Here is a 42,168-nt window from a genome sequence, read left to right on the forward strand (position 1 = left end):
CGTAAGCGTCGGAATCTTGCACGACTTTCCGAGAGTGCGTTGTCGTTCCATATCGGGTTCCTTGCTGCATTGGAGGATCTCCGGTGGGTACGGAATATTTCAAGAACGAAGCACGTCGTTCCTTTTGGTCGGTACACGTTGAAGCGTGGCGGCGAAGCGGTCTCAGCAAGCGCAAATATTGTCGTCAGCACCGTCTCAGTGGCGGCACGTTCGATCGCTGGCTGCGGCATCTGGTTGACGCTGAGACGTTGCAAATACGTGCGGAATTGCGTCGCGAGGAACGTCGGGAGCGGCTCCGCAAGAAGCGGGCTCCAGTGTCGAAGGACCTCCGCTGCAGAGCTGTGCAAGCGTTCTGGGCGATGCACGTTGAAGCGATGAAGTGGTGCGGTCTGAGCATGCAAGCCTATGCCCGCGCCCATGGCATATCGCAGCACAGCCTGAGGCGATGGCGCGATTTGATCGACGCCAACGACGTTGAAATCGACTGGCGGACGCACCTTCATCCGAGTGCCCGCCCACTGTTAAGCACTAGTGCTAAGACTAGTGCTAAGGATGGCGCAGCTGAATCTCGCTTGACAGCGACGCCGAATGACGATCCTCCGACACCTGAGAAGCAGAGCCGCCGCAGCTTCACCGACGAGGAAAAGCTGGCCATCGTGTTGGAGACTGAACGACCTTGGGAGACCGTATCGTCGGCGGCACGAAGGCACGGTATCGTCACTAGCATGTTGTTCCGCTGGCGAGCGGAGCTTGGGTTTGGTAAGGGCAAGCGCGCCAAGTTGGTGCCGGTCGCGGTGGCCGATGCTGGAGCCGTCGGGTCATCGACGCCGGTTGTTCTGCACGATCTGTTGCAGCCGCCCGACGGCATGACGGTTGTCAAATTGGACGATGGCCGCCGCGTCTTCGCGCCGATCGGCAGCGATCCCGATGCGGTCCGTCGCCAGATCACTGAGCGGGAGACAGCACGATGATGATCGTGCCGGCCGGCGTGAAAGTCCATCTGGCCTTGGGGTATACCGACATGCGCAAGGGCCTGGATGGCCTCGCCGCGCTCGTTCAGGAACACCTCAAGAAGGATCCGTTCTCCGGCCACCTGTTTGCCTTCCGAGGCAAGAAGGCAAGCACGCTGAAGATCCTGTTCTGGGACGGCAACGGGCTTTGCCTGTTCAGCAAGCGGCTCGATCAGGGCGGCTTCATCTGGCCGAGAATGAGCGATCCAGGTGGCACGGTGACGCTGTCCCCGGCGCAGCTTGCCATGCTGATCGAAGGCATCGATTGGCGTACGCCGGAGCGTCGATGGCGCCCGGCCATCACGGGTTGAATCGCAAAAACCCGCATAGAATATAGCGAAGTTGCTTCGTCGAATCAGCGTGTTCGAGTAGAATCGGTCATGCAGCTCGACCTCGACAATCTGCCGTCGGATACTGCGCTTCTGCATCGCCTGGTGCGCGACATTGCCTCGGTCATCGCGCATCGGAACAGCGAGATCCAGCGTCTCCAGGCGATCATCAAACAGCTTCAGCGCGCACAATTTGGGCGTCGTTCCGAGCGTCTCGACGCCGATCAGCTCGCCCTTGGACTCGAAGATTTGGACATCGATTTGTCGGCCGTCGAGGCAGATCAAGCCTCGCTGGAGGCGTTTGCGCCGACGCAGAAACTGCAGCCGAAGCGCAAGCCGCTGCCGGATCATTTGCCCCGCGAACAGGTTGTGCTTAACGTCGATAGCGAGAGATGTGCGTGCTGCGGCGGCGCGCTGCATGCGATCGGTGAGAGCGTCAGCGAGATGCTGGATTGGGTGCCAGCACAGTTGCGCGTGGTACGCGTCTGCCGCCCGAAATATGCCTGCCGCAGTTGCGGAACGATCACCCAGGCTCCGGCGCCCGAACGACCGATCGCCGGCGGCTTGGCCACGCCAGCCATGCTCGCGCATGTGCTGGTCAGCAAATATTGCGACCACACACCGCTCTATCGGCAGGCGCAGATTTTTGCCCGCCATGGCGTCGAACTGGAGCGCTCGACATTGGCCGGATGGGTCGGCGGCGCGTGCTGGTGGTTTGAGGCCCTGCACGATCGGCTGTGCGAGCACATGTTCGCGTCGGATCACCTGTTTGCCGACGACACGCCAATCCCGGTGCTCGATCCGGGCCGCGGGCGCACCAAGACCGGACGGCTGTGGGTGTATGCCCGCGATCAACGGAGCTGGGCTGGGCCTGAGCCGCCAGCTGCGGTTTATGTGTTCGCGCCCGACCGGAAAGCGGAGCGCCCAGCAGCGCATCTGATGCACTTCAAGGGCGTTCTGCACGTCGACGGTTACGCCGGATTCGAGCGGCTGACCGGCGCCGGAAACATCACTCTCGCCGCATGTTGGGCGCACACCAGGCGCAAGTTCTACGAGGTTGCGCAAGCCGAGGACACGCCCATCGCGCACGAGGCCTTGCGTCGTATTGCCAGCCTCTATGCCGTCGAAGCGCAGGTGCGTGGTCAATCGCCGGCGCATCGGCTGGCTACGCGGCGCGCACTCGCCAAGCCGATCGTTGACAGCCTTCGCCTGTGGCTCGAGGTGCAACTCGCTCAATTGCCCGGGCGCGGCAATCTCGCCGAAGCGATCCGGTATGCGCTGTCGCGCTGGGATGGATTGACCCGCTTCCTCCGTGACGGCCGCATCGAACTTGACACGAACCCCGTCGAGCGGGCGATCCGACCTGTGGCGCTCGGCCGCAAGAACCATCTCTTCGCCGGTAGCGATGGCGGTGGGGAACGATGGGCAATCCTCTGTTCGCTGATCGAAACGTGCAAGCTCAATAACGTCGAGCCTTACGCATACCTGCGTGACGTGCTCACGCGCATGGTCGACGGACATCCGATCAACCGTCTCGACGAACTGCTGCCGTGGGCCTGGAAACCGACGGATCATGTCAATACCTGACCGACGTGCGAGAGCCAGACGCTAACTGTCGAGCCTCCCCACCGCGCTCGCCTTGTCGCCCATTCTTCTCCAGGCCGCGCTAATCCATGCGAGCTTGCGCATCCGCTCATCGCGAGCCTCCAGCATCAGATTTCGGGACGAACAACCCTGTTGTCTGTGGCGCAATGGCCGAAATGTCGTTGACGGAGACGGCCGTTGGAGCTCGGTTCGTCGGGCGCCCAGACTGCAGCCGGGCTGCCGTCGTTGAACTTCCAGACCGCACAACGAAGAGCGCTCCTCCCGATGGCCGCAGACTCGCAACTCCACCGTAACCTACAATGTCGCCACCGATGAACGGCACAAGCTTCTGCAGGTAGGCGTGGGTTTCAGCGGGCAATGGACGGCCAGAAAGATGCTCTTCGTAGCGAGTAGGTCCTGCGTTGTAGGCCGCTAGGAAGCCCGGTGAACCGTACCGGTCGTGCAGCTCGCGAAGGTACGCTGTCCCCGCAAGAATGTTGTCATGGGGATCGTAGGCATCGTCGCCGAGGTTGTACCGCAGACGAAGCTCTGCCCATGTCTCTGGCATGATCTGCATCAGCCCCATGGCACCTTTCGGTGACCTGGCACGCACGTCTTGGGCGCTTTCGACGTCCAGGACTGCGCGTATCCAGCGCACCGGCATGCCGAAGCGGCGCGACGCCTGCTCGACAAACTCCGCAAACGGATCGCCAGTTCGATGACTCGCTGAAGGCTCCGCCGGTCGCGTCTCGGCGACAGCAGCGGCGTTACTCACGGTCAGCGCAATGAACAACGGCACGACAGCGCGCAGGCTCCGCTCGAACAAACGCAAGCGTGCCGCCGTGCTCGCGCCCGTCCAGGGTAAAGCCGCTTCGCGCCGGCCGTTCGGCCGCCCTGGACCGCCGCTGCGCGCGACGGCCGCCGCGCAATCGTTGGTCGGGACGGAGGAATGGTGCAGCACTTGGCCGAACAGAGGAATAGCTGTTCGGAAACTCAATACGGGCACCATCAATCCTCCCAGGTCCACACCGGCCGCGCGCGGCCAATGACAGCCGATGCGGGCAAGAGCCCGAAATAGCGGCCATCCAGCGAGCTGATGGACTGCCAGTTCATGACAAAGAGTTCGCCGTCACCCACGACACGGCAGCCCGCCCATTTCGGGAGGGGACGGCCACGGCCGTCGCGATCTCGGGCTTCGCCCATTTCGATGGCGTCAACCGAAATGGTGAGCCCGCTTCGGCAAACGGTCTGCCCGGGAAGCGCCAGCACGCGTTTGAGCATCGGCAATCCGGCTGGCAGATAGCCGTTCAGGTCGAGGAAGGTCGCGAGCGGCTCGGGTGGTTGAACGGCGAGGAGTTCCGTAACGAATAGTTTGCCCGCCGGCTGCACACGGTAGAGCCCTATCGGTACGCTCTCGGATGCATTCCAGATGTAGGCCGGCGTAATCTCCAAAACGATTGGCGCGATAAGTGCAACGGCTCCGCCGAGCATCGTGGTCAACGTCTTGGGCCGCGGTGTCATCGCATGGCCCTCTGCCGGTGAAGCCATGCCTGGTGGCGGGCCTTCGTATACGGACGCGGGCTTTCGTTGACGGACAGACGATTATGAACGTGATGCCAATGATCAGGCGCGACATCGGCGGGATCGATGCCGAGCGCCTCAACGGCATCGATCATCTGCAGCACGCGCTCGACCTTCGGCCAACCTGACAGGCGCAGCAGAATCTCACCGCCGGGTGTCACATACGGTACAGTCGAACAGCGCTGTCCCGGTGCGACCGCGCGCAAGATGTCGATGCGCGAAATGATCGTACCGAAGTCGTTAGAGGTCCAACGGACGAAGGCAAAGATGCCGCCGGGCGCAAATGAGAGGACACGCCGGTGACGATCAATCTTCCGTTCCTCAACAATGCGACCGAACCGAATGCGGTTTTCGATGCGCTTCTCGAGCCACAACACTTCCACTTCGGTGAGATCGCTCATGCCGCCGCTCTCCAAAGCTTGAACTGGGAGCCGTGCGCTTTGGGGCGGTGGAGTGCGTGTGCGGCTTGCGAAGGCCAGCAGGACGGGCGGCCCGGCGTTGCCGGTCACCTCCCATACAAGTTGCGGTCTGGTCCGTTAGAAGAAATCCGAAGGATTTCTGGTTAGTAAAGTTAGAGGGGCTGGAAAGCGCGGAGAAACAAGCTCTTAAGTCCGATTCCGGTCCCCGATAGCACGAGGATCGGGTCACCGATAGCACGAGGGTTGCGGTCCCCGATAGCACGAGCTGATTCACAGGTTGTCCTCCGAATTTGGAACGAGACCGCGCCGGCGCAAGCGTGCCGTTAAGGGATCGACAGGCGTAGGCGCGAAGTTCAGCCGCTCGGTGCCATCAGGATCGCGCGTGAGCACGAGCTGATAGCCGGGCAATGTCTGGCGCTGGACGATCTGACGTACGTCGTAAGCAAAGTGCTTGAGCGGCGAGAGGATGCCGGACTTGGCGTGGAGGTGCACCAGATCAAAACTCCAGCCGCCGTCCTGGTGCCCACCGTGCTTGCGCACAAGACGGTAAAGCCACCGCTCAAGTCCGCCCGTCAAATCGAAATAGGCGCGATCAATCGGCAGCACGAGCGCGTCATCGATGACGCCGGCATAGAACCAATCAGGGAGAATCAGCTCGAGCCCAAATGGACGGCCATTTGCATCGGCCGTCTCCTTCCACTCATTGATCCAGGAGAAGCGATGCCGTCGCCGTTCTGTCGGCTGACGGATCGACGTCATCACCGTCGTTGACTGAAGTCTGTCGAGACCTGCCTTCAGCCGGTCATAATCGCGCGCGCTGGTGCCGCGGCCGACAAACGTTAGAATCTCGTAAGGCGTCGCAGCCATCAGGCGCGACGTCTTCAAACCGGCGTCGCGTGCTTCGACGATCTGAGACGCAGCCCAGATCAGAACGTCTGCATCCCAGATGGTAGCCATGCCGTGCTCCGGCACGGCTTCGACACGAATTGCGATCGCACCGGCACGGAAATCGATCGGCACAATCCGCTTCGTTTTTGCGAGCGAGAAGAACGGATAAGCCATCAGATCCTGCGCGTCGCGGGGCGCGAGATCCCCGGGCAGCGCCCTAAAAAGCTCAAGCTGATCGCGCTCAGAACGGTCTCTGCGCCGCATGATCACTGTCCTTCCGCGGTGATCAGCGACGTTCCTGGCCCGCATAAGGGCGCAGCGTCGGGTGCCTTTTGGCCGGCAGCACCGTCCCCTTCCCGGCGTCGGACGTCGACGTCTTGGCGCCGAGGTCGGCCCATGCTTTCAGGTCATCTACGGCGTAGACGACACGTCCGCCAATCTTCCGATACGTCGGTCCAGTACCGTATGTGCGGTGCTTCTCCAGCGTGCGCCCCGAGAGGCCGAGATAACGCGCAGCCTCCGGTGTACGCAGGAAGCGCGGGGGTAGACCGGCCATCGGGTCGGGCATTTGACAACTCCAGGATGAAAGCGCACCGCGGATGGCGGCGTCGGCGTGTGTGCGGTCATCATGGAGAAGCAAGTTCTCGGAGGGGGATGCCGAATATTGGGGGGTCGATTTTCGGCACCCCTTGGGAGGGCGCTACTTGTCCCTGCGCCCGGGCCGCAGAAGTTTGCGATAGCCTCCGCGCACCAGCGCGAGGCCGCTTCGCACGAGGCGGATGATTCTGCTGCGCAGATCGTGTGTTTTCCAGGCGCGATCTGGTATGCGCTTTTCCCCGAACAGAGCCTCTGCGATGCTCCGATAAGTCGCGCCGGCGAAATACCCGGCGACCGCGCGAAGGGCTGCGCATAATCGTTCGCGCCGCCGTTTGGGCAAGCGATGAAAGGCAGGTCCTGGCGCGCGCCCGTTCATCGCGCGCCACAGCCGGGCGGCAGCGTGGGCACGCGCTTCGAAATCGCGATCAAGCGGCAACTCGGCTGCATAGTGTGCGCCTGCGGTCAGCGGTTGTTTCGACCAAATGCGATGCTCCACCGAGCCGATGTGCAGCACCGCGTGCCAACCGTCGGCGGCGCGGCACACCTGTCCGGCAGTAAAGTCGAGCAGTAGCTGAGACGCTGATTCGTGAGAAACAGCCGGCGCGGTTGTCACGGGGACAACGGATGCTAGAACCTCAGGTGTCCAAAAGATCGCCTGTTCTTTGGCGGACTTTTGCGGGTCATGGGCGAAAGCAGATACCCCACCTCCTCCTGAATTCCTCGGTCACTTCGCCATTGGGGCTGTTCGCAATCATTGTTTCGTAATCGCGTCGATAGTCCACGTTCATACGCAGGCCTTCCCAGGCGATGTGGGTGATCTCGGCAGTTTCTAGGCTCTTGAACGAGTCCGGCGACCGCCAGTCGAATTCAGGCATTGTTTCCGCCCCATTGCACGCAGCTAACAAGGATTGCGGCGCAATAGTTATGAACGAGGCGGTTGTAGGAAGCCCCTAGTTTGGCACCACGTGGTGCATGAGAATGACCACCGGTTGGCGGGGGAAAATCGTTTCGTCTGCAAACTTATCGTCGGCGATTTTCTTCTATTTGGAGCCGGCGCCGCGCAAGAGGCGCCCCTGCTGGGTCACCCATTTGGCGCGCGCAAGATGACTCTGATATGCGGTCCGCGCACGATCCGGCTCTCGCTCCGGATCAATGTGCAAGACGATTCGAGCGACTTCCCTCCAGTCTGCCTGACCTTCCGCCTGCAGAAGGCGAATGTACGTGACGACATGCTGTTCGTCATAGGCCGTCAGCGCCGGTTCATTCGGCGCGACATCCGCGACGTCAGGGTCTAGCTGCGGTTTTGTCATGACCGTCCCAACAAACAGCGAATGATTCTAATCTCCCTGGAAGGCCGAGATTGTCCCGACGTCTCATTTTAGCCCCATTGTGACCTAGCCGACCAGCGACCCGCACTGAATACATACTATAGGAGATAAACCTCATAGTATGTAAAGACGCAACTTGCGCCGATGGACATGCGCAAGTTGGTCGGTCGGAATTTCGCAAGACTGCGGAAGCAGAAGCGCTTCACGCAGGAGAAATTCGCCGAAGCGTCCGGCTTCACGCAGCAATATGTCAGTGACCTGGAACGTGGCCGCCGCAATCCCACTGTCGTAACCTTGTTTGAACTCGCCAGCACGTTGGGCGTCAGCCACGTCGATCTCGTTCTTCCAGATGAAGAGGCGCAAACTGAACGATCAAAACCCGCTAAGCGGAAGTGATCGGGTCGTAAGAAATCCATTTTCAATAATCGTAGAGCCTGACTTTCGCGAGCCGGGCCGGAGGCCCGGCGAGCGCCGGACGCGGATTCGCGTCGCCGCCGCCGATCCGGCTTGTCGGATCGGCGGCAGCGCATCAGGCCTCGACCGAAGCCGCGCAACCGTTCCCGGTTGCGCGGCTCACAGTGTCAGATTGCACGCTCCATCAAGCGCTTGGCTTTGCCTTCCAATTCAAGCCTCGTATCTTGGTGAGCCTTGCCGCGAGCAAACGCGGTGATGCCCTGCACGAAATCAAAGATGCTTTCCGGCTTGCGGTTTTCCTCGCCCAAGACGGTTTCAATGATTTTCGAAGTCTCTGATTTGGAAAACCCGCTCTTGCGGAGGAAGCTCTCTCGGTCCTCGTCCGTGCGGGCAACAATCCGTCCCCGAGCCGCCTTGATGCCGGCGACGAATGGCGCCGGTGAGGAGTTGGCAAAGCTCGTCAGCGCGGGGCCGGCTTCATGCGCGAACCGCTGCGCGGCGAATTTCGAATGGCGGATTGTGATCTCCTCGAAATTCTCCACGCCCCAAAGATTGCGGTTCATGCAGACGGCGCGAAGATAGAAACTCGCGATTCCAAGCGTCTTGCTACCTACTTCGCTGTTCCAGCAGTAAAATCCCCGGAAATACAAGTCCGGCGATCCATCTGCCAGACGCCCCGCTTCGATCGGGTTGGTGTCGTCGACCAGAAACAGGAACACGTCGCGGTCACTGGCGTAGAGCGTGGTGGTGTCCTTGGTCACGTCCACAAAAGGATTGTGGGTCATCGTCGCCCAGTCCATCACGCCCGGGACTTTCCACCGCGTGTCACCCGTGCCGTTGCCCGCGATCTTCATGACGGCCGCGACCAACTCATGATCCCAGATACGGCCATAGTCCGGCCCGGTGACAGCACGGAGCTCAACGCGTCCGCTATCGGTCTCCAATGTTTTCACGAGCTCGGCACGATGCGAGAGCAAGCCGTGTTGCAGGTTGATGGCGGATAGGGCTGCGGGAAGCTGCCGCAGATAGGATGTCGGCGCACCGACCAGCGTACACAACTGGCCAAAGCTCCAATGGGTCGGCGCCACCGGCTCGTCGCGTCCCGGCATTGTCAGGGCCAGCCGCTCGGAATTTTCCCGGCTCGCCTCCACCTGGATGGCTCGGCTTTCCACGGTCCGCGCCTGCGCGCGCTCGGCCCGGCCTCGCACCGATTGATAGAGTTCCGACAGGTTCAGATACCGCTCGTCATCCGGTCGCGCAAACCACTCGGACGACACGCGGCCAATCCGCTGGCCGCGCGATACATCCACGCGGAAGCCGCCGGACGCAGGCTGTTGGCCTTGGGACAAAGTCATCATGTTCATGGTCATTCTCCTATGGGCTGAGGTTGAAGCGCAGCGCTGCGCTGCAACCCTGCCCGTCGGCGAGACCTGGGGTAGCAAGGGCAAGGGCGGCTGGGGCGGAGGGGGATCACCCGCCTGGCAAGGGCGCGCCAACAGCGCGCGTCTGCACGCGCCTGACGACGACGTCGTCATGAAGATCCTTTGCGCGGAAGACCGGGGATACCGCTCCGGCCGGCACGGCGAGCCGTGCTTCACCCTTGCCCGCGCGAGGGCGGAGCCCTTAGCAATCTCTTCAAAGAAAAGTGCTCTTCCTCCTGCAAAGCGGCGCAAGAAAAGCAAAAAGCCCCGCCTCCGAAGAGGCGGGGCCGATGATCCCGAAGGATCAGTCGCCGTTGCGGCGGGACCAGATGAGGGTGAAGCCCTCGTCGCCTTCGACCTTCACCAGCGAGGCGTAGATCGGGGCCGGGAAGCTCGGGTCGTCGAGCTTGACCGAGAGGTATTCGCGATCGCTGTCGCGGGCGGTCTTCTTCCAGGCGGCGCCGAACTCGGTCACACCGTTGAAGATGCGGTAGTCGGGCGCCTTGTCGTTGTCCTTCTCGGATGCGGCGAACCTCGCCTTGATGTTCAGCGTCAGCGTCTTGATCGAGCCGATGTAGCCGTTGTCCGAAGCGGTGAAGGTGCCGATGGTAGCCATGGTGGTCTCCGTTTGTTGCTCGGGCCGCGCCTATCGCAGCCTCGATGGCGATCCTTGGCCCGGGGAGCGATCGGCCCGCAGCCTTCAGGCCCGCAGCGCAGCGGAGGACGGCGATAAGCCTGCTTTTTTGTCTTCCGCGAGGAATGCCGCCACTTCGCGGCAGGGGAAAAAAGCAGGCGCAGCCGTTGCGGGAAGGCGATCGAGGCTCTTGCCGTCCCTCGGGCCTGATCAGCCCATTCGAGGTTGCGTTGGACGCGCGATGAACGAACTGACCGAGACCACCATGGCGGCCGAGACAGACGCAACACAAGGACGCTGCTGAAGCGATCGGACACATGCTGACGTCGGCGCATCAACGGCGAGGAAAACGCACTCCTGCCAACGCGAGCGCCTTCCGTCGCATTCGCGCGTGCCACGACGAAGGTGCCGCTGGCGTGATCCGCTAGGCATCGAATACAATGCGTCGGTCATCACACGATCAATCTCGTCCGCGCTCTTCGCTCGCTGTCGATCGGCCAGCACGAGACAACGATCCCTTAACCCACCGCAGCGGCGTAGATCAGAGTGATCGAGGTCTCGATCATGGCGGGGGCTTCCGTGCACTGGTCGCCGCTGTGCGCAAACGAAGCGGCCGCGCGCCGGTCTGGCGCGCGGCCGAAATTTTGGAACTTGCCGGGGCCGCTGGCGCGGCCCCGGTTCAATCCTCATTCTGCGGCCTGCGAATACGCGTCACTGCTCTGCGTCTCGTCTTGCGCGTCTGACTGATCCTTGGACTTGGCCGTCCTCAGCAAAGACGGCAGCCAGTCGGTGGCTGCCAGCAACTGCTCGGCGGCTTCCGCCATGTCGACCTTCTTCATATCCACCATTCGCTCGGCGACCTCGCCGCTCACGCCTTCGCAAACCGCCTCCAGAATACGCGCCTTGGTGACGCGACCCAGATAGCTGCGCACCGTCGGCCGCCAGTATCCGGTCATGTCGAGAGACACGGCTTCCGCCAGCCGGTCGGCCGTTGCCAACGCCCGCGGCCGCCGCTCCCACGGCAATCTGACCGCATTGACTGTCAATGCGGTGCAATGCGCAAACAGGGCCATGCGGCTATCGTGGTCGAGTTCGGCCACGAAAGTCCAAAGACCAGTGACGTCCCGGGGCATCTGCCTTGCCCAGTTGGCGTGACGATCTGCCCAAGCCTTGCCGGCCGGCGTATCCTCGATGCCGTCCGCGTGTCCAGCCAAGTCCGTCTTGATCGGCTGGATGCCAACCACATGCGCATCCGCACCGAGATAAAAGATTTGCGCCGCAAGCGCATGCGTCACTACCACGATCGCGGTTTCGGGCTGTTCGCTCAGATTGAGGCGCAGTCCCAAGGTGCGATGTGCGGTGAGGTCCCGAACGAGAATGTCAGATAAAGGCCGGTCCTCGTCCTCCTCCTCAGTAGCGCCCTCATCTTCTTCACCAACGTGCACCGCTTGGCTGTCTGCACCGTCCTCCCCGTTCGGCGCCTGCGCGTCAGTTCCCTCCTCGGTATCGGCTTGGGGCTTCTCGTCTGCCGGGCGGATGAACCCGCGTTCGATCCGGATGGTGCCGTCGTGATTGAGGATCACGAAAGCGCCACCGCGCGCGATGTCGTCAGGATCATAGGCCTGCCGCTTCGCTTCCAACCGCTGGATTTCGGCCTCAAGCTCACCAAACCGAGCGTCCACGTCGTCAGCAAGTTCCTCGGCCGCCTGATGCTCTTCCGTCAACCGATCGAATGCAGTTTGTGCTGTTGTAAGAGCGGCCCGATCTTCCGCCGAAAGCTCGACCGGATGCGGGTAGGTTCGCCGCATGCCGTGCGCGTGCGGGAAATCAAGATGAGCTTCCGTCCATTTCCAGCCCTCGGCTGCCCGCACGGCATCGGCCTCTCGGCCAAGCTTTGCGGTCACCAGCAGATCGAGCAGCGCCACGTCTTCAAGATATCCGCCACGATCTTCGGTGAAGAGGTCGCGAAGGATCGAGCCGCCCGCTTCCATGTAGGCCTCAATCCCGACAAAGCGCGCGCGGCGGTCCGTAGCAGGCACATGCGTTTCGGTGAGCAGGCGACGGATGATACTGGCGTCGCGGTTATAAGACAGCCGCTCATACACGCCTTCCTGCCGGCCATGATCATCGATGATGGCAAAGGCCATCAACTGTTCAATGGTCAAATCGCCATCGCGATAAACCTGCATCAGTTTCGGGGAGACTGCGCCGAGCCGCAGGCGCTGACGGACAACATGCGGCGTCACACCGAAGCGGGCGGCGATTTCCTCTGCGCCGAAACCGCGCTCTTCCGCCAGCTTTTTGAAGGCCTCGAACTGGTCGGCGGGATGCATGTTTTCCCGGGTGACGTTCTCGTCAAGGCTGATTTCGTGCGGATCGTTCGCAGTGTCAATGATACAGCGGATCGGCTCGGTCTTCTTGATCTCCTTCCGCTTTACCCGCAGAAGCTGGGCCAGCCGCCTGCCCTCGCCGATGGTCACGAAATAGAACCCCGTGGCCGCACCTTCTCCGTCCAACTCCGGTTCGACCACCAGATTTTGCAGGATACCCTTGGCGGCGATGCTCGCCGCATACGCCTCGATCGCAGCTTCACTGTGCGGCGTCTTGCGGGCGTTCTGCGGGGACTTCTTGAGCTTGTTGAGCGGAATGAAAATCTCCGTCCCGCTCGCGGGGATGGTTTCAACATGCTTGGCCGACATGATCAATCTCCCTTTGCTTTCATGGGTGCAGGGCGCACTCCGCGCCTGCGCCCCTGCCCGTCGGCGAGACCGGGGGTAGCAAGTGCCAGGGCGACCCGAGCGGAGGGGGATCACCCGCCCGAAAGGGCCGCTCGTAAGAGCGGGTCTGCACGGGCGCATGCCAATCGTTCGGAAGAATGAGGGAGCAGAGAAAGCGCGGAAGACCGGGGAGACCGCTCGGGGCGGCGCCGGCGCCAGCCGGCGCTTTACCCTGGCGCGCGCGAGGGGCAGCGCCCCTTAGATCTGAACCGTGAGAATGCCGGGCAGCCCGGCAGAGGTGAAAAAGGAGGCAAGAGTGAGAGAATCAAAAGAGGCACCCGCAGGAGGGTCAGCATAGCGCCGACGCGCAGCGGCGGGACCCGGGACCGAGTGCAGTCGCGAGACCGGTTAAGAAGGCACCCGAACGCGGGACAGTGATAGCGACGCCGTCATGCAATGACGGCGGGGCCCGCGAGCGAGTGCCTCCGGCGAGCGACACATTATAATACTGCGCGAGAGATCGAAGCCGGACGGACGAGACGCCGCGCGGCTCGGTTCACGAGAGCTCGTTGCGGCGGCAACCCCACGCGCACAAATGAATCAGGTTGGCGGAAGATGAATCTCGTCGCGGGCTTTCGTCGGAGCCTCATCCGAACATACGTTGCTCGTCGAGGATTCCTTCAGGGATGCGCATTTGCATCATCCGAACAGGCGGACGGCTTTCCATTCGCGCGCATGCAGCCGCGATAGAGCCACGGTTCGACATAGCTGCCCTTCCAGATACCTCGACCGGCGTGCTCGGCATCGCGCTGAGCCCCGCTGTATCTGCCCTTCGAGTATTGAGGCCAATCCAGAGCAAGACCATTACGCACGAGCCAATCACTGAGATCGATGCCGCTGACGGAACAAGTCGCAACCGTGCGGCCATAGGGATCAAGGCTAAATGGGACACAGTTGACCGGACGCCGGGCGATGAAGATGTCGAGGTCATTCGCTGCCTGGGCGCCACAGCGATATTGAGAGCTGTCCTCGCCACGGCAGAGCTGGCTGCTCTCCGGCGAGTCGATGCCCCAGAGTCGGATGCGCGTTCCATGAATTTCCAGAGTGTCGCCGTCAATGACGCTGGCCTGACCGACAAAATTGTCGGCCAGAGCCGCGCTCGATAACAGCAGGAGCATCAAGACCGCAGCTCGACGACTTCTCATGACTTTGGCTACCAGCGATTAGCGCAGATTGCGCGGATTGGATTTCGGCCAGTTCTCAAGCGGCTTCAGGGACGGCAGATTCTCCGGCCGCTCGGGATAGTGAAACTCCGTGCCACGCAGCCAGCGACCCTCGAATCGCTCCCAGAACAGGATCGCATCCATCTGCCAGGTAAACTCATAGACTCGCCAAACGCCGTCGCTCTCAATGACTTCGCCAGTTGCGTTGAAGGGCAGGCTGTTGAGCTTGCAGAGAGCGTAGATCTCATCCCAGTGCTCGCGGATGTAACGGTCTTCCAGGGCCACATGATACGGCCGATCGGCGCGCCAGCGGGGCCCGCCCCCACGCGGATAGAAGCCTTGGCGTGGCATCAGGAACTCGGGAATGCGCGCGATTGCCTTGCCGATCCGGCGAGCCTCATCCGAGGAGAGCTTGCTAACGCCGAAGCTGTAGCGCTGCGCATCGTCGCGGCAATAAAGCCATGCCAGCGTTACGCCGTTGGCATCCCTGACGACGTAGCACTCGGAATTTTCCCGGACCAACGTCCAGGGCGGCTTGAAACGGCGGCTTGACTCCATGAGAACAAAATAAGAACATACTCCATGTACGGTCAACCTGGAACAACGCCATGTCGTCGGTCTCGAAGCCGAGCGAACGCGACGAGGGGCTGGACGCGGCCGTCGAGCAGGCGATCGCCGTCTGTGACGGCGATATGCGCGCAGCTGTTCGCGCGTTGATCGTCGCGAACAATTTCCTCGAATTGAGATCTCGGAGTTGAAGAAGGCTGTCTCGCACGCCTACACGCGCGGACGCTTTCGGACCTACACGGGATAGTTGGCGCGCGTGAGGCGGCGATGAACGATCCGGACTGGTATTCCTTCGTGAAGGGATCAGGCGACGACATGGGCGACTGAATTGATGCATGACCAAGAGCGAAGGCTGAATGTGCAATCTCTATTCGATCACGACTAATCAGGCCGCGATCGCCGGTCTGTTCAGGCGCATGAACCGCTATGTCGGCAATCTGGCGCCCATGCCCGGTGTGTTTCCGGACTATCCGGCACCGGTGATCCGCAATGTCGCCGACGCTGAAGAGATGGTGCTGATGCGCTGGGGCATGCCGCCCCCACCCAAGACCGGCGGGCCGCCGGTCACGAACATCCGCAATACGTCCTCGCCGCATTGGCGCGGCTGGCTGAAGCCGGAGAGCCGCTGCCTCGTGCCGGCGAACAGTTTCGCCGAGTACGCCCCCGAGCCAAATCCGGAGACGAAGAAGAAGGACGTCGTTTGGTTTGCGCTCGAGAAAAGCCGGCCGCTGTTCTGCTTCGCCGGCATCTGGACCGAGTTCAGGGGGGACCGCGGCACCAAGTCGAAGCCGATCCCGGGCCCTCACCTGGTCTACGGGTTCCTCACGACATCGCCGAACGCCGTCGTCGAGCCGATCCACTCGAAGGCCATGCCGGTGATCCTGACCACCGAGGAAGAACGTAACGTCTGGATGCACGCTCCCTGGGATGAGGCCAAGGCGCTGCAGCGCCCTTTGCCCGATCATGCGCTGAAGATCGTCATGCGTGGGGAAGACAAAGAAGACAAGATCGCCGCGTAGGCGGCTTTTGCACAGGGGCGGCGGAACACGTGGAAAAGCACCCACTCGGACGATTTGGAATCCCTGCCCTGTGTTAGCAGCCGGAACGACTCGAGGGCCGCAAGGATTCGCCCCTCGCGGAGGAGCGATCTCGATGCTGATGACCAAGGAGAAACGGACGGCGATCCGCACGGTGCGCGGATGGGCCATAGCGGTACTGCAGGAGGCAGGCGCGATTCGCGAGTGCGAGTACCACGGCTGGATGCAAGACCGCGCGGATCCGCACGCCCGGGAGCGGGCGTTCGAAATCGCCCGCCACGAGTTGCCACTTGACCTTTCGCGCGAGGCGGCCGCCCTCGCTGTTACCGAGGTCCTGGATTCGATAGGCGACACCTGCCCCGAATGCCCGCCCGAGGTCTAGGGGGCGCGCTGGACAATCGATGCCAGTGAAGATGACAGCGCCCGGCGACGCGCTTCAACTGTTTTCGGTCCGCCGTAACGCTGACGACCCGGCCTGGAGACCGGCGTTGTAGATACATGCCCGAAGAGCGCTGGCGTTCGGCCCCGTGATACCAACAGCTTTCCTTCATGGCAGCGGCAGGGCAATCGAGGGGACGACCAACATATTGTGCGTTAGCGCCTGTCGCATCGGTCACCGCTTCACCGAAGCGACGAGCGAGACCTCTACCAAGGCCCCGCCTGGCAATGAGGAAACCCCGATCGCGACTCGGCTAGGAAGCGAACCGCCGATGGATCTCTCAATGTGCCGAGAGGCGAAGTCGGCAATCTGAGAGTGATGCGTGTAACCTGGCGGCGCGTTCACGTACACCGTCAGGTTAATAGCTCCGGCGAGCTGCTCATCTGGTTCCAGTTGAGTCTGCGCAGCATCCAATGCGTTCTGGGCAGCAAGCTCCGTCGCGGCGCGAAAGTCCTCGCCCGGCCCTTCCAGCGCCACTTGACCTCTGTAGAGAAGTTTGCCGTTCTTCCTCGGCGTCATGCCCGAGACGAAAATCAGATCGCCATGGCGTTTGGCTGGAACGTAGTGTCCCTGCGCGGGTGGAACGGCCGCTCGACTTCGCATCAACTGTCACCTGCGATAACGGTTGACCATCTCTACGAGACGGCGCGCAGCAGCGACAGCCGCGACATGGTCCTGAGAGAAATTCAGCCGAATGCTGTCGGGGTGCGTCCGAACTCGGAGCCGGGCGTGACGATGACCTTCGCCTGATGTCGCAGCAGCCGTATGAAATCGTGCTGACCAAGGGCGAGTTCGGGCAATCTTGGAAAGAGATAGCTTCCTGCCTGCGCCGTTCGTGTCGGCAACGCGGCTTCGCGAAAGACGCCGAGCAGTTCGTCACGTATTGCCTGGTGCAGCCGGATACGATCCTCCATCCATCCGACCGGTTCGCTGAACCACGTGCGAAGGACAGCTTGGTTGTAGCCGGCAGCGCGCAGCGAGGCGATAGCCTGCAGCTTCTCCATTCGCTCGACGATGGGAGCAGAACCGAATGCGACCCCGAGCCTATAGCCGCTCAGCGACTCCGTCTTCGACGGCCCCATGATGGTGATGACGCGCTCCTCCGGCAGGCGGGCACGAATATGCGTATAGATCTCACCCTCATAGAGCAGTCGTGAGTAGAGCTGGTCGGCGATGATCGTGACGTGGAACGCGGCCGCCAATTCGGCGATCGCGGCAATCTCTCGTTCGGAATAGATGGCACCGGTCGGATTGTTGGGATTTGAGAACAGGAACAGCCTCGCTCCCGCCTCAAAAGCCGCCCGAAGCTGGTCGAGATCGAGACCGGCTTCCGCCGTGCGGGCCATGTAGTTCATGGCTACAGGCACTACCTCGCCTCCGAAGAACTGCACAAGCTTGCGATTGGCGAAATAGTCAGGCTGGACGATGGCCACCTTGTCGCCCTGGTCAACCAAGGATGCAACCGCAAGGAATAACGCGCCCTGCGTCCCCGGCGTTAAGATCGTCCCCTGCTCGGCGGACACCGGAGCGCCCGTGAAAGCGGCGAGCTTAATGGCAAGCTCGGCGCGGATGTCGGCCGAGCCGCGGTATTCCGTGTAAGCCTGTCGTGCGCCGGCGTCCACGGCTTCAGCAAAACGTTCGAAGCTGCCCGGAGCAGGCGAAAAGGCGTCGACGTCCCCATGCGAGAAGTCCACCAATCGGCCCGGGAGCACCTCGCCCCGCATCATGTTGCCGACATCGCCGGCGGCCTGACGCACCTCCTGGCCTGGAGCATTGTCGGTCGCCAGCGCGGCAAACCGGTCGTTCTTGGTCAGCATCATCGCTTCTTTCTTCTTGTCCTCTGGCAAATTGCTAGGCGGCGCATCCGGCAGATCCGAGACCTGTCTCGAGGTCCAGGGCCTGCTTGAATATGGCGGGATCAATATTGCCGCCGGACACAACGACGAGGGTGCCTCTACCCCGGAAGAATTCCGGATTGCGCATCAGAGCCGCTAGCGCGATGACACCTCCCGGCTCCGTGACCAGCCGCAGCTCGTCGTAGGCAAACCGGATTGCCCACAGCACGTCCTGATCCGAGACGGCCAGAACCCGAGAAAGGCGCTTGCGGTTGATCGAGAACGGCAGCTCGGCCGGAGTCGGTGCGAGCAGCGCATCGCAGAGCGAACCGGATAAGCCTGCATTGACCTCTCTGTGTCTGCTCGCAAGCGAACGCCGCGTATCGTCGAACGCCTCGGGCTCCACGGCCCAAACCTCAGCCGTCGAACGCATCGCTTCAGTGGCAAGGCACGTTCCGGCAGCAAGTCCGCCGCCGCCGCAGGGCACGAGAACCGTCGCCACCTCGCCGACGCCGATCTCCTCGAGACTTTCGGCGACCGCCGTCCCCTGGCCTGCGATGACGAAAGGATTGTCGCCGGGTGGGATTACCGCCACAGGCGAGTGCGCGGCGATCTGCGCCGCAATCTCCTCGCGCGATTGGCGAGTGCGATCGTAGAGCACGATCTCTGCGCAGTTCTCCCGAGCCTTCGCGATCTTCACGGCCGGTGCATCACTCCGGCATCACGATGGTGGCGGGCAGGTTCAGCATCCTGCCCACGGTCGCGATTGCCTGGCCATGATTACCGGTGGAGTACGCGACGACGCCGCCCGGATACGCCTGTCGATCGAGGCGCGACAGGCAATTGTAAGCGCCCCTGAATTTGAAGGCGCCGGTCCGCTGCAGGTTCTCGCATTTGATATAGACGGAAGCTCCGGTCAGCCGGTCCAGCCGTTCGGAGCGCAGGACCGGCGTCTTGACGGCAACACCCGCAAGGATACGGCGAGCATCGAGAACGTCTTCCGGAGAAGGAATAGGCAAAGAGATCATGTCAGTGGGCCAGGATACGTGAGAGGAAAAGCCTTGCGCGTTCGGAGTTCGGAGCTTCGAAGAAGCGCTTGGTCTCGCCGATTTCGATGATCGAGCCCTTGTCCATGAACACCATGCGGTCGGCGGCCGCCTTGGCGAAGCCCATCTCGTGCGTCACGACGATCATCGTCATGCCCTCGCGGGCGAGCTCGAGCATGACGGCGAGAACCTCCCCGATCATTTCGGGATCCAGGGCCGAGGTTGGCTCGTCGAACAGCATGGCGACCGGATCCATGGCGAGCGCGCGCACGATCGCGATCCGCTGCTGCTGGCCACCGGAGAGTTGGGCCGGATAGACGCTCTCCTTGTCGGCCAGCCCGACCCTGTTCAAGAGCTTTCGCGCCCTGGCCTCGGCTTCGTCCCGAGTTCGCTTCAGAACATGGATCGGCGCCAGACAGATGTTTTCAAGGACTGTGAGATGCGGATAGAGCTCGAAGTGCTGAAACACCATGCCGATCCGCGCGCGCATCTTGGCGGCTTCGCGGCCGCGAAAGCCGAGGCTGACGCCATCGATTGTCACTTGGCCGTCTTGAAACTCCTCAATGCCGTTGATGCACTTGACGAAGGTGCTCTTGCCGGAGCCGGATGGCCCGCAGATGACGACGACCTCACCCTGCCGAACCGTGAGGCTACAGTCCTTGAGGACCTGCAGTTGACCGAAGCTCTTGGAGAGCTTGTCCACCTTGATCATTTCGGTTTTGGTCATCAGCACATCCATGATGAGGAGATACCTGCCTGTCGCGCGTCCATCAGGCGATCGCCCGCACGTGCTTCAGCGACGAAGCGACGGCATTTCCGGTCAGGCAGATGAGCAGGTAGACCAGCGCCGCGAAGACATACATCTCGACGGGCCTGTTGGTATTGTTCGCAACGATTGTGACTGACGTCATGAAGTCGTTCAGCGACACGACGTAGACCAATGCAGTGTCCTGAAAGAGGATCACCCCTTGTGTCACCATTAGAGGAGCCATCTTCCGGAGGGCCTGTGGCAACGCGACTAGCCTGACAGTCTGCAAATAGCTAAGACCCGACGCCTTGGCGGCCTGCCACTGGCCGGACCGCACGCTCTGCAATCCGGCCCTCATTATCTCGGAATAGTATGCGCCCTCGAACATGACGAACGCGACCAATACTGAGTAGAGCGCACCCACCGGTCGCCCCAGTGCCAGCGGGACCAGGAAATAAAACCAGAAGATCACCAGGATAAGCGGAACAGCTCGGAAGCCGTTCACGTAGAGCGCTGCCAGTCCGGCAATCAGACGCAGACGTGACAATCGCAGGATGGCAATGAGCAGTCCGAGGATCAGTCCGCCTGCCATGGCGACGGCAGTCAGCATGAGGCTGAGAGCCAACCCCTCCAGCAGAAATGGCAGCGAGTTCGAGATCGCCGAGAGGTCAAAACTGGACACTAACACCTCCCGAGACCGTGCCGGGAAGCGCAGTCCAGCGCTCGACACCGCGCATGAGCAGCGTGACCAGCAGCGCGATCGTCACGTAGATTACCGTCGCGGCCGTGAACGCTTCAAAGCCCTGGTAGGTCATGCTCTGGATCTGTTGAGTCTGCGCCGTGAGCTCGTAGACGCCGATCGTGAGCGCGATCGAGGAGTTCTTGAAGATCGTCAGGATTTCAGAGGTCAACGGCGGAACAATGATCCGCACCGCCTGCGGCAACAGGACCAAGCGATAGACCTGCAGCATCGAGAGGCCGCTCGCCCTCGCCGCCATTCGCTGTCCCCGCGGCACCGCATCGATGCCAGCGCTGATCTGTACGGCGATGCGGGAACTCGTGAATAGCCCGAGTGCAATAATTGAGGTGACGATCTCCGGATAAGGCAGATCGCGCTTCAACCAACGACCTGCGCCGCCCGGCAAGATCTCCGGCACCACAAAGAACCAGAGAAACATCTGCAGCAGCAACGGCACGTTCCGAAAGACGCTGATATAGGCGCCCATTACAGAGCGGACGATCCGATCGTCCGAGCTGTGGAGCACGCCGATTGCCGTGCCGATGACCAGGGCAATGATCAGAGCGGCGATCGAGATGGCCATGGTCATTTCGGTGCCCCAGACCAGCCATTGCACGTAGGGGTCTTGGACCAGGACGGCCCAATTCCAGGAGTAGTTCATCGCGACGCCCTCTTAGGCAGTTGAATCGGCCTCTCCCAGGTGATCACTCAGGGATCGCGATGACTTTGAAGACGGTCTCAAGAACGAGCGAAAGTGGGACATCGACCGGCGTGAACCACTTGGCGTAGAGCTTCTGCAGCCGACCGTCGCGCGCCATGCGAGACAGCGTCGCGTTGACGAGAGACAGGAACACCGTGCTGTTCTTCTGCACCAGCAGGCCGTAGCTGTCATAGGACAAGGGCGTACCCACGACACTATAATCGGATGGGTTCGGAGCCTTGCCGCGCAACCCGAACAACAGAATGTCATCGGTCGAGAAGGCGTCGACGCGGTCGGTCGAGAGCTTCAATGAACTGGCCGCCAAGGTGCGCGACGTGATGGATCAAGTCGAAAACTGAGCGATGGCGCGCAGCAGAACAAGTTGGCTTCTGAACTCCAGCGCTTCCAAAGCTGCCTTCATCGATGACGCCGACAACCTCTGCCGTGACGCGACAAGGATGATCATCGGCATCGAGCATTGGCCGCGGCGGCACCGATCGGGTCGCGTCAGCGCGGCGGCCGACGCTCGCGGGCGAGCCAGCCCACCGCATCCGATTTCATTGGATCGACCTCGATCGTAACCTTTTCCGTCCTGCCGCAGGTAGAGCACTCAAACGTGCGCTCCTCGAATCCTCGCTCGCCGGATGAGATCCGCGACAGCGCGAGCGCGTGCTTGCACACCGGACACATCGGACGATCGTTTAGGGACTCCATGCGTCTGGCCTCGAAGGCAACATCGCGGGCGCCGCAGAGGACGGTTCGACTCCGACGCCCGGAGGAGGCCGCCGCCTTTGGCTATCCTCGCGCGCGCTAGTTCTGAATAGCGGGTCGTGAGACCTTTGGCTATCCGCGACAGGCGCCGTAGTTCAACGGCGGGCGACGGTCCCTGCAGTTCAATAGGGTGGCAAGGCTATCGTTCCTCCGATCTGCCCGCCGCTCGTCGATCTGCGGTTCACGCGGTAGCCGCCGCCCGCCCGGCGTCGGTGATGCGATGCTCGATATCTCCGGACCCAGAGAGCTATCTCGTCCGGGCTGGCCGGCCTTCCGAAATCGCTCGCTGCCGTCGGGCGGATCGCCGACAAGGCGATCATCGTGATCGGAAGCGCGCGCCTACGCCAGGACATTGCGGACCCTCCCGGTCTCATCGATGCTCCAGGTCTGCTGCGCGTTGTAGTGAAAGAGAGCGTTGGTACCCATCGATGCGATGAACGCGTTGCGGTCGGGCTGGACGTTGCCGTTCTCGTCGGTCGAACGACTGACGATCTTCGTCGGCTTGCCGTCCCAAGTCCAATCCATCTGGAAGCAGGTCTGGGCTTTCGAAAGAACCGGCTCGTTCAAGGCCGCATTTTTCCAGGTCCGGGCCCCGTCTGTGCTGACTTCGACCCTCGCGATCTTTCCGTGTCCGCTCCAAGCCACGCCCGAAATGCGATTGTAGCCCGGCTTGATCTCCATCGTGCCGGACGGACTGGTGATCACCGAATTTGTCTCCATCCGGAGCTGGAATTGCCTAGCTTTACCGTTCGCGAGCAGCTGGGTGTACCGAGCGGTCTCCCATCTGGTCATCCACGGCTGGTCGCCGAATTTCAGCCGGCGTAGCCACTTGATGTTCAGATTACCCTCGAAGCCGGGTAGGATCAGCCGGATCGGAAATCCGTGCGCGGGCCTGAGAGGCTCGCCGTTCTGGCCGTAGGCGATGATAGCCTCATCTACGATCTCCTGGGTCAGGGGGACGCTTCGAGCGACGCCGGCGGCGTCACCTCCCTCCGCGAGCATCCAGGTCGATGCGGGATCCTTTCCGACGAGTTCGACGATCAGCTTCAGCGGCGCCCCCGTCCATTCGTTCGTGCTCACCAAGCCATGCGTGTTCCGTGACGTTGGGATCGGCCTTCTTCCAGTTCTCCCAGCCGTTGCCGGTGCATTCCAGGAAGGCGATACGCGACACGGACGGCATCGCCCTGAGATCATCGACCGTAAACACCAGCTCCTTGCGCACCATGCCGTGGACCAGAAGCCGATGTTTGGCGGGATCGAGGTCGGGAACGCCGGAGTGGCTGCGCTCGTAGTGCAGATCCGACGGAGTGATGCTGCCGACGAGCTTCTGAAGCGGCGACTTCGAGTTGATAGCGTCGGCAGGATCGACTTTGAGCCGCCCCGGGCCAGCCTCAGGAATCCGACCGATCTGCACGTACTTGGACCGCGCGCTCAGGGCGCTCAGATCGGCCCCCGGCTCGCGAGCCGGAACTTCGTCGAGAGACTCCGCGGATGCCTGACCGAGTGCGGCTGCGCTGGCGACGCCGCCCGATGCGACTGCAAGGAAATCCCTACGACCGAGCAGACGGCGCGAGTTGACGTAATCTTCGTTGTGATCAGGCATTGCGGCTCCCTGTGATCGTCCTCGAATCGATACGCTTCACGTTCAGATCTGCGCGAACCCGCCGTCGACGAATACTTCCGCCCCGTTCATGAAGCTGCTCGCGTCCGAGGCCAGGAACGCGACGACCTCCGCAACCTCCTCCGGCCGCCCGACCCGGCCAGCCGGCGTCGCGGCCGCTTGCGCCTGCAGGAAACCGGTCATCTGCTCCTTCGTGAGTCCGAGGCTATCGTAGGCCGGGGTCGGCACGGTCCCCGGACTCACTGCATTCACGCGGATTCCCCGCTCCCTTAGGTCGACGCTCCAACTGCGGGCGAACGATCGAATGGCCGCCTTGCTCGCTGCGTAAACGCTGAACGCGAGGAATCCCTTTATTCCAGCTACTGATGCGTTCAGAATAATCGAGGCACCTGGATTCATGAGTGGTAGCGCCTTCTGCACCGTGAACAGCGTTCCTTTCACGTTGATGTCGAAGGTCCTATCGAAATGGGCTTCGGTGATCGAGCCCAGGGGCGCGAACTCACCTATGCCCGCGTTGGCGAAAAGCACGTCGATGCGCCCTCGCTCTGCCTTTATTTCATCGAAAAGCCAATCGAGGTCCGCCAGGCTCGATATGTCCCCTCTGAGACCTTGCGCATTGGCGCCGATAGCTGCGACGGCCGCCTCGAGCTCACGGTTGCGCCGTCCGGTTAGGAAGACGAAGGCTCCCTCCTTCGCGAAGAGCTTGGCGGTTTCGAAACCGATGCCGCTGCTTCCGCCGGTAACGACTACGATTTTTCCCTTGAACCGGTCCATCTCGTCTTCACCTTCATCTGCCTGCCTCGGCAACTATGGTCGGCACACAGACGATTGGGATTGAACGAAGCTTCGATGGCTTGTTTGCTTGTTCGAACTTCGGCCGGTCCAGGTCTTTCTGATTTGCCCGTCCCGATCCCTACTACGGCCGCCAAAGTCGAGACCTGGGATGACCGCGCCCCCCAAGGAGGCCCCAAACTGCAGCGACCTCTTGGGGCGCCGGCAGCAACCTCTTCCACTAGGGCATGGCCAATGAGACGGACGATCCGGACGTCGTCGTGCGACGATGTCGAAGCCGGGGCGTGGTGCTCAAGCGGCCGGCTGCCTCAAGAGGACGGTTCGCCGAGCACTCCGATCTGCCGTCCGACCAACGGAAGGAAGGGGGCGCGGCGCACGGAGGAGCGATCGAAGCCGCCGAAGCGCTCCGCTCCCGAGTTCAGCGAGCAAGACGCCAAGAACTTTCTTCAATGGTCGGTCGTGAGTCGCCCCCTCGAAGGCGAACCGCCGACCATCGACGTGACGGCTGGCTATCACCGCGCCAACGCTTCGCCGATCTTGAAAACTTTCCTTTCAAGAATCGATGGCCTGAGCGTGGTCTAGATTCGCGCAGAATTTACGTGGTCTCCCAATTCCACGCGAACGAGTTGCGCCCTGTCCAGGCCACCGGATTTTTCGCGGCACAGCTGCACGGATGATGGCCTCAGGTTGTACCAAGGCACCTAGGTTTCACGCCAAGGGCCCTGCAACAGGAACGCACGACGAATGAGTTGAGCAACCTTCTCTTCTAGTCATCGTGGCCAAATATTGAATCCGAGTTATTCAGCGTCGGTAGGGCTCACCAAGGGACGGAGGCGCCATCTGGCGGCCAACGAGCCCGCCGACTGCGAGCAGTGCCAGAAGATACGGCAGCATGATGAGAAGGGCATTTGGCACGCCAATTCCTAGCGCGGGCAACTGGAACTGCAGCGCGGTCGCCGCGCCGAACAGGAGGCAGGCAAGCGAGGTGCCGCCGATCCGCCATTTGCCGAAGATGACGGACGCGATCGCAAGATAGCCGGCGCCGCGCGTCATGCCCTCGGTGAAGGTGTGAATGTCGCCGATCGAAAGAAACGCGCCGGCAAGCGATGCCATGAACCCGGCAAAAACTACACAGGCATAGCGGATGCGCGCGATCGACAGGCCCGACTTGTCGACCGCCTTAGGCTCAGCCCCGGCCGCATGGATTGCCAAGCCGACGGACGTAAAGCGAAGGACCAGGGCGACGATGACGATCAAGGCTATACCGGCGTAGAGCAACCAAACCTGTTCGAACACGGCCGGACCGATCACCGGAATGTCGCCGAGCAGCGGCGGCTTTACCTTGGCGAGTCCGGGAATTTCGGCGCGAGACCGTGCGCCGAAGATCTCGCGATAGGCGAGCGTGGTCGCGCCGAGCACGAGGATATTGATGCCGATGCCCGAGACGATCTGGTTGGCACGCAGCGTGTTGCTCAGAAAGGCCTGAAGCAGCGCAACCGGCAACACCGAGACGATACCGAACAGAAGCCCCACGAAGGGATCGCCGGTTGCCCAGGAGCCGACGGCCGCGGCAAAGGCTGACATCAGCATCATGCCCTCAATGCTCATGTTCAGCACCCCGGCCCGCTCAGAGACCATCTCGCCGATGCCGGCGAGAAGCAATGGCGTCGCAAGCCGGATCGACGAGCCCAGGAAAACCGCGAAGAGCTCAGAAGTCATCGCCGCTCCAATTTCTCAATGAACAAACTGGCGCCGGCCAGCGTGATGACGATCAGGCCCTGGATGACAACGACGAGCGCGGTCGGCACCGCGGCAACCATCTCCATGTTGATACCCCCGGAGCGCATGAAACCGAACAGCAGCGACGCCGCGATCACGCCTGGAATCGAGCCGCGCGACAGCAGCCCGGCGACGAGACCGTCGAAGCCGTAGCCGGAGGAGAAGCCGTCCTTGAGCGTATACTGTTCGCCGAGCAGCATCAGTGCCCCCGCCAGACCACCCAACGCTCCGGCCGTCGAGAGCGCGAACACGACGGTCTTCGCGTAGGAGATCCCGGCCCGCCTGGCCGCGACGGGATTGAGACCGACGGCGCGCAAGCGAAATCCCAGCGTGGTCCGGGACAGGATCACGCTAACGACGATTGCAAGGATTAGCGTTAGCGGCAATCCGACGTGAACCGGGAAGGAATAGTCGCCGGTCAGCAGCGGCAGCTGCGTCGCATCCGGGATTTCGAGCGATTCCGGCAAAGTTGCCGAACTCGTCATGGGCTTGCGCAGCAGCGCGGGCGACTGCACTGACCAGTAGAGCAGCCAAACCCCGATGAAGGAGAGCAGGAGCGTCGAGATCACCTCGTTGGTGCCGGACTTGACCTTGAGCACTGCCGCTAGTCCGCCCCACAGACCACCCGCAATCACCGCCGCAAGCGTCGGAAGGACGAAGGCAAGGCCGAGCGGCGATCCACTCACGTGGCCGTAGAGTGCGACCGCGGTGGCCGCGATGCCGCCGACCGCGATTTGGCCCTCGCCACCGACATTGGTCAGGTTCGCGCGGTTCGCCAGCACGAAACCGAAGCCGACCAGCGCAAACACCGAACTCCGGTTGAGGGAGGCAGCAAGCGCGAAAGGCGAACCGATGGTGCCGTCGACGAACGCCGCGACGGCCTTCGGCACCGACACCCCGATCATCGCGATCAGCGACAGGCCGACCACGGCCGCAAAGGCAACCGCGAGGACCGGCACAACCAGGGACGGGCGCAGAGACAAGCGAGGCGACCCAGGAAGAGAGCCCCGTTGGTTCACGACTGTCATTGCGGCTGTCCTGCCATCATGGCACCGATGGCTTCTTTTCGCTTCGGATCGGCCGGACAGGATCCCATCACCCGTCCGCGGTACAGCACGACGATGCGATCGGCGACGGTGAGGAGTTCATCGAGTTCCGAGGAAACCAAAAGAACTGCGATGCCTCGCTTGCAGGCGTCGCGGATATGGCCGTAGACGGCGGCAACCGCGCCGACATCCAGACCGCGGGTCGGTTGGGCTGCGACCAGGCAGGACAGGTTCGGCAACGTCATCTCGCGCGCGAGCACCGCCTTCTGCTGATTACCGCCCGAGAGCGAAGAGAATAACGCGGCGGGGCCGCGCGCTCGCACGTCGAAGCGCTGCATCAGCGACGTCGCCTCGCGCTCGAGGGCGGTGCGGTTGAGAAAGCCGAAGCGGGTGAATTCGTCGAGGCGATTGAGGTAGATGTTCTCGGCGAGGCTCATGCCGAGCACGCAGCCGACCGCATGGCGGTCTTCCGGGACGATACCGACGCCTGCCGCGGTGATCTCCTTCGGCGAACGTCGTGTGAGATCGATCTCACCGAGATGGATGCGTCCCTCGGTCGCCTCCATCATGCCTGAAAGCACGGCCGTCAATTCGCTCTGGCCGTTGCCCTCGACGCCGGCGACCCCGACGATCTCGCCGCGGTCGACCGTGAGGGTGAAATTGTCGAGCCGCGTGACGCCCTGACTGTCCTTCACGCTCAGCCCATCGATCTGGAGGACCTCGATCCTGGTTTTGGCGGCCGGCTCATGACCCACATGGGTGACGGGCTCGAGCCCGAGGATGGACGCCGCTGAAGAATCGAGCGCCTCGACGTTACCCTGGATCATCGCGCGGACCAGCGCGCCGATATCGCCTGCCGGATCATCGGAGGTCGCAACCGTGCGGCCGCCCCTCAGCACGGTAACGCGATCGGCGACCTTCTTGATCTCGGCGAGTTTGTGCGTAACCAGCACCACTGCGCGGCCGCTTGCCGCGACGCGGCGACACACGTCGAGCAGAGCCGCGATCTCGTCTGGCAGGAGCACCGCCGTAGGCTCGTCAAGGACGAAGAGGCGGGGATTGCGGATCAGGCACTTAACGATCTCGACCCGCTGCCGCTCGCCGACGGATAGCTCTTCGATCTTCGCGAACGGATCGAGAGGCAGGCCGTATTCGGCGGCGATCCGTTCGAGCTGCCTCGCGCACTCCTTGCGATTGAGGATACCGCGCTCCCGCCCGAGCAACACGTTATCGACGACGCTCAGGTCGCCGACCAGGCTGAAATGCTGATGCACCATCGCGATGCCCTGACCCAGCGCATCCGCGGGGCCGGCGGGATCAAACGGCGCGCCCCGATAGCGCATGACGCCGCCGTCAGGCCGGTGCACGCCGAAAATCACGTTACACAGCGTCGACTTGCCTGCACCGTTTTCGCCGAGGATGCAATGCACCTCGCCGTCCCGGAGGTCGAGCGAGACCTCCGACAGGGCGGCGAAGTTGCCGAACCGCTTCGTCACCTGCGACAGTGACAGCAGCGGCTCGGCCACGGCATCGACCGACCGAGGCAAGCTGGTGCTCATCGAGCCTCAGCCCTTCAGCACTTTGATCTTGCCGTCGAGCAGATCCTTCATGATCTGGTCGAGCTTCGCCTTCTGCTCGGGCGTCGCGCCGCAGATCACCATGCTGGAGGCTTCGGGCCCCATCTTCAGGCCGAACTCCTTGTAGCCGGCTTGCCACGAGCCCTTGACCGCCTCGTCGATCGCATATTGCACCTGATAACCAGTGCCGGTGATCGAATAGGCGACGTAGAGCGGATCGGTGCCGCATCGGTCGGTGTAGCTGCCGATGATGTGGGTGCCCTTCTCCTTCGCCGCCTGCTCCATGCCGCGCAGGCCGAGGTTGAGGATGTGGTAGTGGATGTCGGCCCCCTGCGCGATCGCCGCCAGCGTCGCTTCCTTCGCCTTGGCGACGTCATCGAAATCGCCGGTGTAGTTCTCGGTGTATTTGATCGCCGGATTGATGGATTTGGCACCGTTGCCGAATTCCTTGCCGGCATTGACGATGGACGGAATTTCGAGCCCGCCGACATAGCTGACGGCGCCGGTCTTCGACAGCATGGCCGCCGCCGCGCCTGCGACATAAGCGATCTCGGCCTGCTTGACGTCGTAGCCTGCAACGTTCGGCGCGCTCTCGCCGTCATTGCCGCCGACGATCGAGAAATGAACCTTCGGGAATCGCTTGGCGATCTTGTAGACGGAGGCTTGGGTCTGGCCGCCGACGCCGATCACGAGCTCATTCTTGCTGGCCAGATTGGTCAGCGCCTGATCCATGTCGGCGTAGTTGATGTTCTCGATCATCTGCACCTGGATCTTGTCGCCGTACTTCTTCTGGGCGGCCGTCAGACCGTCGAAGGACGACTCCATCCAACCTTTGTCGGACTTCGATCCTGGAATCAGGATGCCGACCTTGAGTGCGTCGGCGTGAGCCGCATTCGCGGAGACGGCCAGCGATCCGGCGAGCAGAACTGCCTTGAGAAACAAACGGCGTGACTTCATGAAAACCTCTCGCACAAGCTGAAATTCGACCGGCGGCCTCCTACGCAGCAAGCGGCATGCCAAAGATCTAAGCCATTGAATCGGATTTGAGTTTTCGAAGCCGCCTACCTCGAAAACAAACAAATGCTTACTTTTTATCCAATGTGCGCTCGCATCTGTCAGATTCATGAGCAGCGACGGCGCGGCATTGAGACCGGGCGTTGAATTTCTTTGCAAAACGCGGCTGGCAACGAACTTGCAAACTCTTGAAGCGCGATGAGATGGGGTTGAATCGTCATCGCGCTTTAGCTCTTTGTTTGAGCATGATCTTTTCGGAAAACCGCTTCACACTTTTCCAAAAAGATCATGCTCTAGGCACACGCAAGCGAGCATCCGACAGCGGATGCACCATCACGCCAGAGGAGGTGATCATGAAGGCGAGCGAACAACAGCGCACCCAGGCTGCCTTGGGCGGGCAGCTCGGCCTTGGTCGGCAATTCGCGTGGTGGGCAACCGAGACAGAGGTTAACATGGCGATGCCGCAGCCGACGCCGGTTCCGGTAACGATGGCCTGCGCACCGCAGAATGTCACTGTCGATCTCCTGCGCACCGCGATCATCGTCATCGACATGCAGAACGATTTCTGCACGGCGGGCGGATGGGTCGATCACATCGGCGGGGACTACCGCCCGGATCGCAAGCCGATCGCTCCGTTGCAGCAACTGCTGCCGGCCCTGCGCAACGCCGGCGTACCCGTGATTTGGGTGAACTGGGGCAACCGGCCGGATCTCGCCAACATGCCACCGAACCAGATCCATCTCTACAAGCCGAAGGGGAGCGGGGTCGGGCTCGGCGATCCCCTTCCTGGCAACTGTTCACACGTGCTGGAGAAGGATTCGTGGGCGGCAGCCGTCGTCGACGAGCTGCCGCAGGAGGCGCAGGACATCAAGGTCGACAAATATCGCATCAGCGGTTTTTGGGACACGCCCCTCGACAGCATTTTGCGCAATCTCGGCGTAAAGTCGGTGCTGTTCACCGGCGTCAATACCGACCAATGCGTGCTGCACTCGCTGACCGATGCCAACTTTCTCGGTTATGGATGTATCCTGGTTGAGGATTGCTGTGCCACCTCCTCACCGGACTTCTGCACCGAAGCGACGATCTGGAACGTGAAGAAATGCTTTGGCTTCGTCACCAATACGGCCGCCATCATCGGCGCGCTCGGCAAGCATGGTTGACGTGAACACGGCATCCACCACCGGACCTCACCGTGACATTCCGACGGGTTCATTCATTCCCGGCCCGCCCATCACCCGGGAGCCGACGTCTGCGGGGCCACTGGGCGGCCTCACCTTTGCGGTCAAAGACCTGATCGACGTCGCGGGCGAGGTTACCGGCGGCGGCAATCCTGATTGGCTGAGAACGCATTTGCCGGCAGCGCACTCGGCACCGGCGGTGGAGCAATGTCTCGCCGCGGGCGCCGCGCTGCGCGGCAAGACCGTCACGGACGAACTTGCCTTCAGTCTCGAAGGCGTCAACGCGCATTACGGTACGCCGTTGAACCCGGCTTGCCCGGATCGAATTCCTGGCGGTTCGTCATCGGGGTCCGCCGCCGCCGTGGCGGCCCATCTCGTCGACTTTGCGCTCGGTACCGACACAGGCGGATCGGTTCGGGTGCCCGCAAGTTTCTGTGGCCTGTTCGGCTTCCGTCCCACTCACGACGCTGTTGCGTTGACGGGCGTCGTCCCCTTCGCGCCGTCCTATGACACGATCGGTTGGTTCGCACGTGACGCCGCAACGCTCGCCGCAGTCGGCGACGTTCTATTGCCCGTTTCCGCGCGGGCGCCGGTACAAAAACTCATCATTGCCCGCGACGCATTTGATCTGGCAGATGCCCCCGTTGCTTCCGCACTGCGCGCGGCATGCGCGAAGCTCGGCGTGGATGACGAAGAAGAGATCTTCGGCGGCCCGGCCGACGATTGGCGCGAATGCTATCGGGTGCTCCAGGGAGCCGAGATCTGGCAACAATTGGGGCCCTGGATCACGGCAACCCGGCCTGCCTTCGGAGAAAACATCGCGCCGCGCTTCGCCGACGCGGCCGCTGTGACTCCAGCCGACGTCGCGCGCTGGGCGCCCATCCGTGACGCTTTGAGGTCGCGGGTCCGCGCCCGGGTCGCTGGGGGGACCGGCCTCGTGATACCGACGGCTCCCTCGATTGCGCTCCGCAAGAATGCGAACGGCGCAGAGGTCGGAGCCTTCTATCAACGGGCCCTAGCCCTGAGCTCGATTGCCGGCCACGCCGGTCTGCCGCAAATGACTCTTCCGGCCGGTCAGGTCGACGCTTGCCCCATCGGCTTGTCGATCGTCGCAGAGGCCGGCAGTGATCGCGTGCTCCTCGATCGCGCGCGCGCCTGGTCCCTCGCGCTCATAGCCAAGAAGACGAAATGACCGAACGCCTCGACACAAACGATGCCCGACCCAAACCGCGCCGGCGACCGCGCCGCTCCGCGGAGCAGAACAGGGCCGAGATTCTCCGCGCCGCGACTGTCGAGTTCGCCACTCATGGCTATGCGGGTGGACGAATCGAGCGCATCGTCAAGAAGGCCGGCACCAATCCCCGAATGATCTACGAGCTGTTCGGCAGCAAATCGGAACTCTACGTCGCGACGCTGGAAAGCGCACTCAGCGCGCTGCGTACAGAGGAACTGACGCTTGAGGTCATGCATCTCGATCCTCTAGAGGGTCTCCTGAAGCTTTTTGACTTCATGAACGGCCACTTCGAGCGGAACGGTCACCTAGTCAGCCTACTGCGCACCGAGAACTTGATGAAGGCACGCTTCATGAAGAAGTCGCCGCGCATCCATGAAATGTCGTCCCCTGTCCTGTCTATGACCAGGCGTCTGCTGGCGCGCGGCATCGCCGAGGGCAAGCTGGCCACCGATATCGATCCCTTGAGACTGTATGTGATGATCGCGGCGCTCAGTCAGTTCCACCTGACCAACGTCCACACACTGTCGTCGATGTTCGCCAGCGACCTTGGCGATGCCGCCTGGCGGGCAAGCCGCCGCGAAGACGCGCGGAAAATGCTTGCGGCCTATCTTGGGCGAAAGGAGGCACGCCCCACCTGAAGGTCCTCGGCGCGACGCAGGCGAACCGTGGGAAAATGGACTAGGAAGTGAGAAATCTCCGCGACCATGCCGGTCGGACAACTCAAGCGAATGCGACCATGGGGATCGGTATGGGGCTGCGTCACCAGCCCGCTACCTGCTCCGCTTCCGCATTGAAACTTGCTGCCCGCCATGGCAGGGTAGCTCGACCTTGGGGCTACACCCAGGGGCTACACCAGACGCCTCTGGGGTGCAGTAAGACCTAATTTTACGGGGCTTTCTCGAAGCCGTTTTATTGCGGCGGAGAGGGAGTCCGCCACAAAAATGCGTATCTATTTACAAAACAACCACTTTCTTGCACCAATTCACTGCTACATACACTTTCACCTACACCCTCGCTGGTAATCGCACGAGAGACCTGCGAGGCGCCGCTTCTCCCCTTGCGGGAAAGCACATAGGGGAAAAAACGTAACAATTTCCATGCGAAATAGGCTCAGTGTCTAACGGGGGTTCAAAAGAGAGAATCCGCTGACACTGCGGGGAGATGCGCGTTTCCGTGCCTAGTGTCTCACAGCGACGCGGCCTTGGAAACGTACCGGCGAGGCGCGCTGTGCGAGCACCGCACGCGAATCGCACCTATGATGGCCCGATGGAAGAACGGCCCTACCTGCCTGGGACAAAGCAACGCCACGCGATGGAGCGGGGGGCGTTCGTACTCGACCTCTACCGGCTGCTTTGCATGGTCTCGGCATCTCGCGACGTGGCTACGCACGGCCTCGCCTCGCCTGCCATCGCAATGATGCAGGGTGGCTTCTTCAAGGCCGAGGTGACACGGATCTTGATCTCTTGCGCGGTTGGCTTGCGAATCTGGTTCGATCAATCGCAGAGCGGCCCAACAGATGAACAGAGATCAGATTGCGGGAAGCTGTTTCCAAACTGGGCGACCGATCCGGAGAAGGTCGAGATTCTCACCCTGCGCGAGGCCTGCAACAAGATCATTCATGCAATAGACATCCGGTTTGACGTCGTGGCTCCCGGTTCAACCACAAACCGGATTCATGAAGCCGGCGCTTACTACAAACCGCAACTCTACCTGTATGGCAGCAAGGGGCGCGAGGACTGGCGCGCCGAGTTATCTTTAATCGACTTTGCACGATGGGGTGCGGTGGCGTTCAAATGGCTTGCCACGGATCGGTGACTAATCAGCATTTCAAAATAGGAGGACATTGTTGTGGGGGAAGCGAAGCGACGGCGACAACAGAACTCGATGCGAGGGCCGGTCGTTTATCATCATACGAGCACGCTTAGAACAAACCTGCTGTGGATGTCTGGCGTGATCGAAGTTGAAGGCAAAGGCGCTGAGCCGCTTCACCCGCAGATCGGAGTAATTAAGACAGACGTGCTGCGCCGTCGCGCAATGCAGGATTTTCCGCCAGTCGCATGGTTCACCTCCGAAATCGCCGTGCCGAACTGTCTCAGGAACACGAAGCTCTGCTTCACCGACAGAGAAACGGGAGAGCTTCGGTACGAGGATCACGCCATAGGGAATCTGAGCGACGTGATCGCACTCAACCGCGTGGCAATTGGCTTTCGTCTGGCCGAATGCCCATCGATCATCAAGTGGTCGGAGCACGCGGGCTATCACGCCAGCGAAGGCAGAGAACTGAATGAAAGTGCCCAAGCCTATGGAGATAATCCGAGCACGTGGTACGTCTCGGAGCAACCCATCGACCTGCTGCAGTCTGTTGAGTTTTGGTCATCTCGCAAGATCATGAATCCGAAGTTGCGGCGAGAGGATTGGTATCTCAAGGACATGCACAACATGGTCCGCAACTGCCGCGAACGGAAAGACATCTACATTCCGCCGACCTGGTTGAAGCCAGAGCAGGCGAAGGCTTTTGCTTCTAGTGTTGGCCTACCTGCCTATCGCGGCGATGAAGAGTTTCCGCCCTCGCGTGCTCGATAATCAATGGGTCACTGTGAAGGCGTTGGCGCAGGGCGAGGCGTCGAAGCAATCATGATGCACGTCTGGGGAAGGATTTTTGGTATGTATGAAAGAAAGCCAATTGACATTTTGAGACACGAAGCAGGCCACATGGTGGTCGCAAAAGTACTTGGGTTTAAAACCGGGGAACTTGAATACAACGAGCGGCATGCTGGGGCTCACATAACCATTGAACCGATGTTGCCCGATTTGGCCGCTGTCAGCGCATACGTTCGCCGACGGGCGACGGTTCTCTATGCCGGCGTACTGGCAGAGGCCTTAAAAGACAGCAAGATTGTCAACGAGAAAGCGCTTGAGTTCATCAGGAGCGAAGAGAACGTGGCCGATTATAAGAGGGTCTCGGAGTTGATCCACGTTGCTGCAGGTATCGAACGCTCTGAAGGGAATCATCAAGGCGTATTGAATGCCATCGGCAATGAAGTCTGGAACAGGGCCGCGACTTTGGTTGAAAAGTACGCCGAGCAAATAGTCATGCTTTCGAAGGAGTGGCGACAGGCGCTCGGCGGACTAGCCAAGATCACAATATCGGCGGAAGAAATTAGCAAAATCCAGTGCTTCAAGGAGATCGAAGCAGGATGCGAGATTGAGCAATAGGGCGTGCTAAACCGTGCTGATCTACTGTGCTGACTGAGATGCGGTGAACGAGGCTCATGCGGATTTTCATCGACGAAGCCGGACGGTTTATCAGCGGTGATGGCATCTCGCTGGCGTCTGCGCTAACGATCCCCCATCGATCTGTTGGTCCGTGTCGGCGCGAATTGCTTCGCTTCTCCCACGATTGGCCGAGGCGGGATGGCGAGTTAAAATCCGCCGAACTGGACGCGAAGCACCTATCCACCTTGGTTGACGTCCTGCATCGGCACGACGCCCTGCTGCACGTCGTCGCGACGGACGCGGCGAAAGATCAAGCTAGCGTCGCCCGACACCAAGCTGAGCAAGCACTAGGGATTACCAAGTATCTTACGAACCAACATCACCAATCCCTAATCGACAGCGTTTGGGAACTGCGAAGATCATTGGAGAAGATGCCAGCCCAGCTCTACATTCAATGCGTCGTTATGCTCCAGTTAGCCTGGATCGTAGCTGAAGAAGCTTCGATGTACTTCGCTCAGCGGCGGCCGAGGGAGCTGGCGCAATTCGAGTGGGTTATCGACGCTAAGGACCCTAGTAGAATCACATCGCAAGAAAACTGGTGGCGCGATGTGATTGGACCGATGGGTGAAGCTATGAGTAGGCGCAAACCATTTGCGTTCGTAGACGACGAGGGTTTCAATTACAAATATTTCGACCGCGCCTTTTCGATGGAAAAGGATATGTGGTCCCCGGACGGCTCGCGCAAATCGGTGGACGGCTTCAACATAAAGAAACTGATCACCGACAACGTGTCATTTGTGGATTCAAGGAGCGAGTTATTCATCCAAGCCACCGACATTCTGGCAGGCTTCATGCGGCGAGCGCTGAAAGGCCAGAACGCCGAGCCAGCTGTGCTAAAGACTCTGGGCCGCTTGATGATCCGAAAGAAGAAGCAGACAGTGCGCTTAATTGCGCTGGGAAATGGTGGGGATGTCGAGGAGGCATTGGGAGCGCGCATCAAAGTGATTGCATCATCTGGTCGCGGATTGTTGAAGCCTGAGCGCACATAGCGATTACCTTGGAAGGCACGTCAAACCGACGCAAAGTGCTGTACGAGAAGCTGCACCCGGAGACGAAGCAAGGGGCTACGCGGCGAATGCCAGCACGAATCCGCGCACCGCAAGCCCTACTGGCCGGGCCATCAACCGCAAATTGTCAGTTCGTACGGTGCGCATCGACCGCGGCCCGCAACTCCTGCCGCACCGCGCGGCAGGTGTACCAGTCTTCGCGCGCCACATAGCCGGCGGATGACGTGGACCCTCGCTCCCGTCATTGACGTCGTTGCCACCCCACCATTCGTCGGTGAGGCCGGCCGATTTCGACGCCCTGCGCGCCGGCAAGCGCAACGACGAAGTCCGCTCCACGCCCGCAAGGCTCGACTGGCTGCATGAGATCAAGCACGACGGGAAATGGCGTAACGGTCATCATCGTGGTCCGCACGCCGGGAGCGCCCGGAGTAACGATCCGACGCGGACAACTGGGCCTCGCCTTTAGGCCCTCTTGGGATCGTCTCTCCGGCCATGCCGGTCAAGTATCTTGTTAGTTGCGGCAATATCTTTCTTTAGGGCCTCAATGACCTCCTCTTTGGTGTAGCCCTCAGAGGGTTTAACTTTCCCGGACTGTAAGCCAGCAAGTCGCCGCACGCTTTCGTCATGCAGTCGTTTTGCGTCCTCCAATACCTTCTTCACGGCATCCTCCCAACTTCTGTTTTCCGCTAAGCGTAGCACGAATTGGAGGCAGAAAGCCCACCGTCAAGACGGATTCAAACTGAGATACTACCGAGGCGTGATCTCGCGCTCTGTCGTCAACCGGATAATATGCCCGCCTCACGGGCGGCCTCTACAGCCCGCTGGCGCGCCAAGTCAGCGCGTATCTTCGCGCCGATGACCGGGCCGCCGTAGATGACCTGACGGGATTTGGTGCTCATGGCCGGGCATTACAGCGGCGGTTGCGACGACAGGCAATGCCGCGAGGATTAAGCGTCCGGGTGGACCGGCCATACCAAGGCTCGGTCAATGTGCAATCTTGTCTGATTGCGGTTGCTGGCACAAGGGTTCCCTTCCAGGCTGAGCCTTTTGAGCAGCAACCGCAATGACCCCCATCTATTCGATCACCACGAACCCAGAAGCGATCCGCGCGCTGTTCCGCGTGGTCAACCGCTACGTTGGCAACCTCGCGCCGATGCCAGGGGTGTTCCCCGACTACCCAGCGCCAGTTGTTCGTAATGTCGAAGGCGGGCGCGAGCTAACATTGATGCGCTGGGGCATGCCGCCACCGCCGCGCACGGGCGGTCCACCAGTCACGAACATCCGCAACACGTCATCTCCGCACTGGCGAGGCTAGCTGAAGCCGGAAAACCGGTGCCTCGTTCCAGCCAACAGCTTCGCCGAGTACGCGCCGGAGCCGAACCCGGAGGCGAAGAAAAAGGACGTGGTTTGGTTCGCGGTCAATGAGGACCGGCCGCTATTCGCCTTCGCTGGCATCTGGACGACGTTCAACGGTGATCGCGGCACCAAATCCAAGCCGATCGCGGGACCGCATTAGGTCTACGGCTTCCTGACGACAAGCCCGAACGCGGTGGTCGAGCCGATCCATCCGAAGGCCATGCCGGTGATCCTGACCACCGACGAGGAGCGCGACGTCTGGATGCGCGCGCCGCGGGACGAGGCCAAGGCGTTGCAACGACCGCTCCCCGATGATGCGCTCAAGATCGTACTGCGTGGCGAGGACAAGGAAGACCGAGCCGGCGCGGCGGCCTAGTGTCGCCTTTTAAATCTCGCGATCCGGCGGTCGCGTTGCTATAGGTCTATCTTCTGGCCGTCCACCAATCGCACGGCACACTGTTTAGCTTGATCTTCGCTCTCACAGAGCAGGTCTATGCGGTTGATGATGTGGCGGTCTGGTCCAACGACGTAGGCGCAATACTCTTGCATCTCAGGACTCCGAGGCTGGAGGGCTCAGTTGCAATTCGCCAGGGAACGGGAAGTAAAGCGTGATGCGGATATATGGGTTTTGTGTTCCAAATGTGGAGCTAAGGAGCTTTCGCTCGCCGGATAATGAGACCAACTGACCGTTGTTGTGCTATCTCCGCGCATGAAAATGGTCTGGTGCCGCTGCTGAGCCGCGCGAATTCGTTAAAGTAACGAGGTCAGCCGGCTCAATGGACCATGCGATCAATGCGGTGCCGGCAGCCCGCGAGCGTGTTCATGAGCTGCACGGCGATGGCGTGCGCTGGCCTCACCCGGCTCCCTTTTAGGCCCCGGGCTTCTTCTCGGATCGTCGACTACATCCGCCGATGATCCGGGTTGTCCACTTTGAAGCGCATTCGGGGACACATGACGGACATTGCGCTCTGTCCGAAAACGCCATTCGCGCCGCTTATCCGTACTTCGGGTCTTCCCAATAAGCGGACATTGTCAGAGTCCGACGGCATGTCTCAAAGGGGCCAGAACCGGACCTTCGTTGCCGGCTTTCTCGCGATCATAAGCAACGCTAGGCACGCCGAACGCTCCAACGACCGCTGTCCTGTCTTGCACCACAGGCCCCGGCCTTCTCGCTCGACGGCTTCCGCCAGATCGCCGACATGATCGTGGGCGCACCTGGAACAACCTCCGGAGTGGCTCGTAGCGTGGCCGATTGCCTTTTTCGAACGCATGCCCGCGTCTTGGTGTGGTCAATCCCGTGCTGGCCGTCGGTGCGGTATTGTGGGATGAATTGCCCCACTGACCGCAGAGTGCCCCGTACAATGATTTCGAGGCTCAGACTACGCTGGGCGGCCAGCCCACAACCCTCATAGATGGAACGTTCCTGAAAACCGGAGGGAGCACCATGAAAGCACTATGGTCAATTCCGATAGCCGCAGCTCTTACATGCGGCACGTTATCTGCGGGAGCCGCAGATCCGCTCAAACAGCAGCTTGTAGGCACTTGGAGCGTCATTTCATTTGTAAACGTGAATGAAAGGACCGGGAAAACAACGCAAATATTTGGTTCCGATCCGAAAGGATATTTCATGTTCGATGCAGCAGATCACTTCTCAATCAATGTCATGCGTCCGGGACGGCCAAAATATGCCCGCCGCGACTTTCCGACCGCCGGGGAAAGCGAAGCCGCTCTGGAGGGGCTAATCGCGATGTTTGGCGACTACAAAGTCAATGAATCTGAACATTCAATATCCTTACATGTTATCGGCGGCAGCTTTCCCGCGTGGGACAATTCGAATCAGAAGCGTTTCATCGCGATCAACGGCGACGAGCTCACGTATAAGAACCCTACACCGGCGTCCCGTGGGGGTACTGCTGTGGTGACTCTGAAGCGCGCAACAAGCGCAACCAAGTGATCTTTTGGTCAATCTGTCGCCACGGGCACCGGTTTCAGAACTCGGCTCCCCCGACCCGGCAAGCCAAGCCTCGGTACCCCGAAGTGATCGAGTGAGTGGGTCCGCACACGGTGTCCGAATCGGGTCAGAAGCGCCGCTTGGCCTCACGGCAGGGACTTCCGGTTGCCCCCGATCTTCGGAAATATCCTGCGCGGCGCCAACAGCCGCGCCGGGCCAATGGGCGACATCCTGATATGGAAGAGGCCGACAACTGAGGCGGCCTTAGGCCAAGGCAACTCCTTCCCGGTGAGCAATTTGTAAAAGGCTCTATACGGCTTACAGTCCGCCGCCCGCACTTCCGCTCATGTTGTAGTTCACGAGGTAGATCATGGACGTAACCAAACTAGTTCATGAAGTCTAACGAGTACGCGACCGCCTAAAGACTGGCTCACTCTAAGGGAAAGGCTCATACAATGAACAGATTAGCGCTCTCTCTGTTGCTCGCACTTGGCACCACAGCTCCATTTACTGGCGCCAACGCAGGGACCGGAAAAGCAACAACTTTGATGGCCAAAGAGCTTCCCGACTTTCCTGGGAAGGAAGGTATGGTCGAAGTCGTCGACTTCGCTCCGGGCGAAGTCTCGGAGCCGCATCGGCATAATGCAGATCTCTTCGTCTATGTTTTGGAGGGGAGCGTCGTCACGCAGGTAGAAGGTGAAGCCCCAAAAACCGTAAATACCGGTGAGGTCTTTTATGAAGCGCCTACGGACGTCCACATTGTGAGCCGCAACGCTAGTGCGACGCAGGCCGCAAAACTACTTGTCTTCTATGTAAAAGTTAAAGGCGCGCCACCAACCATCCTAGTAGGGCGTGGACATAAATAGCGCTTTTTGACGTCGGGCGAGGAAAGGGCGTGGGTTTATGTCCGCATCGGGTCATCAGCGCCGTTCTGACTGCGCACCCATCACTTTCGGTCTCGCCTGGCAAGCGACGCGCCACAACGTCGCGCGCGCCGAGGCATCGCCACGGCCTGAGCGCTGGACCGCGTGCGAAAATCGTCAGGCCGGAAGACGAAAATCAGGAGTCCAACCCAGCTCGGCGCGTGCCTTTTCGGTCGCAACGTGTCTGTTGGACTGCGCGATGTTATAGATGCCCGGGTCGCCGTGGTCGATGGCCAGCAGAGCGGCATAAGCCGCCGCATCCACATGAATGGGCGCAGAGTTTGAGGGCCGGTCCGAAGCGGTTCCGGGGCCATAAAGCTGGCCGTAGCGAAGGACGACGCCCTCGAGCGGCGGCGATTTTAAAGTGAGATCTTCCAGCGCGATTACTCCCTGCATGTTGATACCGTTCTCTCCCTTGGCCCCGGTATCGAGCGGGTCTGTCTCCGCGTGCGGCTCGGGCCCCGGTGCGTAGGCCCACGCGATGCTTTGCGCCACCAATCGGTGCGCCCCCGCCGCAATTGCGGCCCTGACGAGGTTCCGCGTTCCCTCGCTACGGATGCGGGCGGTGCGAACGATCGCTGCTCCCATCTCGCGTGGATTAAGATCCTTCGGGAGGTCGGTGAGCTGATGGATCACGACATCGGGGCGTGCTAATGCGACGGCGCGTGATAGCGCCGGCGCGTCGAAGACGTCGACCACGACCGGGTCAGCCCTGAGCGCGCGCAGCGCGTCGGCATTCGCTTCCGATCTGGTGCTGCCACAGACGTAATGGCCAGCGCCGTGCAGGAGCGGCGTCAGGCGCCTGCCGATGGCTCCGGACGCGCCGGCAAGGAAGATTCTGTAACCCATCACCGTTACTCCGTTGAACCGTGCGCCAAAGTGGGCGCTGCGCGCCAAGTACTTTCCGATTCAAGCGGAGGGCGGGCAATCGTTCCGTTTCAGTGAAAATCAACTTTGGAGACGGCGGACAAATACGGACACAGCCGCGCATTGGAACAGATTGGCAGCCCCGGAACCTTACCTGAACCGAATGTCCGTTGGGGGTCAAACTGAGAAGAACTCAACCTGAGCAAATTTCTTCCGGGTTACCCTTGAAAGCGGACATTGCGCGACACGGCCGGCATGTCTCAAGAGGGCCATAGGACTAAACCGCTCGCGCGGTAGGCCGCTGCGGCAAACAGGGTGGCCAAGCCGATAGCGCCAAGGGGCGTCCTGTCTTGAGATTGAGGGGTTGCAACAACCTCACCCAAGACAGGAGCATCCCCATGACCGACGAGGCAATGAGCCCGTTGCGCCGGCGCATGATCGAAGACATGACGATCCGCAAGTTGGCCCCGAAGACCCAACATGACTACGTGCAAAGGGTCAAGAACTTCGCGGCGTTTCT

At 61.2% G+C, this 42,168-nt stretch carries 45 protein-coding genes and 2 pseudogenes; 17 read left to right on the forward strand and 30 right to left on the reverse strand.

The genetic code is table 11. From position 1 onward, the window contains the following. The first annotated feature begins 83 nt into the window (after positions 1-83). The 3 genes from tnpA to tnpC all read left to right on the forward strand — a co-directional run bounded on the left by tnpA (position 84) and on the right by tnpC (position 2,926). The gene (gene tnpA / locus YY7_RS0137485; RefSeq protein WP_028167392.1) at positions 84-971 is read left to right on the forward strand and encodes an IS66 family insertion sequence element accessory protein TnpA; all 888 of its coding nucleotides are present in this window, start codon (positions 84-86) and stop codon (positions 969-971) included. After that, positions 968-1,321 carry an IS66 family insertion sequence element accessory protein TnpB gene (gene tnpB, locus YY7_RS0137490; RefSeq protein WP_028167393.1) on the forward strand — a complete coding sequence of 118 codons (354 nt, stop codon included), beginning with the start codon at positions 968-970 and terminating at the stop codon, positions 1,319-1,321. The genes tnpA and tnpB overlap by 4 nt, the downstream gene beginning before the upstream one ends. A 69-nt stretch (positions 1,322-1,390) precedes the next feature. Next, positions 1,391-2,926 (forward strand): IS66 family transposase, encoded by a 1,536-nt coding sequence (gene tnpC, locus YY7_RS0137495; protein ID WP_028167394.1) that lies wholly within the window; start codon positions 1,391-1,393, stop codon positions 2,924-2,926. Positions 2,927-3,032: 106 nt separating this feature from the next. On the opposite strand, the gene YY7_RS0137500 is transcribed toward tnpC, so the two are convergent. From YY7_RS0137500 to YY7_RS63770, 8 genes are all read right to left on the reverse strand, one after another. After that, positions 3,033-3,932: a lytic transglycosylase domain-containing protein gene (locus tag YY7_RS0137500; RefSeq protein ID WP_245287536.1), complete on the reverse strand. Its 900-nt coding sequence runs from the start codon at positions 3,930-3,932 to the stop codon at positions 3,033-3,035. Then, positions 3,932-4,444, reverse strand: a complete 513-nt coding sequence (locus YY7_RS0137505; protein ID WP_028167680.1) for a S26 family signal peptidase — start codon at positions 4,442-4,444, stop codon at positions 3,932-3,934. The genes YY7_RS0137500 and YY7_RS0137505 overlap by 1 nt, the downstream gene beginning before the upstream one ends. Further along, positions 4,441-4,905 (reverse strand): DUF2840 domain-containing protein, encoded by a 465-nt coding sequence (locus tag YY7_RS0137510; RefSeq protein WP_028167681.1) that lies wholly within the window; start codon positions 4,903-4,905, stop codon positions 4,441-4,443. Before YY7_RS0137510 ends, YY7_RS0137505 begins: the two co-directional genes overlap by 4 nt. Positions 4,906-5,193: 288 nt before the next feature. After that, positions 5,194-6,075, reverse strand: a complete 882-nt coding sequence (locus YY7_RS0137515) for a replication initiator protein A (RefSeq protein WP_028167682.1) — start codon at positions 6,073-6,075, stop codon at positions 5,194-5,196. Positions 6,076-6,097: 22 nt separating this feature from the next. Next, positions 6,098-6,379: a helix-turn-helix transcriptional regulator gene (locus YY7_RS0137520; RefSeq protein ID WP_028167683.1), complete on the reverse strand. Its 282-nt coding sequence runs from the start codon at positions 6,377-6,379 to the stop codon at positions 6,098-6,100. Between the two features lie 132 nt (positions 6,380-6,511). Continuing rightward, a complete protein-coding gene (locus tag YY7_RS63765) occupies positions 6,512-7,021 on the reverse strand; it encodes a DUF2285 domain-containing protein (RefSeq protein ID WP_349642700.1) in 510 nt (169 codons plus the stop codon). 67 nt (positions 7,022-7,088) lie between these two features. Beyond that, a complete protein-coding gene (locus YY7_RS0137530; RefSeq protein WP_028167685.1) occupies positions 7,089-7,283 on the reverse strand; it encodes a transcriptional regulator domain-containing protein in 195 nt (64 codons plus the stop codon). Between the two features lie 165 nt (positions 7,284-7,448). Beyond that, the gene (locus YY7_RS63770) at positions 7,449-7,718 is read right to left on the reverse strand and encodes a DUF2285 domain-containing protein (protein WP_080664013.1); all 270 of its coding nucleotides are present in this window, start codon (positions 7,716-7,718) and stop codon (positions 7,449-7,451) included. Positions 7,719-7,886: 168 nt separating this feature from the next. Here YY7_RS63770 and YY7_RS58990 point away from each other — a divergent pair, with 168 nt between their 5' ends. Then, positions 7,887-8,132 (forward strand): helix-turn-helix domain-containing protein, encoded by a 246-nt coding sequence (locus tag YY7_RS58990; RefSeq protein ID WP_245287537.1) that lies wholly within the window; start codon positions 7,887-7,889, stop codon positions 8,130-8,132. Between the two features lie 185 nt (positions 8,133-8,317). On the opposite strand, the gene YY7_RS0137545 is transcribed toward YY7_RS58990, so the two are convergent. The 5 genes from YY7_RS0137545 to YY7_RS0137570 all read right to left on the reverse strand — a co-directional run bounded on the left by YY7_RS0137545 (position 8,318) and on the right by YY7_RS0137570 (position 14,703). Further along, entirely contained in the window at positions 8,318-9,508 is a 1,191-nt protein-coding gene (locus YY7_RS0137545; protein WP_028167688.1) for a hypothetical protein, read from the reverse strand. 367 nt (positions 9,509-9,875) lie between these two features. After that, a complete protein-coding gene (locus tag YY7_RS0137550) occupies positions 9,876-10,187 on the reverse strand; it encodes a DUF736 domain-containing protein (protein ID WP_028167689.1) in 312 nt (103 codons plus the stop codon). A 704-nt stretch (positions 10,188-10,891) separates the two neighbouring features. Continuing rightward, entirely contained in the window at positions 10,892-12,904 is a 2,013-nt protein-coding gene (locus YY7_RS0137560) for a ParB/RepB/Spo0J family partition protein (protein WP_028167690.1), read from the reverse strand. Between the two features lie 698 nt (positions 12,905-13,602). After that, entirely contained in the window at positions 13,603-14,100 is a 498-nt protein-coding gene (locus tag YY7_RS0137565) for a thermonuclease family protein (RefSeq protein WP_245287548.1), read from the reverse strand. Positions 14,101-14,145: 45 nt separating this feature from the next. Beyond that, a complete protein-coding gene (locus tag YY7_RS0137570) occupies positions 14,146-14,703 on the reverse strand; it encodes a hypothetical protein (protein ID WP_028167692.1) in 558 nt (185 codons plus the stop codon). A gap of 50 nt (positions 14,704-14,753) precedes the next feature. Between YY7_RS0137570 and YY7_RS54055 the strand changes: the two genes are divergently transcribed. The 3 genes from YY7_RS54055 to YY7_RS0137585 all read left to right on the forward strand — a co-directional run bounded on the left by YY7_RS54055 (position 14,754) and on the right by YY7_RS0137585 (position 16,131). Next, entirely contained in the window at positions 14,754-14,903 is a 150-nt protein-coding gene (locus tag YY7_RS54055; protein WP_433994553.1) for a hypothetical protein, read from the forward strand. 165 nt (positions 14,904-15,068) lie between these two features. Continuing rightward, positions 15,069-15,731 carry an SOS response-associated peptidase gene (locus YY7_RS0137580; RefSeq protein ID WP_028167693.1) on the forward strand — a complete coding sequence of 221 codons (663 nt, stop codon included), beginning with the start codon at positions 15,069-15,071 and terminating at the stop codon, positions 15,729-15,731. A 133-nt stretch (positions 15,732-15,864) separates the two neighbouring features. Beyond that, complete coding sequence (locus YY7_RS0137585; protein ID WP_028167694.1) at positions 15,865-16,131, forward strand: hypothetical protein; 267 nt, start codon at positions 15,865-15,867, stop codon at positions 16,129-16,131. Between the two features lie 231 nt (positions 16,132-16,362). Here YY7_RS0137585 and YY7_RS0137590 read toward each other — a convergent pair whose 3' ends face one another. The 15 genes and pseudogenes from YY7_RS0137590 to YY7_RS0137665 form a co-directional block, all read right to left on the reverse strand. Beyond that, complete coding sequence (locus YY7_RS0137590; RefSeq protein WP_028167695.1) at positions 16,363-16,791, reverse strand: RidA family protein; 429 nt, start codon at positions 16,789-16,791, stop codon at positions 16,363-16,365. Between the two features lie 83 nt (positions 16,792-16,874). After that, positions 16,875-18,008, reverse strand: a complete 1,134-nt coding sequence (locus tag YY7_RS54060) for a pyridoxal phosphate-dependent aminotransferase (protein ID WP_245287538.1) — start codon at positions 18,006-18,008, stop codon at positions 16,875-16,877. 31 nt (positions 18,009-18,039) lie between these two features. Continuing rightward, entirely contained in the window at positions 18,040-18,723 is a 684-nt protein-coding gene (locus tag YY7_RS54065) for a threonine ammonia-lyase (RefSeq protein ID WP_245287539.1), read from the reverse strand. A gap of 10 nt (positions 18,724-18,733) precedes the next feature. Further along, positions 18,734-19,051: a pyridoxal-phosphate dependent enzyme gene (locus tag YY7_RS63775; protein ID WP_245287540.1), complete on the reverse strand. Its 318-nt coding sequence runs from the start codon at positions 19,049-19,051 to the stop codon at positions 18,734-18,736. A 1-nt stretch (position 19,052) separates the two neighbouring features. After that, the gene (locus YY7_RS0137605) at positions 19,053-19,796 is read right to left on the reverse strand and encodes an amino acid ABC transporter ATP-binding protein (RefSeq protein ID WP_028167696.1); all 744 of its coding nucleotides are present in this window, start codon (positions 19,794-19,796) and stop codon (positions 19,053-19,055) included. 43 nt (positions 19,797-19,839) lie between these two features. Then, entirely contained in the window at positions 19,840-20,499 is a 660-nt protein-coding gene (locus YY7_RS0137610) for an amino acid ABC transporter permease (RefSeq protein WP_028167697.1), read from the reverse strand. Then, positions 20,486-21,217, reverse strand: coding sequence for an amino acid ABC transporter permease (locus YY7_RS0137615; RefSeq protein ID WP_028167698.1), 732 nt, complete (start codon positions 21,215-21,217; stop codon positions 20,486-20,488). Before YY7_RS0137615 ends, YY7_RS0137610 begins: the two co-directional genes overlap by 14 nt. A 43-nt stretch (positions 21,218-21,260) precedes the next feature. Beyond that, positions 21,261-21,566, reverse strand: coding sequence for a transporter substrate-binding domain-containing protein (locus YY7_RS0137620; protein WP_028167699.1), 306 nt, complete (start codon positions 21,564-21,566; stop codon positions 21,261-21,263). An 800-nt stretch (positions 21,567-22,366) separates the two neighbouring features. After that, on the reverse strand, positions 22,367-22,819 hold the full coding sequence (locus YY7_RS65290) for a hypothetical protein (protein WP_433994554.1): 453 nt from the start codon (positions 22,817-22,819) through the stop codon (positions 22,367-22,369). 48 nt (positions 22,820-22,867) lie between these two features. Then, positions 22,868-23,630, reverse strand: a pseudogene (locus tag YY7_RS63785) (molybdopterin-dependent oxidoreductase); the annotation flags it as partial. Between the two features lie 42 nt (positions 23,631-23,672). Further along, positions 23,673-24,422, reverse strand: coding sequence for an SDR family oxidoreductase (locus tag YY7_RS0137640; protein ID WP_028167701.1), 750 nt, complete (start codon positions 24,420-24,422; stop codon positions 23,673-23,675). A gap of 819 nt (positions 24,423-25,241) precedes the next feature. Continuing rightward, positions 25,242-26,159, reverse strand: a complete 918-nt coding sequence (locus YY7_RS0137650) for an ABC transporter permease (RefSeq protein WP_028167703.1) — start codon at positions 26,157-26,159, stop codon at positions 25,242-25,244. Then, positions 26,156-27,202, reverse strand: coding sequence for an ABC transporter permease (locus tag YY7_RS0137655; RefSeq protein WP_245287542.1), 1,047 nt, complete (start codon positions 27,200-27,202; stop codon positions 26,156-26,158). The genes YY7_RS0137650 and YY7_RS0137655 overlap by 4 nt, the downstream gene beginning before the upstream one ends. Before the next feature lie 41 nt (positions 27,203-27,243). Next, positions 27,244-28,824: an ABC transporter ATP-binding protein gene (locus YY7_RS0137660; RefSeq protein WP_028167705.1), complete on the reverse strand. Its 1,581-nt coding sequence runs from the start codon at positions 28,822-28,824 to the stop codon at positions 27,244-27,246. A gap of 6 nt (positions 28,825-28,830) precedes the next feature. Next, positions 28,831-29,799, reverse strand: a complete 969-nt coding sequence (locus tag YY7_RS0137665; protein WP_028167706.1) for a BMP family protein — start codon at positions 29,797-29,799, stop codon at positions 28,831-28,833. 245 nt (positions 29,800-30,044) lie between these two features. Between YY7_RS0137665 and YY7_RS0137670 the strand changes: the two genes are divergently transcribed. The 7 genes from YY7_RS0137670 (at position 30,045) to YY7_RS0137700 (ending at position 36,533) form a co-directional block, all read left to right on the forward strand. Further along, a complete protein-coding gene (locus tag YY7_RS0137670; protein ID WP_245287543.1) occupies positions 30,045-31,016 on the forward strand; it encodes a cysteine hydrolase in 972 nt (323 codons plus the stop codon). A 1-nt stretch (position 31,017) separates the two neighbouring features. Beyond that, positions 31,018-32,226: an amidase gene (locus YY7_RS0137675; RefSeq protein WP_245287544.1), complete on the forward strand. Its 1,209-nt coding sequence runs from the start codon at positions 31,018-31,020 to the stop codon at positions 32,224-32,226. Further along, positions 32,223-32,906 carry a TetR/AcrR family transcriptional regulator gene (locus tag YY7_RS0137680; RefSeq protein WP_028167709.1) on the forward strand — a complete coding sequence of 228 codons (684 nt, stop codon included), beginning with the start codon at positions 32,223-32,225 and terminating at the stop codon, positions 32,904-32,906. Before YY7_RS0137675 ends, YY7_RS0137680 begins: the two co-directional genes overlap by 4 nt. Positions 32,907-33,534: 628 nt before the next feature. Further along, positions 33,535-34,083: a hypothetical protein gene (locus YY7_RS0137685; protein WP_028167710.1), complete on the forward strand. Its 549-nt coding sequence runs from the start codon at positions 33,535-33,537 to the stop codon at positions 34,081-34,083. A gap of 135 nt (positions 34,084-34,218) precedes the next feature. Continuing rightward, positions 34,219-34,851, forward strand: a complete 633-nt coding sequence (locus tag YY7_RS0137690) for a hypothetical protein (RefSeq protein WP_155255486.1) — start codon at positions 34,219-34,221, stop codon at positions 34,849-34,851. Between the two features lie 51 nt (positions 34,852-34,902). After that, entirely contained in the window at positions 34,903-35,484 is a 582-nt protein-coding gene (locus YY7_RS0137695) for a hypothetical protein (protein ID WP_155255487.1), read from the forward strand. A 56-nt stretch (positions 35,485-35,540) separates the two neighbouring features. Beyond that, the gene (locus YY7_RS0137700) at positions 35,541-36,533 is read left to right on the forward strand and encodes a DUF3800 domain-containing protein (RefSeq protein WP_028167713.1); all 993 of its coding nucleotides are present in this window, start codon (positions 35,541-35,543) and stop codon (positions 36,531-36,533) included. 480 nt (positions 36,534-37,013) lie between these two features. Here the strand turns inward: YY7_RS0137700 and YY7_RS0137705 are convergent, their stop codons facing one another. Further along, positions 37,014-37,211: a hypothetical protein gene (locus YY7_RS0137705; RefSeq protein WP_155255488.1), complete on the reverse strand. Its 198-nt coding sequence runs from the start codon at positions 37,209-37,211 to the stop codon at positions 37,014-37,016. 403 nt (positions 37,212-37,614) lie between these two features. Between YY7_RS0137705 and YY7_RS54075 the strand changes: the two are divergent. The 3 genes and pseudogenes from YY7_RS54075 to YY7_RS59005 all read left to right on the forward strand — a co-directional run bounded on the left by YY7_RS54075 (position 37,615) and on the right by YY7_RS59005 (position 40,724). Then, a pseudogene (locus YY7_RS54075) lies at positions 37,615-38,283 on the forward strand (SOS response-associated peptidase). A gap of 1,068 nt (positions 38,284-39,351) precedes the next feature. After that, complete coding sequence (locus YY7_RS59000; protein ID WP_080664017.1) at positions 39,352-39,861, forward strand: lipocalin-like domain-containing protein; 510 nt, start codon at positions 39,352-39,354, stop codon at positions 39,859-39,861. Between the two features lie 452 nt (positions 39,862-40,313). Continuing rightward, positions 40,314-40,724, forward strand: coding sequence for a cupin domain-containing protein (locus tag YY7_RS59005; RefSeq protein ID WP_080664018.1), 411 nt, complete (start codon positions 40,314-40,316; stop codon positions 40,722-40,724). Between the two features lie 174 nt (positions 40,725-40,898). Here YY7_RS59005 and YY7_RS0137740 read toward each other — a convergent pair whose 3' ends face one another. Further along, positions 40,899-41,678: an NAD-dependent epimerase/dehydratase family protein gene (locus YY7_RS0137740; protein ID WP_245287546.1), complete on the reverse strand. Its 780-nt coding sequence runs from the start codon at positions 41,676-41,678 to the stop codon at positions 40,899-40,901. Positions 41,679-42,168 lie beyond the last annotated feature (490 nt).

This window comes from Bradyrhizobium elkanii WSM2783, from assembly GCF_000472865.1.
GTDB lineage: Bacteria > Pseudomonadota > Alphaproteobacteria > Rhizobiales > Xanthobacteraceae > Bradyrhizobium > Bradyrhizobium elkanii_A.

Coding starts and splice junctions, on each gene's coding strand:
- tnpB (WP_028167393.1), top strand. CDS start 968: ATGATGATCGTGCCGGCCGGCGTGAAAGTCCATCTGGCCTTGGGGTAT.
- tnpC (WP_028167394.1), top strand. CDS start 1,391: ATGCAGCTCGACCTCGACAATCTGCCGTCGGATACTGCGCTTCTGCAT.
- YY7_RS0137500 (WP_245287536.1), bottom strand. CDS start 3,932: ATGGTGCCCGTATTGAGTTTCCGAACAGCTATTCCTCTGTTCGGCCAA.
- YY7_RS0137505 (WP_028167680.1), bottom strand. CDS start 4,444: ATGACACCGCGGCCCAAGACGTTGACCACGATGCTCGGCGGAGCCGTT.
- YY7_RS0137510 (WP_028167681.1), bottom strand. CDS start 4,905: ATGAGCGATCTCACCGAAGTGGAAGTGTTGTGGCTCGAGAAGCGCATC.
- YY7_RS0137515 (WP_028167682.1), bottom strand. CDS start 6,075: ATGCGGCGCAGAGACCGTTCTGAGCGCGATCAGCTTGAGCTTTTTAGG.
- YY7_RS0137520 (WP_028167683.1), bottom strand. CDS start 6,379: ATGCCCGACCCGATGGCCGGTCTACCCCCGCGCTTCCTGCGTACACCG.
- YY7_RS0137530 (WP_028167685.1), bottom strand. CDS start 7,283: ATGCCTGAATTCGACTGGCGGTCGCCGGACTCGTTCAAGAGCCTAGAA.
- YY7_RS63770 (WP_080664013.1), bottom strand. CDS start 7,718: ATGACAAAACCGCAGCTAGACCCTGACGTCGCGGATGTCGCGCCGAAT.
- YY7_RS58990 (WP_245287537.1), top strand. CDS start 7,887: ATGCGCAAGTTGGTCGGTCGGAATTTCGCAAGACTGCGGAAGCAGAAG.
- YY7_RS0137545 (WP_028167688.1), bottom strand. CDS start 9,508: ATGATGACTTTGTCCCAAGGCCAACAGCCTGCGTCCGGCGGCTTCCGC.
- YY7_RS0137550 (WP_028167689.1), bottom strand. CDS start 10,187: ATGGCTACCATCGGCACCTTCACCGCTTCGGACAACGGCTACATCGGC.
- YY7_RS0137560 (WP_028167690.1), bottom strand. CDS start 12,904: ATGTCGGCCAAGCATGTTGAAACCATCCCCGCGAGCGGGACGGAGATT.
- YY7_RS0137565 (WP_245287548.1), bottom strand. CDS start 14,100: ATGCTCCTGCTGTTATCGAGCGCGGCTCTGGCCGACAATTTTGTCGGT.
- YY7_RS0137570 (WP_028167692.1), bottom strand. CDS start 14,703: ATGGAGTCAAGCCGCCGTTTCAAGCCGCCCTGGACGTTGGTCCGGGAA.
- YY7_RS54055 (WP_433994553.1), top strand. CDS start 14,754: ATGTCGTCGGTCTCGAAGCCGAGCGAACGCGACGAGGGGCTGGACGCG.
- YY7_RS0137580 (WP_028167693.1), top strand. CDS start 15,069: ATGTGCAATCTCTATTCGATCACGACTAATCAGGCCGCGATCGCCGGT.
- YY7_RS0137585 (WP_028167694.1), top strand. CDS start 15,865: ATGCTGATGACCAAGGAGAAACGGACGGCGATCCGCACGGTGCGCGGA.
- YY7_RS0137590 (WP_028167695.1), bottom strand. CDS start 16,791: ATGCGAAGTCGAGCGGCCGTTCCACCCGCGCAGGGACACTACGTTCCA.
- YY7_RS54060 (WP_245287538.1), bottom strand. CDS start 18,008: ATGATGCTGACCAAGAACGACCGGTTTGCCGCGCTGGCGACCGACAAT.
- YY7_RS63775 (WP_245287540.1), bottom strand. CDS start 19,051: ATGATCTCTTTGCCTATTCCTTCTCCGGAAGACGTTCTCGATGCTCGC.
- YY7_RS0137605 (WP_028167696.1), bottom strand. CDS start 19,796: ATGACCAAAACCGAAATGATCAAGGTGGACAAGCTCTCCAAGAGCTTC.
- YY7_RS0137615 (WP_028167698.1), bottom strand. CDS start 21,217: ATGAACTACTCCTGGAATTGGGCCGTCCTGGTCCAAGACCCCTACGTG.
- YY7_RS65290 (WP_433994554.1), bottom strand. CDS start 22,819: ATGACCAGATGGGAGACCGCTCGGTACACCCAGCTGCTCGCGAACGGT.
- YY7_RS0137640 (WP_028167701.1), bottom strand. CDS start 24,422: ATGGACCGGTTCAAGGGAAAAATCGTAGTCGTTACCGGCGGAAGCAGC.
- YY7_RS0137650 (WP_028167703.1), bottom strand. CDS start 26,159: ATGACTTCTGAGCTCTTCGCGGTTTTCCTGGGCTCGTCGATCCGGCTT.
- YY7_RS0137660 (WP_028167705.1), bottom strand. CDS start 28,824: ATGAGCACCAGCTTGCCTCGGTCGGTCGATGCCGTGGCCGAGCCGCTG.
- YY7_RS0137665 (WP_028167706.1), bottom strand. CDS start 29,799: ATGAAGTCACGCCGTTTGTTTCTCAAGGCAGTTCTGCTCGCCGGATCG.
- YY7_RS0137680 (WP_028167709.1), top strand. CDS start 32,223: ATGACCGAACGCCTCGACACAAACGATGCCCGACCCAAACCGCGCCGG.
- YY7_RS0137685 (WP_028167710.1), top strand. CDS start 33,535: ATGGAAGAACGGCCCTACCTGCCTGGGACAAAGCAACGCCACGCGATG.
- YY7_RS0137695 (WP_155255487.1), top strand. CDS start 34,903: ATGATGCACGTCTGGGGAAGGATTTTTGGTATGTATGAAAGAAAGCCA.
- YY7_RS0137700 (WP_028167713.1), top strand. CDS start 35,541: ATGCGGATTTTCATCGACGAAGCCGGACGGTTTATCAGCGGTGATGGC.
- YY7_RS59000 (WP_080664017.1), top strand. CDS start 39,352: ATGAAAGCACTATGGTCAATTCCGATAGCCGCAGCTCTTACATGCGGC.
- YY7_RS59005 (WP_080664018.1), top strand. CDS start 40,314: ATGAACAGATTAGCGCTCTCTCTGTTGCTCGCACTTGGCACCACAGCT.